This is a genomic window from Erythrobacter alti, assembly GCF_037996805.1.
In the GTDB taxonomy this organism is placed as follows: Bacteria; Pseudomonadota; Alphaproteobacteria; order Sphingomonadales; family Sphingomonadaceae; genus Alteraurantiacibacter; species Alteraurantiacibacter alti.
Genome location: NZ_JBBNAX010000001.1, coordinates 1 through 57,671 on the forward strand (window position 1 = coordinate 1; position 57,671 = coordinate 57,671).

Here is a 57,671-nt window from a genome sequence, read left to right on the forward strand (position 1 = left end):
CGGGCATGTAAGCCCAGCCTTCACGGCAAACCAACAAAACGGGGCCGGGAGAGCAATCTCCCGGCCCCTTTTGTTTGGGTGCGATGCTTGTCTGTCGACTACTGGATAAAATAGCCAACGACCTGCAGGCCATCGTCGCCCCGCATCATCATGATGGTTTCAATAGCCTCCTCACGGTTCGCGAATTCGGTGCTGAATTGCAGGATAGTATAATCCCCTTCCGGCGCCCCAGGCACTGTTTCGAGATGCTGGGTCTGCACGACTTCTCGCGACCGAACTTCCCCAAGCTCCGGACGCACCGCCTCGATAAGCGAAGTCCACTCCGCAACGCTGGCTTGCGACTGAAAATAGGGTCCGGCATTCTCCCAGCTGTCTTCCCATCGGCCATCATCGACCAGCGCAACGAAGGTTTCGGCTCTCTCGACAGCCGCGATTTCGTCGGCTTCCGACAGCGGCCCGGCAGATTGCGATTGCTCCGGTTGCTCGGAAGTTTCGGTCCTGGGTTCTTCGGCTGTGTAAACAGCGCCGACAACGATTGCGGCCAATACGATAGACATGATCAGCATTCCTCCTGCTAGCCACACCGTCCTGGAAGTAGCGGTGCGGTTCGATTGGTTGAGGATTGCAGGATCGGGTTCGGACTGGCCTCGCGCCATCCCGAATTCGCTGTGTGCATGGTTTTGGGGGGACCCGCCCTCGGCGTCCCCCAAGATTCTTGCAGCCTCGCGGCTGCTCGACACGCCCAATTTGCGGCGGGCGTTGCGCAATCTATCGTTGATTGTGTGAACCGACAGGCCCAGCTCGTTGGCAGATGTCTTTGCATCATGCCCCGCCAACAGGAGGCGCAAGGCCTCCTTCTCCTTATCGGTCAACTCGGCGATCGCGTCGCTCATGCGACCAACCGCAAGTGCCCAATTCCCTTGATGGGCGCGAGCTGGATATTTTCGAGGCCCGGCGTGTCGGCAAGACGCTCCGCCATTTCACTGCCCAACGCGAAGTCGCGCCCCAGCAGCATCTCGGGTTCGACTTCTTCACCGATACACAAACGCACGATCACCTCGCCATGCCCGGCACGGCCGATAGTCAGAGCATCGCGTAGCGCGGCCAATCCTTCGGCATTCAGCACGTCCGCGGTTATCTGCATTCGCGCCGTGCTTGTAACCTCTGCGAGAGGTTTGGCTCCGCGAACAGTGACACGGGGAGGATCGTCGGGATTGGGCGAATCCAGCTCGACGTTGAGCAACACGCATGTGCCTTCCGCCGCCCATTTCTGGAAGCTCTCGACCAATGACTCCTCGAAGCAGGCAGCACTGAACTGTCCCGATGCGTCGGAGAAGTCCGCGCGGATGAATTCCGCACCGCGCTTGGTGCGACCCTTGTTCACGCTCTCCACCATTGCCGCCATGACCGCAGGCTGGCGACCGCCGACAATGCCGCTTTCCATTAGGGCCGCATAGCTTCGCGCGCCATTGGCAGAGGCAATCATGCGGAATTCTTGAACCGGATGTGCGGCAAAGTAGAAGCCGAACGTGTCGCGCTCGACCGCCATTTGTTCTGGCCGTGTCCACGCGTCGACATCTTTCAGCTTGAGCGATGGCTCCGCGTGATCCTCGCCGCCGAACAAAGCCGCCTGACCGCTCGCCTTCTCGCGGTTGGCAGCTTCGGAAACCGCCAGCAGCATGTCGGCATTGGCCATGACCTTGGCCCGGTTAGGTTCCAGCCCGTCGAAAGCTCCGGCCCCGGCCAGCCCCTCCAACTGCTTGCGATTCATCGAACCTGCGGGGCAACGTCGGAAGGCATCTTCGAGCGATTCAAACGCCCCGTGTGCCTGCCGCTCCGCAACAACCTGCTCCATCGCCTTCTCACCGACATTGCGGATGCCCGCGAGCGCATAGCGCACCGCCCATCCCTCGTCGGTTTGCTCAACGCTGAACTCGGCGTGAGAGGCGTTGATATCGGGCGCCAGCAATTCAATGCCATTACGCCGTGCATCGTCGACAAAGACTGCGAGCTTTTCCGATTGGTGCATGTCGAAGCACATCGAAGCCGCGTAGAATTCTTCCGGATAGTGGGTTTTCAGCCAAGCGGTCTGGTAGCTGAGGAGAGCGTATGCGGCAGCGTGCGACTTGTTGAAGCCGTAACCGGCGAATTTGTCGATCAAATCGAACAATTCGTTCGCCTGTTTCGGCGCGATTCCGGACACTTCGCCGCAGCCATCGGTGAAGCGCTGGCGCTGCGCATCCATCTCTGCCTGTACCTTCTTGCCCATCGCGCGCCGCAGCAGATCGGCATCGCCGAGCGAATATCCCGCCAGGATTTGCGCAGCCTGCATTACCTGTTCCTGGTAGACGAAGATGCCGTAGGTTTCCCCGAGGATCCCTTCCAGCTTGGGATGAGGATATTCGATCGGCACTTCGCCCGCCTTGCGTTTGCCAAAAAGCGGAATGTTGTCCATCGGTCCGGGACGATAGAGCGAGACGAGCGCGATGATGTCTTCGAACTTGGTGGGCTTCACTGCAGTCAGCGTCCGCCGCATCCCTTCAGATTCAAGCTGGAAGACGCCCACCGTATCACCGCGCTTCATCAGGTCGTAGACACTGTCATCGTCCCACGGCAGTGTATCGAGATCGACCGTCACACCCCGCAGCGCCAGCAAATCTACGGCCTTGCGCAGCACGCTGAGTGTTTTCAGCCCAAGGAAGTCAAACTTCACCAGCCCCGAGTCCTCGACATGCTTCATGTCAAACTGCGTCACCGGCATGTCCGAACGCGGATCGCGGTAAAGCGGCACAAGCTGGCTGAGCGGACGGTCGCCGATCACCACACCAGCGGCATGGGTGGAGGAATTGCGCGGAAAACCCTCAAGCTGCATGGCAAGGTCGACGAGGCGCTTTACCTCGTTGTCATTGTCATATTCGCGTTTGAAATCGGCCGCGCCGTTGAGCGTGCGCGGCAGCGTCCACGGATCGGTGGGATGGTTGGGCACCATTTTCGTAAGCCGGTCCACCTGGCCGTAGGGCATCTGCAATATGCGGCCCGTATCGCGTAGCACTGCGCGTGCCTTCATCTTGCCGAAGGTGATGATCTGCGCGACCTTGTCGTGACCATAGCGATCCTGCACGTAGCGGATCACCTCGCCGCGCCGTGTTTCACAGAAGTCGATATCGAAGTCGGGCATGGAAACGCGTTCCGGATTGAGGAATCGCTCGAAAAGCAAGCCCAGACGTATCGGGTCGAGATCGGTAATGGTGAGCGCCCAGGCCACCAGCGAACCCGCACCCGAACCACGCCCCGGTCCCACCGGAATCCCTTGCGCCTTTGCCCATTTGATGAAGTCGGCAACGATCAGGAAGTAGCCGGGAAAGCCCATGTTGCGGATAATTCCGACTTCGTAATCGAGCCGCTCGACATAAGTCTTCAGCTCTTCATCGGTCAGTTCGCCATATTTTTCGAGGCGCGCGGCGAGACCCTTCTTCGCATCCTCCTCCAGCATACGGGATTCGCCTTCAAGATCTCCCGCAAGGCTGGGCAGGATCGGCTTGCGGCGCGGTGGAGCAAAAGCGCAACGCTGCGCAACAACGAGCGTATTGGCGGTCGCCTCCGGCAGGTCGGCGAACAGTTCTTCCATCATCGCGGCATTCTTCACGAAGGCCTGCGGGTTGGAAGTAGGCCGGTCATCGCTGTCGATCTGCGAGGAATTGGCAATGCACAACATGGCGTCATGCGCACTGTGCATATGCGGCTCAGCGAAATTGGCCGGGTTGGTTGCAACCAGCGGAAGCTCCTGCGCGTAGGCAAGATCGAGCAGGCCTTCTTCCGCCGCTTCCTCTACCGCATTCCCCCGCCGCGCCAACTCGACATAGAGCCGACCGGGAAACAGGGCGGCGAGATGCTGTGCCATTTCATGCGCGCGCTTTTCCTTGCCGTCCGCCAAAAGGCGCGTGACCGCACCTTCGCTCGCTCCGGTGAGCGCGATCAATCCATCGGTATGACCTTTGAAATCGGCAAAGGTAACATGCGGTTCGAGTTCCAGCGGGCGATCGAGGTGCGCGCGGCTGACGAGGTGGCACAAATTGTTCCACCCGTCCTCGTCCTGCGCGTAAAGCGGCAGGTAATCGACCGGCTCACCTTCCCCGCGCCGTACGCCGAGCAGGCACCCGATGATCGGCTGTACACCTTCACCAATTGCAGCGCCCGCAAACATGGTCGAGCCATAAAGGCCGTTGCGGTCGCACATGGCGATAGCGGGAAAGCCACGTTCCTTGGCGAGCTTGGCAATTGCCTTCGGATCGATTGCGCCCTCGAGCATCGAGTAGCTTGAGACAACGCGTAACGGGACGAAGGGAGCGTGCGGCATCCGATCAATATGCGCGCCAGATGATCATGTTTGAAGGGCTTATTTAGCCGCTATCCCCTGTTCCGAATTCCGCTCGGCCTCTACCTTGGCTTCGGCGATCTTCTTGCGTGTCTGCCGAATTTGCGAAACCGCTCCGTAAACGACAAGCACCGCCAAAAATATCCATACCCACACGGGGATGTTGCGCCCGGCAATCGCAAGATAGAGATAGGCTGAAACGAAGAAAAAGCCTGCCAACATGGTAGGCAGCACTGTTGATTTTCCTGCGCGTGCATTCTTCACCAGCCATCCGATAGACAGCAGGAAGAACGGTATCGCACCGACATAGATTCCGCCGAATATCCACGGATTGACGCCGTAGTTCGCTCCCAGCGAGAGGAACCAGTCTGCAAAGGCTTCGAACATTCTATTCTCCTTTGCCCGATAGGTTCGCGCGGGAATCGGTTGCGGTTACCCGGCTTGGCGCGTGTAGATGAAATCGAAACTGTCGGACCAGTTCGCACCGTGATCGGTGCTGACTTCGCCATGCTGGCGCACGGTTCCGTCATTCCGGGCCGTGTAGGTCATGCGGATCAATTGTGCGACGCCTTCGCTGTCCGTGCCCCAATAGCCAGTCAGCACCATTGCGCCATCGACAGGTCCGCCCTCAAAAAATACGCGACCCGGCGAGCTGCCAACCCATAGCTGATGCCAAGTCCCACTATTGGCCTCCAGCGTGGAAATGCTTGTCCCGCCGCCGCCGATGAGTGGCATCCAGTTTTCCTGGATTGCGCAGCCATTTCCAAGCTTCTCGATCCGGCTGGTGGCGACCTGCTGGTCTGAACCGTTCGCCGTCACATTCCATTCGCCAACCCAGAAATCGAATGCCTGGTATTCTTCGGCAGCACAGGGCGGTGGTGGAACGGGCGTTGCTGGAGCGGGTGCCGCAGCCTCCTGCAAAAGCAACAGCGCCCCGAGCGAGCTTGCAATCAGCTCCATGGTCTTCCCCTAATCGATGCGTCCCTCGTGCAGGCGTACCACACGGTCCATGCGCGCCGCCAGACGCTCATTATGCGTCGCGACCAGCGCAGCGCTACCCTGCCCGCGGACCAGCTCCAGGAATTCGCCGAGAACGCGTTCGGAGGTCTTCTCGTCCAGATTCCCGGTCGGCTCGTCTGCCAACACCAATTGCGGCTTGTTTGCCAGCGCACGCGCCACGGCGACACGCTGCTGCTCGCCGCCCGAGAGCTTGCTTGGCCGATGGTCCATCCGGTGACCGAGTCCCAGCGCACCCAGCAATTGTTCGGCACGCACGGTCGCCTCTGCCCTGCCCACATCGAGCAGGAGCTGCGGCAGCACCACGTTCTCACGCGCGGTGAAATCGGGCAGTAAATGATGGAACTGATAGACAAAGCCGAGGTGGTCGCGGCGCAATTTGGTCCGTTCCGCCGAGTCCAGTGCCGTCGCGTCTTGCCCGGCAATCTCGATTGTGCCGGAAAAGCCGCCTTCCAGCAGCCCGACTGCCTGCAACATTGTCGACTTGCCGGACCCCGACGGGCCAAGCAATGCGACAATCTCGCCGGGCGCGATCTCCAGATCGACCCCATTGAGTACATCGATTCGAACGCCGCCCTGTTCGAAGCTGCGCGCCAGATTGGTCAGTTTCACAACTGCACTACTCATAACGCAGCACCTCGACAGGATCGGTATTCGAAGCGCGATATGCTGGGTACAACGTCGCGAGGAAGCTGAGGCCGAGCGCCATTCCGGCGATCATCAGCACTTCCATCGGGTCGGTCTTGGCCGGAAGCTCAGTCAGGAAACGAACCGACGGGTCCCACAACTCGATACCGAAGGCGGTGCTCAGCCCCGTAACGATGCCGTTGCGGAAAAACAAAATGAGGAAACCGAGCGCCAAGCCTGCAAGTGTGCCGACAACACCGACGACCGAGCCGGTGGTCACGAATATCTTCATCAGGCTCCGCCGCGTAGCGCCCATGGTGCGAATGATTGCGATATCGCGCGTCTTGCTGCGTACCAGCATCACCAGCGAGGAAAGGATGTTGAAGGCGGCGACCAGCACGATGATCGAGAGCGCGAAGAACATCGCCACGCGCTCGACCTGCAAGGCTTCGAACAAGGAAGAGTTCATCGTCTGCCAATCGGTCACGATGGCGCGGCCGGAAAGCTGTTCCTTGATCGGCGCGAGGATCGTGTTGACCTCCTCAGGGTCTTCGGTCTGCACCTCGATCATGCCGATGGAATCGCCTGTCATGAGCAGGGTCTGCGCCACCGGGATTGGCATCACCACGAACCGCTCGTCGAAATCGTACAGACCCACTTCGAACACGGCGGTCACCGTGTAACCGACTTGTCGCGGGACAGTGCCAAAAGGAGTGGTTCGGCCCTGCGGATTGATGATCGTGATCGTCTCACCCAGCCTCAGGCCAAGGTTTTGCTGCAGCCGCGATCCGATAGCGACATTGCGTTCCCCCGCGACCAGCGTGCCAAGATCGCCGGCGATGAGGTTCTCTTCAAGGCGCGCGATGTCTTCCATCGTATTGCCGCGAACGAATACGGCTTCGGCACGCCCGTTGTAGCTTCCCAGCAAGGGCTGCTCGATCAGCGGGGATGCGCGGGTTACGCCCGGCGTATCACGCACTTCCTCAAGCACGGTTTCCCAATTGTCGAGGCGACCGCCGTAGGCCTGCACCACCGCATGACCATTCAGCCCCGTGATGCGGTCGAGCAATTCGGCACGAAAGCCGTTCATCACGCTCATCACGATGACCAGCATGGCCACCGAGAGCATGACAACCGTAATGGAAATGCCCGCGACCAGCGCAATCACCGCCTCGCTGCGGCCGGGCAGCATATAGCGCTTGGCGATAGACCATTCGAAAGGGGATAGGATCACGTGGGCATGTTTCCGTGCATTGGGTGGCGCGGCTTAGGAGAGATTTCCTTTCGCCGCAATGAAGCGCACCCGCAAGACCTGTGGCGCATTTCCCGCAAATTTACTGCGCCTGCTCTCTCGCAATCCACGCATCGACATGGCGCTCAAGTACATCGAGCGGGACAGAGCCGTTCTCCAGCACCGTGTCGTGAAACTCGCGCAGGTCGAAATTGGCACCCAACGCCGCTTCGGCGCGAGTTCGCAATTGGCGAATCTTCAACTCGCCGATCTTATATGCCAGCGCTTGCCCCGGCCAGGTGATGTAGCGATTGACTTCTGCATTGATATTGCCCTCGGACAGCGCGGTATTGGCGAGCATGAAGTCAACCGCCTCCTGCCTGCTCCATCCCAGTGCATGGATGCCGGTGTCCACCACCAACCGGCTTGCGCGCCACATTTCGTAGCTCAACCGACCCATTTCCTTGGCCGGGGTATCATAGAGGCCCATCTCGATGCCGAGCCGCTCCGAATACAGCCCCCATCCCTCGACAAATACGGTGAAGAATGTGCCGTTGGCGCGCAGCGGATGGATGTCGAGTTCCTGCTGGAGCGAGATCTGGTGATGGTGGCCTGGAACTGCCTCATGGACTCCAAGCGCTGGCAACTCCCACAATGGCCGTTGGTCGAGCTCAGTCAGATTGAGCCGGTAAATTCCGGCCTGCCCGGTCGCCATCGAACCGCTTTCGTAATAGGCGGTGGTGTTGCCGGGTGCGTTGGCCGCGGGGATCGGTTCGACAGTATACGGCAAACGCGGCAATGTGCCGAAAAGGCGAGGCATCCAGCCGTCGATTTCCTTCGCGAGCGCCTGCGTGTAGCGGAGGTAGCTCTCTTCATCCTCTGGATAATACTGCGGATCGGTGCGCAGGTGCTCGATATAGGCCTCGCGCGATGCGTAGCCGGCTTCTGCCGCCACCGCCTCCATTTCGGCACGTATACGAGCAACCTCGGACTGGCCGAGGTCGTGGATCTCTTGCGGCGTCATATCGGTGGTCGTGAAGCTGCGCACGCGGTAGGCGTAATATTCCTCCCCACCTTCTGTATTGCCGACACCTACCGCCACGCCGGTTCGGCATTCGGGCGCATATTCCTGCGTGTAGAAATCGGCAAAACTTTGCAGGCCGGCAAATGCGCCCTCAGTGATGGCAGAGCGTCCTCGTGTGACGATTTGTGCCCATTCGTCTTCAGTTATGGTTGCAGGGCGTGTCTCGAATGCGCTCCACCAGACCGAATTTTCCGGCGTATCGGCTATCAGGCCCGTTATCGAATTTTGATATCCCTGCATCGGCCCGCACGGCTGCGTCAGCCCAAGATCGATGGCTGTTTGACTTCGTGAGATCGTGTGAGATACATATTCAGGAAATGCTTCCAAGCGACCGATATAGCTGGAATAATCCTGAGCGGTGAACAACGGGGAGCCATAGGCCAGCCCGGCGATGGCTGATTGCGGTCCCCCGCGATTGGTGAAGACGATATAGCGGCTGTGATCGTGTGTCGCGCTCTCGAGCCTGTCGGAAAAATCGCGCGCCATCAGCGCATAATCGATCCGGAGGTCAGCCGGGAGCGCAGCCTCGTCAATTGCGTTCAGCCTGGCCCGGAAAGCGCGGATTTCCTCAAGTTCTCGCTCATAACCCTCGAGCGAGGAGTCGCCCAGTTGACCATCCCCGCGCCGATCACCGATGCTGGTGGCGAGATAGGGGTCATTGTCGAGAGTCCATTGCCACACTTCCTCGCGCAAGTCGGTAAAATCGCTTTCGGCACCCTGTGCGAAGGCGGGTTGCGCCGTAGCGAGGGCGAGCGCGAGGGTTGAAGCAGCGAAAAGCGTTCGGATCATGTGGAGTCTCTCCCGGTGGTTGCAGGCGAGACTAGGTTGGTGAGTGGCAGTGGCAAGCGACAATTGTCATTTAACCCTTGCCCATTTCGCCGCCGATCAGCTTTCGATGCGGCGGATCATCCAGACATCTTCCGGATCGGCTTCGTTGGTCGCTGTCCATGAACCGTCATCGGTACGGTCACTATAGGCATAGCAGGACGCTTCGGTCTCGCCTTCATTGGTGATGCAAAACCGCTCGTTTTCCATCGTATAGACGCCGAGCACTTCATTCCCGTCCGCATCGACGGTGGAGACGGTTCCGTCTTCCCATGTCGTCTGGGTCAGTACGGTGCCATCGGTGGAGATCGCCTCATATGTGCCCAACGCCGGGCCACCGTCGTAGGTCGTCGCTGCCGCCTCGGCATCGTCGGCAACGACTTCTGCCTCGTCCACGACCATTGTGTCATCGGCTTCAGTGCAAGCTGCCAGGGCGACGACTAGTGCAAGTGCAAGATATTTCATGGTCGGAACCCCCTCGGTTGATTTGCGCGAGAGGTAACACGACCGATCCGTATCAGCAAAAACTCTGGCGCGACCAACCGGCTGTCTCAATCCCGTCCGCGATCTGCAATTCCGGGAATGTCAGGCTCCAGCGTTATTGCCACCTCGATTTCCGGCGTTTCGATGATGCCGCGACCCAAGTGACTGTTCCGGCGGCTGTAACCGAAATAGATCAAGCAACCGATCAGGGTCCAGATGGGGAGGACCAGCATCGCCTCCGATGGCAGGTTCAGGAACAGAAACGCGCAGCCGATAATGGTTGCCGGGCCGATGACGATGAGCGCGGGTACACGAAACGAACGGACTCGCGCTGGGTCGTTTCGGCGCAAGACCATCACCGCGACCGCCACCATTGCGAAGGCATAGAGCGTGCCGGCATTGGCAATGTCCGCCAGTTGCCCAACGGGGAAAAATGCCGCGCCGACCGCCACGACCACCCCGGTAATGGCGGTGACGACATATGGTGTCTTCCATTTCGGATGCACCTTCGACAATCCTTCCGGCAACAGCCCGTCGCGGCTCATCACGAAAAAAATGCGCGTCTGGGCAAACAGCAACACCAGAATGACCGAGGGCAATGCGAGTATCGCGGCATAGCCGAGCACATTCCCGATTGCGCCAAATCCGATCTGACGGAGCACGTGAGCCAGCGCCTCGTTCGAACAGACCAATGCGTCGGCATGTTGCGGCATCGCGCATTGGCGGGCTAATTCCTCCGAGCCTGCTGGGAAAGGAATCCCTCCCGGCCCCATGATCGGCTGTCCGCCGATCGTCCCGATCGCTCCCGCTGCCACCAAAATGTAGAACAATGTGCAGAACAGGAGCGAGCCAACCAGTCCGATCGGCACATTACGCTGCGGATTCTTGGTCTCCTCTGCTGCGGTGGATACAGCATCGAAACCGACATAGGCGAAGAAGATCGTTGCCGCTGCGCCGACAGCGCCGACCCCGGATCCCCACCCTCCGAATACGCCCGCAGGCAGGAATGGGTTGAAGTGGGAGGCGTCGAACTGTGAACTATTAAGCGTGAGCGCAATAAAAGCGGTAAGCGCAGTCACCTTGATCAATACGAGAACGGCGTTGACCTTGGCGCTCTCCGACGTACCGATCATCAACAGCCAGGTCACCAGCAACGCGATCACCATGGCTGGCAGGTTTATCAATCCGCCAGGCGCTCCGCCAAATGCCAGCGGCCCGGCAGTAAGCCATGGCGGCAAGGCAATCCCGAAGGTGTCATTCAGGATCGTCCCGGTGAAGTACCCAGACCACCCAACCGAAACAGCAGATGCGGCGATGGCGTATTCAAGGACCAGCGCCCAACCGACCGTCCACGCGATGAACTCGCCGACGGTCGCATAGCTGTAGGTATATGCCGAACCTGCGACGGGAATCATCGACGCTATCTCGGCGTAGCAAAGCGCCGCGACGACACAGACGGCACCCGCAATCGCGAAAGCCAGCATGAGGCCCGGACCAGCCTTTTGCGCACCTGCGGCAGTCAGCACGAATATGCCGGTCCCGATGATGCAGCCGATACCGAAGAGCATGAGTTGGAAGGCACCAAGTGTCCGGTGCAAGGACTTGCGTTCCGCGGTGGCCAGGATGGCATCCAGCGGTTTGACCCGATCTTTCAGCATTTTGAGGACATTCCCCAGGCTTGAAGCAGGAATGCCCTGCCCGACCAGCCGGTGCCGCGTGATTTACTCCAAATCAGCGCGCATACAATCGCAATTTTCGCTAACCGCCCCGCAGCGTCTGCACGCCCCAGTCGCGCTCGAGCAGGTAAAGCACCATGCGCGCTGCCTCGCCGCGATGTGACTTGTCCAGCCCGCCTTCGTTCTCGAGCAACAGCTTCGCATCGGCATTGGCCGTGTCGATCAGCTTGGTTACCTGTTCGAGCGACGCGATGTTGAATCCCTCATCCCCGCTCTGGCGCGTGCCGAGCAATTCTCCGCCGCCACGCAGGCGCAGGTCTTCTTCGGCCAGTTCGAAACCATCCTGCGAGCTTTTCATCAGTTCGAGTCGTTTCTTGCCCGTCTCGCTCAATTCGTTGCCGCGCAGCAGCAGGCAGGTCGATTTCTCCGCACCTCGACCCACCCGGCCCCGCAATTGGTGAAGCTGGGCGAGACCGAATCGTTCGGCCTGCTCGATCACCATGAGCGTGGCATTGGGTACATCGACGCCGACCTCGATCACCGTTGTCGCGACCAGCAGCTTCGCGTCGCCTGCTGCAAAGCGCGCCATTCCGGCGTCTTTCAATTCGGGTGCGAGCTGGCCGTGGACCAGCACGACATCGTCTCCGAACCGCTCTTTTAGGGCGGCATAACGTGCTTCGGCGGCAGCGAGATCTTCGTTTTCGCTTTCGGAGCCACGAACCATCGGGCACACCCAATAGGCCTGCTGGCCGCTAGCGACATGGCGACCCACGGCGGCGGCGATATCGTCGAGCCGGTCGAGCGGCAGAACCCGCGTGTCGATCGCCTGTCTACCGGGCGGTAGCTCGTCCAGCCGGCTGACTTCCATTTCGCCATGATTGGCAAGAACCAGCGTACGCGGGATCGGCGTTGCAGTCATCGCCAGCGTGTGCGGGGTCACCTTGCCCTTTTGCGTGAGCAACAGGCGCTGCGAGACACCGAAGCGGTGCTGCTCGTCGATCACTACCAGGCCGAGATTCTTGTAGCTCACCGAGTCCTGAAAAATCGCATGTGTGCCAACGACGATGTCGATGCTGCCATCGAGCAGGCCCATGAGGATGCTTTCCCGTGCCCTACCCTTGTCGCGGCCCGTCAACAGCGCGATCTCGACGCCTGTGGAGGCAGCAAGGCTGCGCAGGCTCTCCAGATGCTGCCGGGCGAGCAGTTCGGTCGGAGCGAGCAATGCCGCCTGCGCGCCGGCTTCGACTGCCACCAGCATCGCTTCTAGCGCCACGACTGTCTTGCCCGCGCCGACATCGCCCTGAAGCAGACGCAGCATCGGGCTTGCTTGCGCCATGTCGCCTGCAATTTCCGCGATACTTCTCTGTTGGGCGCCGGTGAGCGGAAACGGAAGTTGCAGCTTGTCGCGCAGCGAGCCGTCGCCCTGCAAGCTCTGCCCCTTGCGCGCCCGATTGCTCTGCCGCACCAGCAGCAGCGCGAGTGCATTGGCGAAGAGTTCATCATAAGCGAGACGATCGCGCGCCTTCGCGTTCTCGCCCTTGTGCGCCAGTGCCACTGCATCGCTCCACGCGGGCCAGCTCTCCCGGTCGAGCGTGGTCGGCTCAATCCATTCGGGCAGCTGCGGCGCGCGGGCGAGCGATTGTTCGACCAGCGACCCGATCCGCGGCTGTGTCAGCCCCTCCGCCAACCTGTAGATCGGCTCCACCATCTTGCCCATCGCATCGGCACTCTGCTCCGCCACGTGGTCGGGATGCACGATCTGGAGCATCTGGTCATACTGGTCGAGCCGCCCGGCAACCCAGCGCGTTTCCCCTACCGGGAGCTGCTTTTTCGCGGTGTAACTTGCGCGTCCGAAATAAGTCAGCGTGCAGATATTGCCTTTCGCGTCCTGCGTTAGAACGCGGTAGGGTCCGCGCCCCGGATTGCGCGGGCTGCGATGTTCGACTGTGGTGAGCGCCACGACCACCTGCTCACCTACTTGCGCATCGTCCAGATTCTGTACTGCACGGCGTGTCACGAACCGCTCGGGCAAATGATAAAGCACGTCCCGAACCCGCGCGAGACCAAGCCGTTCAAGTGGCTTTTTCAGCTTCGGGCCGATGCCTTCAAGGCTGTCGATCTCGGCAAACAGGGGATTGAGGATATCGGGGCGCATGTTCTACCCCTTTAGCGGCTGGTTCATCCGTTGCGAACCCATGCACGAGGCGCTGGGCACAATAGGGATTTCCGCTTATTCCTGTTTGGTGCTAGAAAGCCCTCGGGGTCGCAACCAGGGTCGTTTTTTCGTTACCCAGGGGGACCTTATATGTTGAAATTCACCAAATTGCTGGCCGCATCGGCTGCGGTGGCTCTGTTTGCAATTCCTGCACAGGCACAAGAAGCCGAAGAACCGCGCACAACCTATCGCGTGACGGTTATTGATCTTGAAGACGGCGCAGATGACCGGTGGTTCGAGATTCACGAAACCTACGTCGCACCTGCGCGTGCTGCCACTGGTCAGAGTGCGGAGACGGTGCATTGGGTGATGACCAATCCCGATGTCGACCTCATCGTTGTATCGGAAATGCATGGTGGCATGGCTGCTTTTGATTCCCATGCAAACCCTCATCGCGATGCCTTCTTCGCTGCGGTACGTGAGCGCGCTGGCTCCGACGATGCCATGGAAGCACTGGGCGAGGAAATTGACGGCTTGGTCAAATCCGCAACGACCTACTTCACTCACACGCACCCTTGATCGGGATCGCCTGAAAGTTCAGAGGGGCGTCTCATTCGTTGAGGCGCCCCTTTGTTATGACCGACACAGCCGAAAATCCGCTCGCAGCCCGGCTGGCCCGCGCCAAGTTCCGCGCCTGGCATCGCGGCACGCGCGAGGCGGATTACATGTTCGGCTGCTACTTCGATACCTATCACGGCGAGTGGGACGAAGCTGGGCTAGCCTGGTTCGAGGCATTGCTGGAAGAAGACGATGTCGACGTCATGGCGTGGGGCATGGGCCGCGGCGAGCCACCGGAGCATCTACAGGGTGACCAAATGGAGGTCTTGCGCAAGCTCGACTATGTGCGCATCTAGACAGGCCTGACCCCCTGCTCATCCGAGTTGGGGGCTTTTTCGCTTGTGAATAGTTGCTCAACCAATGCCTGACCTGTCCCGCATTCTGAAAGCCGAACAGCCGCTCACCCTGACGCGTATCGCGCGCGGTGCGCAACCGCTTGTCATGGCCGACCTTGCCCGTGCAGCGCGGGGCCGCGCCGTTTTCATCGCTCCCGACGATGCCGCCATGCGCGCGGTGGTGGATGCCGCTCACTTTTTCGCGCCCGAACTTCAGGTGATCGAGTTCCCGGCGTGGGATTGCCTCCCGTTCGACCGGGCCAGCCCGGCCATGTCGGTCAGCGCGCAGCGGCTGGCAGCGCTTCACCAACTGCAGGCGGGCAAGGCTGGCGACCAGCTGGTTGTCACGACGGTCAACGCCCTGATGCAGCGCGTGCTTACGCCGTTCCGAATTCGCGAGGCGGTGCGCGAATTCAAGGTCGGGACAGAAATCGGGCATGAGAGCCTCGCCGCGCTGCTGCGTCGGCAGGGCTACACCCGCGTCGATACAGTGGTCGATACGGGCGAATTCGCGATGCGCGGCAGCATTGTCGATATCCATCCGAGCGGGTTGGATGGTGGGCTGCGGCTCGATTTCTTCGGTGACGAACTCGAAAGCCTCCGTCTATTCGATCCCAATACGCAGCGCACCACCGCAACCATCGAATCGCACCTGCTGCTCCCCGCCAGCGAGGCGCTTCTCGACGAGGATAGCATCAAGCGGTTCCGCGGCCGCTACCGCGAGGCATTCGGGGCCGGTGCCACGCAGGACCCGCTGTATGAGGCTGTGAGCGACGGGCGTCGGCTGGCGGGCATGGAGCACTGGCTCCCGCTGTTCGAGGAAAAGATGGCAACGCTGTTCGACCATCTTGGCAAGGACGCCACGCTGGTAATCGATGCCACCGCCATACAGGCCGCAGAAGAACGCCTGTCGGACATCGCCGATTACCACCGCCAGCGCAGCGAAATCGCTGGGCAGAAGAAGGGCAGCTACAGGCCTATCGATCCCGCACAGCTCTATCTGACGAAAGATGAGCTGGACGCGGCGATGACGGGCTGGCCAATCCACAAGGCGTCGATCTTCGACGAGCCCGAAAGCGACACGGTGATCGATTTCGGCTTCCGATCGGCCCGCGATTTTACGCCCGAACGCTCACAAGGCAGCAATGTCTACGAAGCGGCGGCGAAACACTTTGCTGCGCTCGGCAAGGCAGGCAAGCGGCCTCTTTTAGCGGCCTACACGCAAGGATCGCTCAGCCGCATCACCTCGATCATCGAGGAAGCCGGCACCAAGATTAGCGTCGCGGAAAGCTGGCAGGAAGCGCTGGGCACGTCGGCGAAGGGCAAGGCCACTGCGATGGTGCTCCCACTAGATACCGGCTTTGCTAATGACGAGCTCGAACTTGTTACCGAGCAGGATCTGCTGGGCGACCGGCTTGTCCGCCGCAAAAAGCGCAAGAAGGATGCCGACGCCTTCCTCGCCGAATTGCAGGCATTGGCGCGTGGCGATCTGGTGGTCCATGTCGATCACGGTATCGGCAAGTACATCGGGCTGGAACCGATCGCCGTCGGGAAGAGCCAGCACGATTGCGTGCGGCTGGAATATGCAGGCGGCGACAAGCTGTTCATCCCGGTCGAGAATATCGACGTCCTCAGCCGCTATGGCTCATCCGAAGAAAGCGTCCCGCTGGATCGTCTTGGTGGTGAAGCCTGGCAGAAACGCCGGGCCCGCCTGAAGGAACGCATCCGCGCAATCGCGGGCGAATTGATGGAAATCGCCGCCCAACGCGCGCTGCGCAAGGCACCCGTGCTGGCCCCCGAGGAGGCGAGCTACAACCAGTTCCTCGACCGCTTCCAGTATGAAGAGACGGACGACCAGGAAGCTGCCATCGCAGATGTCCTGCGCGATCTGGAAAGCGGACGTCCGATGGACAGGCTGGTATGCGGCGACGTCGGGTTCGGCAAGACAGAGGTCGCGCTTCGCGCCGCTTTTGTTGCCGCGATGAACGGCCAGCAGGTGGCGATGGTTGCCCCGACCACCCTGCTCGCACGCCAGCATTTCCAGAATTTCTGCGATCGCTTTTCCGGCTTCCCGCTCAAAATCGGTCGCCTCTCTCGTCTTGTCCCAAGTGCAGAAATGAAATTGACCCGTGAAGGACTGGCCGATGGCACGGTCGACATCGTGATCGGCACCCATGCGATCTTGTCCAAGAACACGCAGTTCAAGAACCTCGGCCTGGTGATCGTCGACGAGGAACAGCGATTCGGCGTCACGCACAAGGAGAAGCTCAAGGCGCTGCGCGCCGACGTTCATGTGCTTACTTTGACTGCAACCCCCATCCCGCGCACGCTGCAAATGGCAATGACCGGGCTGCGAGAGCTTTCCACCATCAAGACCCCTCCGGTCGACCGTCTTGCTGTGCGAACCTATGTGATGGAATGGGATGACATGGTGGTGCGTGAGGCGCTGCTGCGCGAACATCACCGCGGGGGGCAGAGCTTCATCGTCGTACCGCGTATTTCGGACATCGAACCGCTTGAGGAATGGCTGCGCGAGACGGTCCCTGAGGTGAAATATGTCAGCGCTCATGGCCAAATGAGCGCAGGAGAAATCGAAGAGCGGATGAGCGCCTTTTACGAAGGCAAGTACGAAGTCCTGCTCTCGACCACAATTATCGAGTCCGGTCTGGACCTCCCAAGCGCCAACACCATGATCATCCACCGCGCCGACCGCTTCGGCCTGGCCCAGCTATACCAGCTGCGCGGACGCGTGGGCCGCGCGAAAATCCGTGCCTATGCCTATCTCACCACGCCTGCCGATACGCAGCTCTCGGAAGTCGCGGAGAAGCGGCTCAAGGTGCTTGGCGATCTCGACAGCCTTGGCGCGGGCTTCCAGCTTGCCAGCCACGATCTCGACATTCGCGGCGCAGGCAATTTGCTGGGCGACGAGCAGAGCGGCCATATCCGCGAGGTCGGCTTCGAGCTGTACCAATCAATGCTGGAAGACGCGATTCTTGCTGCCAAGGCAGGTGATGCGGGGCTGAAGGCCGACAGCACCGGCCTGAGCCCACAGATCACGGTCGACGCGCCGATCATGATCCCCGAGGATTACGTGCCCGATCTCGCGGTGCGCATGGCGCTCTATCGCCGCCTGAACCAGACCGAGGGACAGGCTGAGATCGAGAGCCTGGCAGCGGAAATGATCGATCGTTTCGGCGAATTGCCGCAGCCGACGAAGAACCTCATCCGACTGATCGAGATCAAGGGCCAGGCTATCGAGGCAAATATCGCCAAGATCGATGTAGGCGCACGCGGGACTCTGGTAACCTTCCACGAGAACAATTTTCCCGATCCGGCAGGCCTGATCGCCTATGTCGACCGCTTGCAGGGCACCGCCAAACTGCGGCCCGACATGAAGCTGGTGATCAACCGCGCATGGGGCGATCCGCAGAGCCGCCTGAACGGTCTGTTCCAGCTCACCAAGGGGCTCAGCAATGTCGTGAAGCGGGCGAAGAAGAACGCCGCGTAAGAAGGTGCTCAGCCCGCAGCTGCAACCAGCTCATCGAACTGGTCGGGCTTCATCGGCTTGCCCGCAAGGTAACCCTGCCAGCTATGGCAACCCTCGCGCACGATGGCGGCACGCTGTTCCTCTGTCTCGATACCCTCGGCAATCACCGAAAGGTCGAGCGCGCGGGCCATCGCCACGATGCCGCGCAGGACTGCCAGATCCCTGTCATCCGTCGCTACTCCTTCGATCATGGCGCGATCCAGCTTGAGCGCGTCCAGCGGTAGCACCTTGAGATATCGGAAGTTGCAGAAACCCGCCCCGAAATCGTCAAGCGCAATACGGATTCCACTTTCGGAAAGTATTTCGAGCCGTGCGGCCGAGCGATCGAGGTCGGCAACAAGTGCCTGTTCGGTGATTTCCAGCGTCAAACGCTCTGGCGGAAAACCGACATCGGCGATCATTGCGAGCAATTCCTCACCAAATGTGCGGTCGAACAGGTCCATCGCCGTGACGTTGATCGAAAGGCGCAGGTGATCGGGCCAGTTGGCGGCCACGCGCAGCGACGCGCGGGCGATATGTCGCGACAGACGCCGCGCGATCCCGCCACTCTGCGAAATCGCCACCAACGCGTCGCCGGCTAGCACGCCATGATCGGGATGCTCCCACCGCACCAGCGCCTCGGCCCCCGATAGGGCTCCATCGGCGCTGCGAAATTGCGGCTGGAACAGTAGTTCAAGAGCATCTGCCGTCAGGGCGTCTGCCAAATCCTCGGTAACCGGATGCGGCTCGACCTGGCGCCGGTCAGTTCTTGCGCGGCGATCAATGGTTTGTGCGGGTATCGACATCACACCCTCCTGCCCAAAATAGCTGCGCCAGTCTCGCATCGATAAAGGCGCGTTGCAAATCGGGACGCTGCTCCATACTGTCGCGCGATATGGGAGAGGACATGTCCAGCGGGGAAGCCCCAACCACCAGCCAGCGGCTCGCGCTGCTCCATTCCGATACAGAGAAAGCGTCTGAGGCGGCGCGCGAACTGGCTGAACGCGGCGAATTCGTGCCGCTGGAAGAGGCTGATGTAGTGATCGCGCTGGGTGGTGATGGGTTCATGCTCGACACTATGCACGAGATGCTCGATTCGCACCGGGTCCGTCCGGTGTTCGGCCTAAATCTGGGAACTGTCGGCTTCCTCATGAACCGGTACCGGAGTTCCGGCGATATCGCAGCACGGATCGCCAAGGCGAAACCGCACAGGGTCTCACCGTTGCGGATGGAGGCGATCACCCAGTCGGGCGAAACGATAACCTCATGTGCGATCAACGAAGTCAGCCTGCTGCGTGAAACGCGCCAGACTGCCAAGATAGAGATTTCGGTCAACGACCGGGTGCGGATCAAGCAATTGGCAGGCGATGGCGTGTTGTTGGCAACTCCGGTCGGCTCGACCGCTTATAACTTGTCCGCCAACGGCCCGATCCTGCCGCTCGATTCGCAAATGCTCGCACTCACTCCGATCAGCCCGTTTCGTCCGCGCCGCTGGCCCGGTGCCATACTGCCCGATCGCAGCCGCGTGACATTCCGCGTGCATGAACCAGCCAAGCGTCCGGTTGCCGTGGTGGCGGACCAGAAGGAGGTTCGCGATGTAGCAGAAGTGCATGTGGAAATTGCGCGCGACAAGGAACTTACCCTGCTGTTCGACGCCGGACATGCGCTGGACGAACGCATCGTGGCAGAGCAGTTTATCACTTGATCGGGCCTATCGCGCAAAAGCGTTAAATCTGGGCCTTGCCAAACCCAATCGCCCCCCATATAGGCGCTCACCTGCCTTTCGGGCTGCTCCCCGATAGCTCAGCGGTAGAGTAGGTGACTGTTAATCACTTGGTCGTTGGTTCGAATCCAACTCGGGGAGCCACTTATTTTGAGCTACTCATTGAAATAGCTCAATAACTGACGCCGGCATGGATTGCGTTCCCACATTGGCGCACCATTTGTGAGAGGGCGACAGTGGCAAGACCAAGCTTACCTCCCGAGAACGAAATCGACCGCCTAATCCGGCAGGTTAATGACGATCCGTTTGCGGAGTTGCGACGTTCTCTAGGCGTAAAAAGCACGCAAGGTGCCATCGCCGAGGTCATGGAGCGGCACAACGAGATTAGCCGCGTATTCCAAGAATATAAGCTTCAGAATCAAATTGCCGAGGTGATAGGCCTTCCGGCTACGGCAGAGCAGTTCGCTCAGTTTCGATCGCGGCTAGATTTTATCGCTAGCTCTTCGGTCCTGAGCGGACTGAAGTTCGATCCTGGAGTTGCGGACGCAATCGCAGAACTAAATGGCGGGCTCAGCGCGAGCCGGGCCGCAATGATCGCTTTGCAAGAAATTGACTTGCCGGCACTGCGTTCGGTCAACGAGACCATGAGGCAGATGCTCGAAGAGACATCGCTCAAAATGACGGTCTTAGAAGCGGTTGGCGTGACGCGCGGATATTTCGAGGAGACATTCTCTGCCGCACGCGCATCCTTGCTCGGCGAATGGCACACGACGCCCGACCTCCCAGACCGATTCTTCACAGAGATCGATTATCGCCACGGACTCTACCGTGACGCCCAAGTCGATCGAGGCCTGATCGAAGCTCCGCCTGAGTTGGCGGTCGAGGTGATGATTGAGAGCGGCTATCTGCCGCGTAGCGACGCTAATAACCCTGAACCGACCGTGTCGATCAGCGTCGGCCCCCTTACTATGAACATTACGAGTAGCAATCCAACTGCGGGCGCCCGCGAAGCACTCGACGATATCGAGCTGCGCCTTCGCGAGTTCATCGCGCTAAAGCTTGAAGCGCGTTTTGGGAGAAACTGGTTCAAATTGCGTGCGCCTCCCGATGTTCTGACCAATGCAAAACGAAAGCGGAAAGAGAGCCTGCGAGCAGCCGAGGACACCGGCCCGCTGATCAACTGGACCGATATCGGCGACTTGGCCAAGATCGTCCTGCGAAACGACAACTGGTCTGAGGTATTCGAAGAGTTCTTTGCGGATCGGGAGCGATTTGAGGCCGACATGCGGGCATTGACCGCCATGAGACGCCCTGTCGCCCATGCGCGTCCGATTGATTCCACGCGGCTGGTCGAATTAATCATCGTAGCGCAGCGCGTCGGCGATTGGATTTATCAGGACGGTTTGTGGATGCGCGAAGCCGATTCAGACGAATAAAGCATCCATGCCAAATCCGTTTCTAGCTGCCAGTTTGAGGGGGAACTGCCAATGTCGCTTGCCGTAGTCGAAGAAGAGGTCCGCCGGTTTCTCTCTGATCCAGCTCCCGAGGTGCTTTGCATCAAAGGCAAATGGGGCGTTGGGAAGACATTCGGCTGGCGCACCTTCCTTCGCAAAGCACGAGACGACGAGAAGCTGGCGATGAGCCGATATGCCTATGTCTCGCTTTTCGGTTTAAACTCGCTCGACGACCTACGTTACGCTCTATTCGAGCGAACTGTAACAGGCGATGCCATCGGCGAGGATCCCAATCCAGAGACGTTTCGCAAGATGGTCGCCGACCGGGATACTGGTCGCAAGTTAAAGCCACTCATCGACGGTGCGTTGGCATTCTTCAATCGGCAGGGGATATCCGATCTGCTCGCAAAGGCAGCGGTCCTGACTGTCAGGAATCAGCTCATCTGCTTCGATGATCTTGAACGCGCTGGCAATGGATTGGGAACGAGAGAAATTCTTGGCCTCGCTTCACTGCTCAAAGAGGAGAGGCACTGCAAGGTTGTTCTGCTGCTCAATGACCAAGAGCATGACGAAGAAGACGAATTCACTCGTCAATTGGAAAAGGTGGCTGATGTCACGTTGACATTTGAACCGACAGCCGCGGAGGCAGCTACAATTGCCCTAGATTCCGCCTCGCCTGTTTTCGAGTTACTCCATCCACGCTTCGTGGAACTTGGGATCACCAACATCCGTGTGATCAGAAAAATCGAGAGGCTTGCCGGGCGCCTATTGAAATTACTCGAACCATATGATCCGAAAATCGCCAAAGGCGCGATTGCTACGCTGGTTCTCGCGAGTTGGTCCGTCCAGCAACCAAAGCTCGGGCCTCCTATCGAATATCTAAGGAATTACAGCTCTCTCTCAGTCCATTTCCATTTCGCTAAAGACGAAAAGGATCCAGATTTTGAAGCATTCGAGGCGCTAATCCGTGACTATCCGTTCAAGTTTGCAGATGACCTCGACCTAGTTGTCATAGATGGCGCAGAAGCAGGATATTTCATCGAAGAAAGCGTCTCTCAGGCTGCGCAAAGAGCTCAAGAAGAGTTGAAGAGAAACTCGCGAGAGAATGCATTGAGTCGCGCTTGGGAGGATCTATACCATGGCTCACTCTCGGCCGATGATGATGAGTTTCTCGATGCCGTGCATTCGGGCGCACTAAAAGATGCTCAGTTCACGAGCGCTTCAAATATCAACAGTGCGATTTACATACTCTGCGAAACTGGGCGTCAGGAACAGGCCCGCGAAGTGCTGGCTGCCTACATGGCTGCAAAGAAAGATGAGCAGCCAGAATTCTTCGACCTCTCGTCTCATTTTCTAGGAGGTGACAAAGTCGAGGACATGCTTTTCGAGGCATTCGAAAAAGCGAGGGGGAACTATGTAGATTCCCGTGATCCCTTTGACGTTTTGAAGCAAATCGGAGCCGAGCGATCTTGGTCTGAGCGTGATTTAATGCTCATGGCGAACCAATCAGCTGATGATTTTGAAAGAATGTTTGAGGCGCTCAAGGGCAAGGAAATCCGCCATTCAATCGAAACGCTTCAACGAATGGGCAGATCTCAGCGCGAGGGCAGCAAGCAAATCGCTGAGACCATCACGAAAGCACTGAAACGCATCGGTGCAAAGTCTCCGCTGCGCGCTCGAAAGGTGGCAAGATTCGGAGTGAAGATTGAAGAGGATGGCTCCGGAGACAAGGCAACTTGATCGATCGGATTTTACACCCCGGCTCACATAGTTCTAATCCAAAACAGATTTTTCGACAGCCTCATTGGGAACGAGAAATCAGTGCTTCTGAGGCTAACGAGCGGTCCATCGCGCGCGCGCGCGCTAAGCAAGCCAAGAGAAAGATGGGTCACACTTCCGGCCTCGAATGGTGCACCTATGTGGGAACCTGACCCGCTCATGAGCGCAACTCTTGGGCATCCGCGGCCCAAATGGCTGCACCAGCCGAATTCGAACTATCTAACATGACACAACTTGCCCTCGACGCGATTGTCCATTCCCTCTCCGGGACACCACCTCACGATATTGGGCTGAGAGATCAATGATCCGTGCGATTGAAGCGGTTGCGATTTTAAACGCCAATTATGTCACGGCATAGAGGAGGTATTGGCTAGCCAAACTGACCTAGGAAGACCGTAAGCAACGATGGACTGCTTCGTTAAATTCAGGGAGGCGGGATCTTCAACCCATAGAATAGAAGCTGGTTTTTGGGGATTGTAGTTCTCCACAATCGCTAGAACAAAATCTTTACCCATGCTTTTGGCTCTAGCATGTTCAGAACGGGTAAGCGTGGGGTTGCAATTACCTACGGAGCTTTTCACTTCGACTACCTTGGTGGTCATACCCTTGGTGATCTTGAAATCGCAGCCTCCTTTTTGGGCGCTGGTATCCAGAACATGCCAACCTGCGTTCTCAAGAGTCTTTCGCACTGCTTGCTGAGCATTCCACCATCCGCTCGTAGCAGGTGGTGGTGGAGAGGTCGTTTGGCCAAGCGATGAGAGCGGTGCAAGCCCTGGAGGTGGCGTCCCGGTCCCCTGCGTCGGCGGTCCGCCGCCCCCCTGTCCAGGTAGTTGCGCCGGCGCTTGTGCGGTGGAATTGAGCACTCGCTGCCACGTCAATGTTGGTCGCAATTTCACCAGCGTTTGATGGTATTGAGACGCCGGATCATCTTCGAAGTATGACGCTGCTTCTGATGCCGTGAAGCCAAAGTCGGCGAGGAAATCGGATATTGAAACTTGTGTCCGGCCTGCGGCCAGAAAACTGTCGTAGTAAATAGACACGATCAACGCGGCGACGGGGATAAGATTCCCATTCGCCGGTCGGACCATGCTAGCATAGAATGAAGTGTCGCTCGGATCATATACTGTGTATTCGTCCGTTGACGGGTCCTTCCGAAACATTTTCGGCTGGTCCTCACCGCGATAACGCGGGGACGTGTTCCCGCTCGACTTTAGTGCGCAATTCGCGCCCGCCAGAGTTGGTGCCCCACCAGATGACGGATTAGTTGGCCGGAGGTGGGGACACATGGTTCGCGACTGGTTGCGAAATGTCTGATTCCTAAATTCTTGCGGCGTAGCGTAACACACAAAGCCCTTCTGGAGATTCAGGTTGTTACGCCAGATATTGGAGGGGACACTCAGTCCCATCGCGGTTACTCCGGTTGGGACTTTGTGCGTATCCTCGAAGATTATTGCTACCTTATCGGGAGTGGCTCGAGTGTGCTTCCAATACAAATCGTCAAGTAGCCTCTGCAGTTCGCTCGAATCTAAGCCGACTGTTGCTCCAACGCGGGGAATGAGGTTGCTGTAGTGCTTGCAGGCAAGAAAGATCTGCGCGGCCCGCCCTCGGTAAGTTCCCCCGACCGCAGCACGCAAGGAACGAAGCGACTCTGAATAGAGTGCTGAGTCATTGATCGGAATCATGCCGCGAGGTTTGCCTTGTCGCCACGAGTAGAGGAGAGAAAAGCTTTGGGATCTATGCTCCCCCTCATTAGGCGCTGGTAATCGCCGAAAGGCCGATTTCGGTAGTTTGGCGTACGAAGATTTTCTCCAGCCGTGACCGCTGGAAGGTCACCAATCGCTTCCCAGACAGTTGTGGCAGGTCTTTCAATCAAAAGATCACCAGCATTCACACTGGTCCATTCTAACGGTTTGATTGGCAGCCTCTTAATCCCTTTTTTCGTGCCGACAATAATGACGCGAACTCGCCGCTGCGGGACACCATATTCGGCGGCATTCATCTTCCAAACACATGTGTCATACCCGACACGATCAAACCCTGCGAGGATGCGTTCAAGGAAAGCCCCTCCAGACATGCTAAGCAGCCCAGTTACATTCTCGAAGACAAAGAAATCTGGTTCCATTCGGTCAAGGAGCAATGAGTAACGCTCGTGGAGATGGTTACGTTCGTCGCTCTCGGTTCGCCTCCGGCCGCCAGTGGAAAACCCTTGGCACGGCGGTCCTCCGACGACGGCGAGCGGCTTATCAGACGCCCGCCCTCTTGTGCTCTCTACCAGCCTATCGATCACAGCATCGTCATTCATGTCACCGACAAACGCTCGCCCTCCCACGTTGCGATTGAAAACATCGACCGCATCTCGGTTGAAATCTGTCGCAGCAAGGGTCGCCCATCCCTGCCATTTAAAACCGAGCGAAAGACCACCGCATCCAGCGAATACATCCACCATTTGCCCGGCTGGCCCCAGAGCCTCTGCAATTTGCATTGCTAGCAAAGGTGGAACAGCATTGCCGATCTGCATGCAAATTTGTCGCTGACTCCCCGAAAATTCGAATGAGTCGGGGAAAGATTGAAGCCGTGCAGCCTCTCGATGAGAGATAGTTCGATGTTGCTCAGCATCAGGATGTAGAAAACACCCGTTTCCTGGTCGAGTGTAATACGTCCCAATCGTGTAACTCGGGGCATTAGGCAGAAGTCGACCATAATAGGTCGAGCGAGAGCCTTTGCCCTCTGCTGCGCTTTTGCGAATCTGCTCGAGACGCTTGGAGGGGAGATTTTCAGGAATATCGCGCCAGTTACCTCCCGGCGGCACGGCCCGCGAAAATGCCAGATCCAATTCACTTAATTTTGCGCTGTAGTGGTTGAAAATCATTGAGCGGCCCTAACCCCAGCGCTTTGTGATCAACAGTTCGTCCTTTTCAGAATCCGAGATTTTAGGAAACATTCCAAGCAATCGAGACATCCCATTTCTGTCGATCCCATAGACCTTCGCAACTTCAATCTCAGACTGAAATTTAGATTCAGGCAGATCACTTAGTGATGCCTGAGCAGCCGCGTCGAGGATGCGGAGATTATCGGCATTGAGCTTAGGTATTCGTGCCTGCCGCACTATTCCCAGGGACATATGTCCTGTCGTCAACCTAGTTCGAACCTGAGCCTCCACCACCAAAGATGATAAAAGCGCGTGCAGAGCGCGTGTTCGAGTTAGATTGCCGTCACGGAAACATCCAACGTGCAACGAATTTCCTGCGACCCACCCTGACGGGATGATGGTGCCAATCATGCGTCGCTCGGAAGATGATCGAGCTACGTCTCTCCAGACAACTCTTGGCAGCTTGATGGAGTGGAAGTGCGCGCACAGCTCAGGGCGCACCGACCTCACAGGGGCTTCCACAACCTTGTGCCTTTTGACCATACGCCCCTTGATGAAGGGGAAAGCAGCCCCGTTTGTAAGCTTGGTGGCGATTTGGGACTCGTCGAGTTCTCTTCCTAACCACAAGCCTTCTTTATCCTCACTCTCTAGTGCCGATAAGGTAGGGAAAGTCGCAAGGTCATCTAGCATGTTCGCTATTGCAGCCGCCGGCCCCAACGGAATCGTCCATCCCCGTGCCTCCATCGCTGCGGCACCTATGGATATTGGGTTTTTGGACTCCAGCGCCTGATCTGAGTCAAAGGAACGCACAGCCATGGTTCGCTGCGGGACCGCACCCTTGACTACTGTCAAAGTAACCACGGGCTGGTCCACACGATCAAATAGGCGGGCCTCAGGTGGATACGATGCCATATCGATTACGCGGTTCTCCGCGAAGGTCTTACGACGCATAGGCGCAGATGACTGATCGCCAAGTATCGTAGATGGCAGGATGATACCGATCACCCCTCCCTGCCTTGCGATCCTGAGGCATAGATCCCAGCCGCACCTGGCCAGATTGGTTCCCCATCCCGCCCAAGCTTTTTCGGCCTTCGCATCAGGGAATGCAGCATCTAGTCTTTTTGAATGCTCCCGCAGTTTTTCCCTATAAACTATCTTTTCCGCGGAACTTAGGTGGGCAGTTTCCCGGCGATCAGGTTTGAGCAATTCCCAAGGTGGATTCGAGATGACTAGATCATAGTGAGGTATGCATTGAGACTTGAAGGAATCGCCCAGAGAAGTGCGGACTTCTGCGTTGATAGAAAGTGCGGAAGCAGTTGCGCCTACATTCGCTGCAGCCTCCTCAAGCGCTCCCTTCTCCCGATCTCGAAGCTCAATGATCCACTTGAGACATTTGAGGTGCGAATTGGTCGCGGCGGCTTTGAGCAGTGCGGCAATGAGGCGCCCATCTCCGCAAAACGGATCGACTGCAGTGATCTTTTTGGAGGACCACGTCTCTAGAGGCTTCAACATCTGAAGTGCGAGGTCATCAGCGAGATTGGAAGGCGTGTAAAACCGCCCGGCTAGACGTTCAGCAAGACTTTTCCCCGCATACGTAGCTGAGCCACGCTCTGCAGTTTCGACTTCGAACACTGTTTAGTCCTTCCAAAGCAAAGCTTTTGAAACTAGTGGCATTTCAAATAGGCCACCTTCATCTGACCTCGCGCTTCCTACGAGGCTTAACCGGATCTAGTTTTTGGATGATAAAACCTGTTGCATCAATGCCTCGAGAATTTTTGTCCGGATCACTTATGCGACAACAGCTTCTAGTTCGACCGTTGATGCACGCGTCGTCATGACTTCCCGGTAAGAAGCATCGACGATTGAGGTCGCCCAATGCGTGTTCCCCTTCGTCCAACCACACACTCTGAAAAAGGGCCTGCTTCAAAGTTATCGATAAGCAACCATTGCGCGGCACATCAAGCGAGCAGACTTGAACTTGCTTCGTGCGGAGCGAGCAAAACCATCAAGATCACTAATGGCGGTTGGTGAGATCGGAGCGAATGGGCATAGGACAACCACCCCTAGCGCTGAGCTTTGTTTCGCTCATTTGCCAGAGGCAGTCCGGCCCAATCAAAGCTTGGCAGTCGGAGCCGACCGTCGCTTCAGGGCGCTTCTGGTCGTTAGGTCGCCAGAGGCTCGGTAGTTGCTTGTAGGGCCTTCCTAAACCCACTCGGTCGCCCCTCTACCTTTCGGACTGGGCTTTCCAATTTGACCGAACCCCTTCTGGTCTTGGAATACTGCTAGGTCGCCAGAGTATTTAACCAACCCGACCAAGCAGGAAACGACGAACCGATGCACGACGCTTCGAGGTTTTTTGCGTATTGAGCTGTTTATTCGCCGACGAGGGAGCGAAGATCGCTTGCGGGAACAATCGACCGCCGGCCAACCTTGATCAGCCTCAGCTTCCCCGAATCCACGAGATTGTAGATCGTGCGTTCCGAGCAATCGACCGCCCGAGCTGCATTCTTGATGCTGTAGCCGAGCTGACGCTGATCTGGTGAAATCGAAAACGACAAAATTCATCTCCTTGCTTTGTGATGCAAGGAAGAACATCAATACGTCGTATTCCAAGTTGGCAATCAATCCCGCCCTTTATCACCTTTGATCGCTGATGAAGGTTGCATGTGCTTCGTCATGGAACCGGGAACAACGTTGTGCCTGTCGGCTATCGGACCGGGTATCAAGTCAGCGCTGATGATCCCCCAGCGAATGTCATTGAGGATATGCGATCGCTTATTCCTCCAATGCCGTTCAACGGTCGATTCTCCAATTCCGAGGTTCTTAGCGGTCGCATTAACTGCTGCATCAAAACCGCCCTCACTAAGGACGCCGTTACGGACCATTTCTATCGCAGTGCCCAACTCCTTCATGGCTTCCGAAGCTTGTTCTCGACTGGACTGCCCTCGTTTAAGGTCTGGATGGCGTTTTGCCACCAATCTCCAATCCGTTTCGGAGGCTGTCCCTTCGAGCATGAAATACAACTTTTGCAAAAGAAGTGGGTGGAGGTCGCTTTGCTCCTCAGTGAGCAATTCAGCGATCACCTTCGAAAGCGGCTGAACGTTGCCATGCATTAATGCTTCCAGCGCATCCACTTCGGCACGAGTAAGCTCGCGTTTCAATGTCCTGCGCCCACAGCAGAATTGAGTTCAAAGATGTTGCTCCCATGCCCAGAAAGCTCTGGCGCTGCGAAACGACCCCATGCGGCCAAGAGATCGCGCCTGAGATCGACAAATCGCGTTCTCTTGTATGCAGCAACCACCTTCTCAGGGACCGCGTGAGCCAGAGCTGCCTCGGCAACGGGATCGGGAATGGAGTGCATTTGCTCGGCAGCCCAATCTCGGAATGTCGAGCGAAAGCCGTGGACCGTTTCTGATCGCCCTGCAGTGCGCAGAATTTTGCTGAGAGTCATGTCGCTCAGCGCCGATCCTTGGCGGCTGCCAGGAAAGACATGCCCAGAGCAGTCGGATAAGGACTTCGCTCGCTCCAAGATTGCAATCGCTGGCTCATTCAAAGTGACGCTATGAGCCACCCCTGCTTTCATCAGTTCGGCTGGGCGATTCCACATTCGAGCTTCAAGATCGATATGCTCCCACTGCGCCGATCTCACTTCACCGGATCGAGCCGCTGAAAAAATCGTGAAGAGCAAAGCGAGCCTGCCAGCCGCCTGTTCTTTCGACAGCTCACCAGCCACAAAGCTGGGCAGCTCCGCATATGGCATCGCTCGGAAATTGCCTGATTTGGGCTGCCTCGCCAGCCCAGCTCTGAGTTCCCGCGCATCGGGGACCGGATCAGTTCGCCAACGCCGAGACTTCGCGAAACTCAGAACCTGCAGGATGCGGACCCTGAGCTTTTGCGCCTGAGCGGGCTTCTCCGTCCAGAGAGGGGCGAGTGCAGCGATTACATCGGCAGTCGAAATCTCATCGACAGGCTTGTTCCCGATCACCTGATGCGCGTGCATCGCAAGCGATGACTTGAAGGCGGCGGCGTTCTTCTCGCTCCAACCCTTCGACAGCTCATCGTGAGCCGCATCTGCCGCTTCCTTGAAAGTCGGAATGATCACCTTGTCGCGATCACGCTCTGCCCGAGCGTTCTTACCCTGCCGCGCCAACTTCCTAAGATGAGCAGCCTGCTCGCGCGCATCGCTCAGCGATAGATCGGTCGGATAGCCGCCCAGACCGATATCCTGCCTTCTCCCTTGGAATTGCACCCGCAACACCCAGGACCGCGCGCCGCTCGGCTTCACCCTCAGATAGAGGCCCGCGCCGTCGCCATGAATGCCAGGCCCAGCCTTGCGAACCTTCAAATCAGTGAGCTTTCCCATGCGGAGCCATCCTTACAGTGCACCAGTTAGTTCCCACACTGATGCGCTGCAAAGGGCTGCATGTCAATGCAGAGCGATGCAGGAAGAACACCCTCTAATATCACGAATTATCGATACTTTTTATTCTCATAGATGCAAAGCGATGCGTAATGATGCAGGCGAAGTTCTAACCCAACTCGGGGAGCCATTCAATCAAAATTTGTTTTGCCTCAAGCGTCGGCGGCCCCATCCGGGGCCATAGGCTTCTGGTCTAATCGGCCGACGCGCAGTCGCGCTTATGGTCCCTTTGGGACCGTATGGCACTCCGATGCTGGAATCGTGCGCGACCAGTGCATGACAAAGGGCGACCGCGCGCCCGCAGCGGGGGCAGCTTGCCTGCCCGCCTGGCGAGAACCGGGTGCCCGGATGGGCACCCGCCAACAAATCAGGCAGCAGCCCCGTGGCAGTGCTTGTACTTGCTGCCTGAGCCGCACGGACACGGCGCGTTGCGGCTTATGTCCTGTCCTGCATAGGGGTCTGCGGTTTGCGCACCACCCGATCCGGTCGAGGCAACCGGCGATGAAGCCAGTGTGCCGAACAGCGGCGCACGTTCTGCCGATCCATCGCCGTCATTCGTATTGTCCTCTCCCGTGAACGGATCGATATGTCCGGTCAGGAATTCTGGCAGGTCGGGCAATTCACGCGGCGGTGGGGGAGCAGTAGCGCGGAATTCCGCGGTGAGCAGCACCTTGCTCACATCTTCGCGCAGTGTCTCGAGCATAGTTTCAAACAGGCCGAATGCCTCCTGCTTGTACTCGTTGATCGGCTGCTTTTGCGCATAGGCGCGCAGGAATACGACCTGACGCAGTGCGTCGAGTGTGGCGAGGTGTTCCTTCCAGTGATAATCGAGCCGTTCGAGCAGAATGCCCTTCTCCACGCGGCGCCAGGTATCCTCCGGAATTTCGGCGATACGCGCGGTCATCTTCTGTTCGGAGAGGTCCTGCAGACGCTCTTCAATCAGTTCGGGTTCGACCTGCTCTTCCTCGAGCCACTCTTCCAGTGGCACGTCGAGGCCGAGCACGTCGCTGACCTTTTCGCGCAATCCATCCAGATCCCACTGTTCGGGATAGGAGCCGGGAGGGCAAGCCGTCATGACGATTGAATTGATTGCATCGCGGCGCATGTCCTCGACCACGTCGTCGACGCGTTCGGAATCCATGATCTCGCTGCGCTGTTCGTAAATTACCTTACGCTGGTCGTTCATCACGTCATCGTACTGGACGACCTGCTTGCGCATTTCGTAGTTGCGCGCCTCGACCTTCTTCTGCGCGGTTTCAATGGCCTTGGAGAGCCATTTGGAGCCGATTGCCTCACCATCTTCGAGATTGGCGTTCATCATCTTGGCAAACAGCGTATCGGGCCCGAAAATGCGCAGCAGGTCGTCTTCAAGGCACAAGTAGAAGCGCGACAGGCCGGGGTCACCCTGACGGCCCGAACGGCCGCGCAACTGGTTGTCGATACGACGGCTTTCGTGGCGCTCGGTGCCGAGCACGAACAGGCCGCCGGCATCGAGAACGCGCTGCTTTTCCTCCGCGACCTCAGCCTTGATCTTGTCGATAGCGGCATCCTTTGCGGGGCCGTCTTCCATCTCGGACAATTCGTCCTCGATGCGGAACTCTACGTTACCGCCAAGCTGGATGTCGGTACCGCGACCGGCCATGTTCGTGGCAATCGTAACCGCGCCAATGCGACCCGCCTGCGCCACGATGTGCGCCTCCCGCTCGTGCATACGAGCATTGAGAACGGCGTGTTCTACGCCTTCCTCGTCAAGGAATTTGCTGAGCAATTCGGACTTTTCGATCGAAACCGTGCCAACCAGCACTGGCTGTCCGATTTCGTTCTTCTCCTTGATCGCCTTGGCAATAGCGCCGAATTTGTCGATCGTGCTCTTGTAGAACTCGTCTTCCTCGTCGACGCGCTGGATCGGCACATTGGTTGGAATCTCGACCACGTTGAGCTTGTAGATATCCCAGAATTCGCTGGCCTCGGTGGCAGCCGTACCGGTCATGCCGGAAAGCTTGGGATACATGCGGAAATAGTTCTGGAAGGTGATCGAGGCCATGGTCTGGTTCTCGGGCTGGATTTCCACGCCTTCCTTGGCCTCTGCCGCCTGGTGCAAGCCGTTAGACCAGCGGCGGCCATCCATCATGCGCCCGGTAAACTCATCGATGATGACAACCTTGTCGTCTTTCACGATGTAATCGGTGTCTTTCCGGAACATGATCACGGCCTTTAGCGCCTGATCCATGTGGTGGACGACTTGCGTGTTCTCGACGTCGTAGAGATTGTCGGTTTCGAGAAGCCCGGACGCCATCAGGCGCTGCTCGATCTCTTCGGATCCCTTCTCGGTCAGCGAGACATTCCGGGACTTCTCGTCCTTGATGTAATAGTTTTCTTCCTCGTCCAGCGGCCCACCGTTCTCCTTCACGAGCGCTTCCTGGTCCTTCACGAACTGTTTGATGATCGCATCGAGCGCGACATACAGATCGCTCTTGTCCTCGGTCGGGCCGGAGATGATCAGCGGCGTGCGGGCTTCGTCGATCAGGATCGAGTCCACTTCGTCGACGATGGCGTAGTTGAAGGGGCGCTGCACCATCTGGCGGCGCTCCTGTTTCATGTTGTCACGCAGATAATCGAAACCGAATTCGTTGTTGGTGCCGTAGGTGATGTCGGCGGCATAGGCCTCGCGCCGCGCGGCTTCGGGCAAATTAGGCACGACCACGCCGGTGGTCAGGCCGAGGAAATTGTACAACTGCCCCATCCATTCGGCGTCGCGACTGGCGAGGTAATCGTTGACTGTCACGACGTGTACGCCCTTGCCTTCGATGGCGTTGAGATAGGTGGCGAGCGTTGCGACCAGCGTCTTGCCCTCACCTGTCTTCATCTCGGCAATCTCACCGCGATGCAGCACGATCCCGCCAACCATCTGCACGTCGAAATGCCGCATGCCGAGCACGCGCTTCGAAGCCTCGCGCACGGTGGCGAAGGCTTCTGGCATGATATCGTCGAGCGTCGCGCCCTCTTCCAGCTTTATGCGGAACTTGGCGGTCTGTGCCTTCAGTTCATCATCGGAGAAATCGAGCAACTGGTCTTCGAGCGCATTGATCCGGTTGACGATCTTGTCGAGCGATTTGACGTAACGGTCGTTGGACGAGCCGAAGATGGACTTTGCGATTGATTGCCACATGGCGGGCGTTTCCTGTTCGGATAATATGGAGAATGGCCGCGCATGGTGGCGCGGCCCTGAATAATCGAGCGTTGTAAGGAGTTTACGGCGCTATTCGCGCGCGCGGTCTACCTGTAATTGCACCGATGGTGCTGCAACGACAACCGGCTTTTGCTTGCAAGGGCGCGGCTCGTTAGATGGGCGCGCTTGCTGCAAGTTTCCGAACTGCAGCGGTGCGGACACAGCCGGCGTACAATCCGCCTGCTCTGCCGCCGCAACACTCACCGCCCGCATTTCTGCGGCGGACACAGGCTCTGCCGCGAGCGTAAAGCCCGAAATAACGGCAAGCAGGGTGAGCAATTGGCGCAGCATGTGGTGTGTCAGATAGCGATTGATGCGGCGAAGTCTATGCCGGAATGCGTGAATAGGCGGTGAAAATGCTGCGTTGCCGCAAGCATAAGGCCTGCTTATTAGACCAGGTATGGACCTTAACCGCTCGCCCCTCGCCCTGCCCTTCCCCGATATGCTGCCGGTTGATGGCGTGACGCTGCGCGTCGCCCGCGCGAGGTACAAGGAGTGGGACCGCGCCGACCTAACCTATGCCGAATTGGCTGAAGGCACCGCGCTCGCGGGCGTTTTCACGCGCAATGTCTGCTGTTCGACCGAGGTCGAGATGGGGCGGGAGCAGGTCAAGCTCGGCTCGGCTCGTGCGCTGATAGTCAATGCGGGCAATTCCAACGCATTTACCGGATATCGCGGGCGCGAGGCGGTGGAGCAGATTATGGCGCAAGTCGCGCATCACCTCGATTGCAAGCCGTCAGAGGTGTTGGTGTCGTCTACCGGCGTAATCGGTGTGCCATTGCCCAAGGACAAGGCAAAGGAAGGCGTCGCGGCCGTGCTGGAGGCAAAGCCGTGCAGCTGGCAGGATGCCACCAACGCCATCGGCACGACCGACACCTTTGCGAAGGGCGCTACCGCGTCAGCAATGATCGGCGACACGCGCGTCGTGCTGAATGGCATCATCAAGGGCAGCGGCATGATCGCGCCCGATATGGCGACGATGTTGGGCTATATTTTTACCGATGCGGCGGTCGAACCAGCCTTCCTGCAGGATTGCCTTTCCGCTGCCAATGCGCGCACCTACAGCTGCATCACCGTCGATAGCGACACCTCGACCAGCGACACGGTGCTGGCCTTTGCAACCGGCAAGGCAGGCAACGTTCCCATCTCCTCGTTCGAAGATCCGGGCGCGGATGCTTTCATGGCCGCGCTGGAGGATGTTTGCCGCCAGCTCGCACAACTGGTGGTGCGGGATGGCGAAGGCGCTAGCAAGTTCATCTCGATCACAGTCACAAGCGCGAGGGATGATGACAGCGCGCGCCGCATCGGCCTTGCCATCGCCAATTCGCCGCTGGTGAAGACAGCGATCGCCGGGGGAGACGCCAATTGGGGCCGCGTAGTGATGGCTGTGGGCAAGGCGGGAGAGCCTGCTGACCGGGACAAACTTTCCATCGCATTCGGAGGGCACTGGACTGCGCGAGACGGGCTACCCTTGGCCGATTATGACGAAGCTCCCGTAGCACGGCACCTTGCGGGCGACGAAGTGGACATCATGGTCGACCTCGGCATCGGAGACGGGAAAGCGACCGTCTGGACCTGCGACCTGACCCATGGTTACATCAGCATCAATGCGGACTATCGTTCATGAGCGATGACATCATGACGCTCCATCGCGAGATGGAGAGCCTGCTGCGCGACGTCACCGAAAACGCCATTCTCCCGCGCTTCCGCAATCTTTCAGTTGGCGAAATCGAGGACAAGGGCAGCAATGATCCCGTCACCATAGCCGACCGCGAATCCGAGGCCATGCTGCGCGAAGGGCTTGAGAAACTGATCCCCGGCCTCGCTTTCGTGGGAGAAGAGGCCGCACACGCCGACCCGTCGGTGCTCGACAGGCTCGAGGACGATTGCTGGATAGTCGACCCTGTCGATGGAACGCGCAATTTCGCAGCCGGCAAACCGCCTTTCGGCATCCTCATAGCGATGGCATCGGGCGGCGAAGCGCATACGGGCTGGATATACGATTGCCTGTCAGGCCGCTTTTGCGTCGCCCACCGCGGCAAGGGCGCCTTTATCGGCGAGGAAAAAGTGACCGCGCAGCCCACCGGCGAAACCCCGCCGGTCGCAGCAATTTCGCTTATTTTCATGGAAGAGGCACGGCGTGAAGCGATGAAAGCGCATATCATGCCGCACTACACCCTCACTGACATTCCCTATTGCGCGGCAGAGCAATACCCCCGCCTTGCGCTGGGCACAAACGACGTCTCGATATTCGAGCGGACATTGGCGTGGGACCACGCCGCAGGTGTGCTGTGGCTCAACGAAGCAGGCGGAAAGGCCGCGCGGCTCGACGGGTCGCCATATCGCGTCGACGAATGGGACCGCAAAGGCCTGGTGGGCGCGGCCTCACCTGCGATGTGGGATGCGATGGTCGAGCGTCTAAACGCGCTCGACGCCTAAAGCTCGCCTTCGAGCCAGCCCTTGAGCGCGTTCTTGGGCGCAGCGCCCATCTGCTGGGCGACCGGCTGACCATCCTTGAACAGGACGAGGAACGGGATCGACTGGACGCCCATCTTGCCTGGCACATCCGGGTTTTCCATGATGTCCATCTTCGCGATAGTGACCTTGTCCGCCAGTTCGTCCGAAATTTCCTCGAGCGCGGGCGCGATCATCTTGCACGGGCCGCACCAGTCGGCCCAGAAATCGACCAGAACGGGCTTGTCGGAATCGAGCACGTCAGCCTGAAAGCTGGCGTCGGTTACATTCTTGGTTGCCATGACGGCGTCTCCTGATTTGCTTGATGCCCTATCTGGGCATGATCCGTAGTTCCACAACGCATGGCGCGCGATAGCTTTCCTTAGCTTGCCCCCAGTTGCGCTTTTGCTGCCGGTTTATGGGCCGCGAGAATCTCTGCCGGAATGGCTATCAGTCGGGGCGTTTGGGTATAGAGAACGGCCGCTTCGATAACGCGATCCGGAAATATCACCGCCAACGCCGCAGCATAGGCACCCATTTGCGCGAGCGTCGATACCGGCACCTCGCTTAGCGTTGCAGGCGGCCGCCGTGCCGTCTTGAAATCTGCCACCAACACGCGATCGGGAGTGACTAGCAGCCGATCGGCCGTTCCCGCGATCACCTGCTCGCCCACCGTCGCAGCCAGAGGAACCTCCGCCAGTGCGTCCGGACCGAACAATTCGCGCCATTGCGGGTCATCGAGCACGCCGAGCGCACGGCCAAGAATCTCCTCGCGTTCCTCCGACGTAAGATCACCGCCATGACGCTCCAGCCAGGCCTTGCCACCGCTGGCACGCATGTCGGGCGGAACATCGGGCAAGCGTTCAAGCAGCGCATGGATCAGCACCCCTCGCCGGGCCGCGATTGCCGCCTGTTCTGCCGGTAGCGGCGGATCACTGCCCTGCTCGTCTGCGCTGGCAGAGGGGGCAAGCGGGCGCGGTGGACGCGGCTCTTCGCCGACAGGGCGCGTCGACCACTCTGGCAGTACCATGGGCAGCGCTAAGTCGCTCTGCGTCCGCGTTTCGACCGCCATGGCGCGCTCGCCCTGCTCCATTCGCGCATCCCAGATCGGGTCCGCCAGCCAATCACCGCCAAACAGCGGTTCGAGCCGCGCATACCAGCTATCGGGCTTCGGCTCCTTCTCGGTTTTCTTGAGCGCGCCGCCGATAAACAGCGCTTCTTCCGCGCGGGTCATCGCGACATAGAGCAAGCGCCAGTGCTCCTGCCGCTCGGCCTTTTTCGCCGCGTCCTCCGCTTCTGAAATCGGCCCGACGCGCTCCGCACCCGACAGCGGCGGCAGCGGCAGTTTGAGCGGTTTGTCATTACCCGGTACGGTCTCGGCGAGATCGAAACTGGAATTGCGCGAGGCATCAGGGTCACCGCACGCATCGGCTAAAATGACGATGGGGGCCTGCAATCCCTTCGAGCCGTGCACCGTCATGACGCGCACCTGGTTGCCCGCGCCTTCGGCTTCGCGCTTCAGTTCGCCATCACCAGCGTCGAACCAGCGGATAAATCCTTGCAGACTTGGCGTATTGGCAGCGGAGAATTGCAAAGCGGCGTTGAGCAATTCGTCAATCGGATCGTTCGCCTCGCGCCCCAGCCTCGCAACGAGTTTCGCGCGTGCTCGCCACGGTCCGACGAGGATCCAGTGCAACAGCGCCTGCGGTGGCTCGTAATCGGCAAGCGCGAGCAGGTCGCGCAGGCAATCTGTTGCCGCCCTGACGTCAGCATGATCGCTGCGTCGCAGGTGGTCCCAGAGCCGCGTCTTGTCGGGGCGATAACCGTGTTCGAGCAATTGCTCCTGCGACCACCCGAAAATGGGCGAAACAAGAAGGCAGGCGAGTGATAGGTCATCTCGCGGCTGGGCGGCAAAGCGAAGCGCAGCCATCAGGTCCTTGACCGCCAATGGCGCTCCCAGGCGCAGCCGGTCGACACCTGCAACAGGAACGCCCGCTGCGTGCAGCCGTGCGACAATGAGCCCGGCCAGTTCGCGGCGCTTGCGCACAAGCACCATGATATCGCCCGGCCCGGCGTTGCGCGGTTCACCCTTAACCAGAGCGAACCCGTTATCGAGCCATTGTTTGACCTGCTTTGCCAGAGCATCGGCCATGCGCCGCTCCGGCTCCGACACGCGGATCTCGGGGCCATCTTCCTCGTCCGCATCATCGGGCTTGCCGGGGACGGGTTTCCACAAGGTGACGAGACCGGGTCGATCATCGCCTCTGTGCGGTTCGGGGGACTCCTTAAGCCCCAGTGCGGCCGGTGTGATCGCATCTATCGCCATATCAACGAAATCCAGCACGCTTTGCGCCGTGCGATAAGAGCGGCCCAGCCCCAACTCCTGCAAATCGCGGACGGTAACATTCTGCCGTGATTGCGCCGCGTTATCGCGCCGTGTGCGCATCAGCTGCGCATAGCGACTACGTGCCGTGTCGAAATTTTCCGGACTGGTGCCCTGGAAGCCGAAAATCGCCTGCTTGTAGTCACCCACGACAAAAAGAGTGCGTTGTCGGTTGCCCTTCTGGCCCTCGCCGGAGAAAAAATCATCGGTCAAAGCCCCAATTATGGCCCACTGTTCCTCATTGGTATCCTGCGCCTCGTCCACCAGTACGTGATCGAAGCGGCGGTCCAGCTTGTAGCGTATCCACGCTGCCATATCGGCATTGCGGAGCAATTTGGCGGCGCGCCGGATCAGGTCGTCGAAATCGACCAGGCCTTCGCGCTGCTTCGCCTCGTCCCATGCGAGCGCAAACTTGCGGCCGATTTCGAGTGCGGGAGTAATGATTTCGACCAGTTCCAGCAGGATTGCCTGCGCAGAAACCTGAGTCAGCCAGAGGCGCGCCTGCTCCGCAATCGCGGCTATCGTGTCGTCCTGTTTGACAAGATTCTTGTGATATTTGAGCAGGTTTTCGTCATTATACAGCCCGCCCAGAATCGCGCCACTCGTCGCGAAGCGTTCTTCGGACGATCCAAGCAACCACTCGCCCAGAAGGTTGGCAAATTTCTCGCCGCTCTTGGTGCCCCACTGGTCGTAAGCCCACATGACTTGCCGAACCCATGCGATACCCTCATTCGCGTCATCACACTGACCGGCCAGCGTGCCGGCGCAGGCATCGGCGGGAAGCCCTAGCAACGCTTTCACACGTTCCGTCATCGGCGGCTTCCAGGCGGCATTCCCGAGCCATGCTTCGCGCGCCTGGGCACAGCGCATCAACCAGCTTCGCGCACCGTCATGGCCCATCCGCAGCGACAGCATTTCAAGTGCCGCCACCGCCGCATGATCGTTCTGCTGCCATTCGACCAACAGATCGCGCAGAACCCGGTCGGTGAGCAGGGTGCGGTCGCGATCTTCCATCGGGCGGGTGCCGGGCGTGAGGCCCGCTTCCTCCGGGAATGCCGAGAGCAACCATTGGGCGAAAGCGTGGATTGTATCGATGCGCAGCCCGCCACCGGGACAATCGAGTACAGATGCGAACAACGTGCGGGCGCGGGTGATCGTTGCATCATCGCCCGTCGCGCCGATCGCGTCGAGATCGGCGGCAAGCTCCTCTGGCTTCATCCGTACCCAGTTGGCGAGCACTTCGTGGACGCGCGTCGCCATTTCCGCAGCGCCCGCCTTTGTAAAGGTGAGGCACAAAATCTGTTCGGGGCTAACCCCCTCGGTCAGCAGCAGCCGCAGAACGCGGGCGGAGAGGACCTGCGTCTTGCCCGTTCCTGCCGAGGCCGAAAGCCACACGCTGTCATCGGGCACGACCGCATCGCGCTGGCTGTCCTGCAACGGATAGACTTTGCCGGGACCGCTCATGCCTCGTCCCCCGCAGCGGTTTGCCATTCATCAAGCCGCATCAGCTGGTCGTAGGTCGAATATCCGGGCGCATCGGGATTGAGCCGAGCGGTGAACGGCTTATCGCCCAGTATCCATCTGCCCAGCGCCTCGTGCAGGAACTGCTCGGTTTGAGGGAGGAAATCTTCAGGGGGGATGCCGCTCCGCTTACTTCCCTCAAGCAGCGGAGTTTTGACATATCCGAATCCGGTCTCGCTACCCTTGTCGCGCCCAAGCGACCAGTATTCGAAACGCGTCGCATTTCCTGAAAGCGTGTCGAAATCGCCATCGCGCAAGATCAGCCCGATCGTGCCGAGTTGGAGCGCATAACCTTTCTCGACTTGCTTGCCGCTCGGCGGTCCGCCGGTCTTGTAGTCGACCACGGCGAACGAGCCATCGGGCAGTTTGTCGATCCGGTCGGCCTTGCCGAAAATGCGGATGCCATCGACATGCATGGAGCCCCAGGCTTCCCATTTGACGGGTTCACGTCCGGGCTCACTATCGAGTTGCAGTTCCACCCATTCCAGCGCCCGCAAAAGACGAGGACGCCAGAGAGCACGTAGCAACGGATGCGCGGACAGTTCACTCAGGTGTTTGTCGGCAAGCTCCTCCAACGAACCGCCATTTGCATGCCAGTCTTCCAGAATCGCATGGGCCAACGTGCCCTGCCATGCCGGACCGGGATCAGCATCGAGCAGGTCGAGTTCGGGCAAGCGCATGATCTTGCTGGCGAAAAATTCGTACGGATCGGATCGCAGGCGGTCGAGCGCGGTCACGCTAATGTCCTCACGCCTCTGCGCCGAATTGGGCATCGGTTCGGGACGTGGATGGCGATCCCGATTTTGACTGCGCCCGTCATCGATGGCGCGAACCAGATCGACAAGTTCTGTGTCGCTGGCTTCGGCGGTCATCTTCTGGCCGAGCAATGCACGCACGCGCAGCAGGAAACGAGACGCAATCGCCGGGCCGGATACCTCGCGCCTCGCCCTGCTGAGCACCACTTCGGGAGCGCCGAGTGCACCGGCAAGGTCGTGCGCAGCAAGACCGATGCGGAAGTCCGCTCCCGGAACGCCAAGCGCCCGCAGAACCGCAGGGGCGAGCAGCGGATCGGCAGATGGCGTTGGCGGCCATGTCCCCTCGTTCAATCCGCCACAGAGCACCAGGTCAGCCCGCGTCATCCGGGCTTCAAGCAAACCGTAGATCGCCACGCGGGGATGGCCGCCATAGGGCGGGCGCACCGCCACCTGGTCCATCGCATCGCGCAGAGCCGCAGGCAGGTCTACAGGTTCGAGCGCCACAGGTACGTCGCGAGCCTGCAGGCGCAGTTCCTCGATAAAGGCGGAGAGCGCGCGGCCATCTTCGCGCGACCAGAGCGCCTCGCCGCACAACGCCTCACCCGCTTCGGCAAGCAGGTCCAGCCAATCTGCAAGCCCGCGTTCTTCCACCGGCTCTAACAGAGGGCTCATGATGGCTTCGACCCCGGTGAACCATTCTTCCACTTTCGCTTCAGCAGCAAGCAGACGCAGCGGCGCGAGACCCGGTTCCTTGCGCGGTCCGCGCAACTTGCGCTCGAAGGCACGCGCAGCGCCAAGCCAGTCGGCGCGCCCTTCCCCGAAGGCGGCAAGCGGGTGTTCGAGCAGGGCCATGAGCGGCACCGGAGCCGCTGCCTCCGCTGCAACTTCGGCAAGGAGCAGCACTACGCGCCCGGCAGCCGTTTGCGGCAAGGGTCGGCCCGCAGAATCGTCTGCACTTATATTCCAGCGGCGCAAATGCTGCGCCACGCGCGCGGCTAGCCCGCGGTCGGGTGTCACTACTGCCACGCGCTTTTCCGGTTCTTCGAGCGCCTCACGCACCAGCAGGGCGATTGCCTGCGCTTCTTCTTCCGGATTGGCAGCCTCAACCAATGTCACGCCTGCCATGCGACGCTTGTTGGCAGGCAGGTCGACCCAGGCCTTGCTCGCCTCGGGCGGCAGGAAGAGGCTGGAGATCGCGTGAGTGCGTTCGGGCGGGCCCTTCGCCAATCCAGCACGGTGCCATTGCTGAACTTCGTCGCGCGCCACACCCATGCGATTGAGCAACAACTTCAGGTGATACTGCGGATGTGTGACAGCATCGCCCTTGTCGAATGGTGCCTCGGCTTCGGGATCGCCTGCACCGCCCAGCTCGTCCCACACATCAACTGACATGGAGAGATCAAGATCAGGCAGCACGACCGCACCTTGCGGCAATTCGGAGACCGTTTGCAGAAGCCGGGCGAGTGCTGGTGCGGCGCTGGTAACACCCGCCGCGACGAAGGGAGTTTGCGGCGGATCGTCGCGCATCCGCCTGTCAGCTTCTCGAAACAAGGTGTTGCGACGCTGCGCGGCATCGAGTTCGCCGCGCCCAGCCAGTTCGGCCTGCCACATCTTGCTGACGGTATAGAGTAGCTTGGTGTTTTCCTTCCAATGTCCGGCATTGGCTTCGAGCGCCTGAAGCACCCTCTCTTCCCAAAGCTCCTCCACATCGACTTCTTCCACCGCGAGCCGATCCATGGCCGCGCCGATATCGCGCGCCAGCCTCAGGCGTGCGTTGGCGGGCAAGTCGTCCCTGCCCAGTGCGTTTCCCGCCTCTCCCACAAATTGAGCGAGACGAAGCCAACGACGGACCGGATCGGCAGCAGGTGGGATCGCCGCACCTGCACCGAGCGAGTCGAACAATGGCCCGAGCGCTTCATCCAGATCGAGATCGCCGACCATGACCATGCGCGGCATCAGCAGGCCGGGACTTTCCGTTGCGCCGGCATGGCGAATAAATGCTTCGGACAAAGTGCGTGCGGCACGGGCAGAAGGCAGCAGCAGTGTCAGCCGGGCGAGGCCGAAATTCTCTTCGGCATATCGGGGGACCAATCCCGCAACCAGCGCATCGGCAAATCCGCGATGGGCGGCGATCGAATAGACTTGCGGCGCAGGAGATTCAGACATGCCGCAGCGCGGCTTCGGTGGGCTTGATTGCCTCCGGCGTACCGACTTCGAACCACTGGCCGGTGAATGGTAAGCCGAACAAACGGCCCTCCTCTATCGCGCGGCTCCACAGCACGTTTGTCGAGAACGGGCCGTCCGGTGCATCGCGCAGCAGGCGTTTTGCGACCAGTTGAATGCCGGTAAAAATGAAAGGTGCAAGGCGCGCTTCGGTACGCCTGCTGACGCGCCCGTCCTCATCGATGTTGAAATCGCCAAGCCCACGGAAATTGTGCGCGCCCTTGTGCGGCACGACCAGCAACAGCGCATCCATCTGCTCCGCGTCCCAGAATGCCGAAAGATCGGCAAAGCAATCACGCGGCCCGTCGAGCCAGATATTGTCCGAGTTCAAGCAGAAGAATGGGTCTGGCAGCTGCGCCTGTGCCTTTACCAGCCCGCCACCTGTTTCGAGCAATTGCTCACGCTCATCCGACAGCACGATTTCTGGCGATTTGCGATCGCGCAGGTGTGCCTCAAGATTGTCCGCGAGGTAATGCATATTGACCACCGCACGTGCAATTCCGGCTTCGGCGAGCCGGTCAAGCGTGTGATCTATCAAGGGTTTACCCGCCACGCGCACCATCGGCTTTGGCTGTGTGGCGGTGAGCGGACGCATCCGCTTGCCCATACCTGCGGCGAGCACCATTGCCGTATCCGACGCAAGATTGCTCATCCCAACTGACCGCCTTTGGCTGCGCGCACTGCGTCAGGGATATTGGCATCGAACCAACGCGCAACCGGCTCGAGCGCCGGATGGGTTAGATCGCGCTCCATCGCGTCCCACACGCGCGGTATCATGGAGAGGTAACGCGGCTTGTCGTCGCGTTTCCAGAGCCGTGCGAAAATGCCCACAATCTTGCCATTACGCTGCGCACCCAGTCGGGCGTAATCGGCATCGAAATCGGCATCGCAGTCGATTTTGGAGCGATACAGGCCGAGCATCTCGCCTTCGAGATCCTGCGACACATCGCGCCGGGCATCCTGCAACAGCGAGACAAGGTCATATCCGCGGTGCCCGACAAGCGCGTCCTGAAAGTCTATCAACCCCTGTTCACCGCGATATTCCCCTGCGGGGCCGAGCAGCATGATGTTCTCCGCATGGTAATCGCGCAGCACGGTCACGCCGGGTTGCTGGCGCAGCAGCAGCGGGCCGAGCGCCTCGCGCCAGGCAGCCAGGAAACCCATACCGTCCACTTCAAGCCCTGCGGCAGGACAAAACCAGTCCGGGAACAGCGAGACTTCGCGAAGATAGGTTTCTAGCGAATAGGGATCGAACGGCCCGGGTGGGCGCTGGTGCAACTCCACCAAGGCACCAACCGCATCGGCATAGGCGCGGCGCTCTTCAGCGGGATGATCGTCCAGCCAGTCGCGCATTCGATCATTGCCGAAATCCTCGATCAGGACGAGGCCGCGCTCGGCATCTTCGGCAAATATCTTGGGTGCGCGCAGCCCGTGCTCGTCGAGCCATTTGCCAACCTGGATGAACGGGCGCGGGTCTTCATGCGGAGGTGGCGCATCCATCAGCATGGCTTTGCGGCCGTCGTCACGGATGCGGAAGTAGCGGCGGAAGCTGGCATCTCCGGGCAGCGGCTCGATTTCGGCACCAGCCCAGCCCGCTTTTCCAAGGAAGTCATTCAGCCCGGCGGGCAATTCACGAGTCATGGCAATCGCTCTAGCCAGTCCTTGCCCCCTTCGACAATCGCCTTGCGACCATTACCCGCGATTTCCAGCGTGATTTGAAGGCATCCCGGCTCAACTGCAAAGCCGCCTGCGTGATCAGGCCACTCGGCAATCAGCACTGCACCATCGCGGTAGTCGTCCAGCCCCAGCTGTTCGACCTCTGAAGGATCTTCAAGACGGTAAAAATCCGCGTGCACGACAGGCGGGTCCAAATGGTCGTAGCTCTCGATTATGGTGAAGGTTGGCGATGGCACTTCGCCTTCGTGCCCGAGGGCACGCAGGATCGCCCGCGCGAGCGTGGTCTTGCCGGTCCCGAGGCCGCCTGACAGTGCGATGACATCACCGGCTTTTAAGTGCCCCGCGATACGCGCGCCGAACTGCTCCATTGCAGAAAGATCGGGCAGGTTCACGGAAGCATTACCGTGGCGGTAGTCCCGGAACCCTTCTCGGACTGAATTTCCAGACGGCCGCCATGCGCTTCGATCAGCTGGCGAGCGAGCGGCAGGCCGAGGCCACGTTTGCCATCCTTGCCATCGCTGCCTTCAAGGCGATAGCCGTCCAATGCGCGGGCCAGTTCGCTCGGCTTCATGCCTTCACCATTATCCGAAATGACGATCCGCGCCCCGGACTTACGCCGTCCAAGCGCCACGAGGATGCGCCCGCCATCGGGAGTTGCGTCTATGGCATTGTCGAGCAAATTGCCGATCGCGCGGCCCAATTGGCGACGATCCGCGCTGACGTTGCCCGCGCTTTTATCACCGCGCAGGTCGAGCGTCAGGTTTTTGGCCTCGATTGCCTCTTCCCGCGTGCGCACCAGATGGGTGGTGAATGACAACAGCTCGACATCCTCGCGCGCCATGGGAAGCAGGCCCGCTTCGCTTTGTGTCAGGTCAAGTACGCTTTCGATCTGGGTAGATAGTCGTTCAACCGAAGCGAGAATTGCAGAGATATAATCCTTGCCCTGATCGCTCAGCTCACCCGCCACGCCCGACTGCATCAGCTCGGCAAAGCCGCCGATCGAGGTCAGCGGTGTGCGGAATTCGTAGGACATATTGGCCAAGAAGCGCGTTTTTACCGCGTCGGCCTCTTCCAGCGCGGTGGCGCGTTCGCGCAAGGCTTCCTCTGCCTTGGTCGAATCGGTCACATCCATGACTGTCAGCAAACCGTTCCCATCGGGTAGTGGAACACCTGCGAATTCCAGCGTGCGCCCGTCAGACAGGACAACCCTCCCGCTCCGCTCCTTTCGGTCGAGTGTAGCGGCGCGCACGACTTCGCCGATAGCCTTGCGCTGGCCGGGCCGAGCGAGCCGGTTCGAGATGCGATCGAGGAGCTTGTCGACATGCGGGTGCTCGTCAAAAAACTCCTCTGGCAGACCCCAGATCGCCGGAAAACTGCGATTCCACAACTGCATATGCCCATCGGGCGCAAATACTCCGAGCGATTCGAAGAGCGAATCGAAGGTCGCCGTGCGGGTGCGCAGCAGAGTGTCGCGCGTGGCAGACAGGGCAAGCTGTTCGGACCGATCCTCGGCTACCATCACAAGCCCGCCATCGGGCATGGGTTGAGCAACGATGCGCAAATGCGTGCTGTCGGGCAAAGTCCACGATTCCTCGACCGGCGCATTGGCTTGGAACCAGCCCGCCAGTTCGGCGCGCCATTCGGGAAAATCGCGCACTTCGGGCAGGCGTGAGGCATCGCGTGCCATATCGAGGAACCGCTCGAAGCGCGGAGGATCGACACGGGTCGAGTTGGGCAGGTTGAAAATCCGCTGGAACGGCTGGTTCGCGAAGTTGAGCCGCCTATCCTCATCGAACTGCGCCACGCCGACCGAAAGCTGGTCGAGCATGGAACGTTGCGCCGCGCGAAATGCCCGGAAGGCTCGCGTTTGCTCTTCCAGTTCCTCGATATCGATGGCGTATCCGCCCACGCCTTCTGATCCCAGCGGCAGGTCGCTGACTCGCAATGTCCGGCGCTGGCTGCCGACGGTCGCCTGCACGATCCGCTCGATCGGCATATCCTTCTTGAGCGCCTGGCTCGCGACTTGGGCGGCGTTGAGGCCGTCCACGACTTCCACCAGTTCGACCTGCTTTTCGACAACTTGCGCCGCAGTTTCGGCCCCTACGGCATCGACATAGGCTGAGTTAACGAGGCGAAGCTCCATGTCCGGACCACGGAACCACATCGGCATCGGCGCTGCCTCGATCAGGCCGACGAGCGCAGCAAAGTCATTGCGTGCGCGCGCGGTTTCGGCTCGCAATCGCGACAACTCGCCCTGACTCTCGGAGAAATCGAACCACCACACCAGAACTGCACCGCCGCTGGCAATGGTGGCATTCGCAAGCTGGCCGCGCAGCGCGAGGCTTTTCTCGGAACCGCGCGGAGTGACCACCATCCGAAATGGCGCAGCGGTTTTCTGCGTGCGACGCACTGCATCGCGCAATTGCTCCAGGTCGCCTTCGTCGAGGCCAGCCTTGTTGCGGTCGAGTTCGGAAAGATAGCCCGGCAAGTGATCGAGGCCGAGCCATGCTGCAAGACGGTCCGGCCCTTCAATCTTGCCATCGGCTTTAACCAGGAGCGGGATCGCAGGAGAATCCTCGATCATGCGCGACAGGCGGCGCACTGTATTGCGCGCATTGCGCGCTGCGCGAGTTCGCCTGAGAGAGCCGACGACAAACCACACTGCGCCCGCTGTCCAAGCGGCGAGCAGCAAACCCAGCAGGGCCAGCGCGGTGGGCGTCATTTCCATAGCTTTCAGCTATGCGCGGGCGGCGGGCGATGCAATGCCCAGCAAAGGGATAACCCCTCCCCTTTCAGGGAGGGGTATCACGATTTCACCTGATAACGCTGTTTTAGTAGCGATAATGTTCCGGCTTGAACGGGCCTTCCACCGGCACACCGATGTAATCGGCCTGTTGCTGGCTCAGCTTGGTCAGCTTCACACCCAGCTTGTCGAGGTGCAGCGCAGCAACCTTCTCGTCGAGGTGCTTGGGCAGGACGTAGACGTCGTTGTCGTAATTGTCGGCATTGTCCCACAATTCCATCTGCGCCATCACCTGGTTGGTGAAGGAACAGCTCATCACGAAGCTCGGGTGACCGGTAGCGCAGGCGAGGTTCACCAACCGACCCTTGGCAAGCACGATGATTTCCTTGCCATCGGGAAACTTCACGAGGTCCGTGCCGGGTTTCAGCTCGGTCCAGTCGTAGTTGCTGAGCGCACCGATCTGAATTTCGGAATCGAAGTGACCGATGTTGCACACGATGCTCATCGGCTTCATCGCCTTCATGTGATCCGCGGTGATGACATCTTCATTACCCGTGGTGGTCACGAAGATATCGGCGCGGCCAACGGCTTCTTCCATTGTCACGACTTCGAAACCGTCCATCGCGGCCTGCAAGGCGCAGATCGGGTCGATTTCCGTGACCAGCACGCGCGCGCCGCCATTGCGGAGCGACTGTGCCGAGCCCTTGCCGACGTCGCCGAAGCCGGCAACGCAAGCGACCTTGCCGCTCAACATCACGTCGGTGGCGCGGCGGATGGCGTCGACCAGCGATTCACGACAGCCGTAAAGATTGTCGAACTTCGACTTCGTCACGCTGTCGTTCACGTTGATCGCCGGGAACGGCAGTTTGCCCTGCTTGGCGAGAGCGTAAAGACGGTGAACGCCGGTGGTTGTTTCCTCCGATACACCCTTCAGGTTCTTCACGGTCTGAGTGAGATAGCCGGGCTTCTTCTGCAGGAACGCCTTGAGCGCACGCTGCATTTCGATTTCTTCTTCGTTGGCGGGCTCGGGCATTTCTTCGCCCGCTTCCACGCGCGCACCCCACAGGGCGAACATGGTAGCATCACCGCCATCGTCGAGAATCAAATTGGCAGTCGTGCCGTCGCCATCGCTTTCCCAGTCGAAGATATTGCCGACATAATCCCAATATTCAGCCAGGCTCTCACCCTTCACTGCGAAAATCGGAACATTTCTTGCCGCCATGGCAGCAGCAGCATGGTCCTGCGTCGAGAAGATGTTGCAGGTTGCCCAGCGAACTTCAGCGCCTAGTGCGGTCAGCGTTTCGATCAGCACGGCCGTCTGGATCGTCATGTGCAGCGAGCCGGTGATCCGCGCGCCCTTCAGCGGCTTGGAATCGCCAAACTCCTCGCGCGTGGCCATCAGGCCCGGCATTTCGGTTTCGGCAATATTGATTTCGGCACGGCCATAATCGGCGAGTGCGATATCCTTGATGATATAGTCGGTGAAAGCGGCATCAGCCACGGGCACTTCTCCTGAGAAATTAGGGTGAAGCGTCGCCGGGGCTCCATGCAACGCCAATGTGCCGTGCGACATAGGCGGGCAAGACGGAAGCGTAAACCCCGCACTTGTCTGGTAGGCGGGCACGATAGCGGTCTTGTATCGTTTCCCATCTGACACATATTGACCCCAGCAACTGAAGGACGGACGATTATGACGATTTCAAAAGGTGACAAACTGCCCGAAATGGAGCTGGTGAAGGCAACCGCCGAAGGCCCGGAAAAGGTCAGTTCCAGCGACTTTTTCGCAGGGCGCAAAGTGGCGCTGTTCGCCGTACCCGGCGCATTCACGCCGACATGTTCGGCCAAGCACCTTCCCGGCTATGTCGAGAATGCCGATGCGCTGAAGGCGAAGGGCGTTGACGAAATCGCCTGCACCGCGGTCAACGATGCATTCGTGATGAACGCGTGGAAGGAATCCAACAACGCTAATGAAGTCACCATGCTGGCCGATGGCAGCGGCGATTTTGCCAAGGCTCTCGGCCTCGATGCCGATTTCTCGGCCTATGGCATGGGCACACGTTCCAACCGCTACTCGATGATCGTCGACGATGGCGTGGTGAGCGAAATCAACGTCGAAGGTCCCGGCGAATTCAGCGTGTCGAACGCGGAAACGATGCTTGGCCAGCTCTAGGCTGTTACGGCAACACTGTCAGAAAGGGCGCCCGCTGCGGCGCCCTTTTTTTGGTCTGCAGATAGTGTCCTGGCCTAATCGTCCCACCGCACGTTCACGCCCAAGCTGTCGATATTATCGACAAAGTTTGGATGCGCGCGGCGGATCGGGTCGGCATCGAGGATGGTGGACTCCCCATCGATCGAAGCCGCGACCATCAACATCGCGATGGCCACGCGGATGATGTAGGGGCTAGTCACTGTAGCCGGTACGAGTTTGTCTCCGCCAAAAGTGATGAGGCGGTGCGGATCGCACAGCAGGGTGTGCGCGCCGAAGAGGCTGAGTTCGGTGTGCCATGTCAGCCCGCCCTCATAGACCTTGTTCCAGAACATCACCTGCCCTCTGGCCTTCACGCCAAGCGCGATGAAGATCGGCAGCAAATCGGCTGGGATGTAGGGCCACGGCGCGGCCTCCACCTTGGTGGTGATGTGGCTTGTGAAATTCTGCTGCACCACGAGCTGCTCGGGCGCTTCGAGGCGTGACCAGCCGTCCTTATGCGTGACATGAGCGCCGAACTTCTCGAACGTGCGGTCGATCAGCATGAAATCTTCAGGCTGAGTGTTGCGCACCGAGATATCGCCGCCGGTAACGGCTGCCAACGCGAGGAACGTCGCGATCTCGTGAAAATCTTCCACGAAGGTGTAGTCGACCGACTGGAACTTCTCGCACCCTTCGATCGACACCATCGAAGTGCCCTTGCCGCGAATCCTGGCGCCCATCTTTTCGAGGAAGGTGCACATTTCCTGCACATGCGGCTCGCAAGCAGCGTTAACGATCTGGCTGGAGCCATTTGCGGTCAGCGCGCTGATGATGAAGTTTTCCGTCGTGGTGACCGATGCGTATTCAAGCCACATGCGCGTGCCATCGCCGCGTCGTTGTTTTCGAAAAACGATGTCCTTCTTCTCGTAATCGACTTCGGCACCAAAGGCCTTGAACACGGCCACATGCGGGTCGATCTCGCGAGCGCCGAGCGTGCAACCTTTCACCTCATGCTCCAGCCGCGCTTCACCGAGGCGGGCGAGCAGGCCGGGGATCATCATGATCGATGCCCGCATGGCTTGCGGCAGCTTGGCCTTGGCAGACGAGGAAATTGTCGAGTGATCGATCCGCAGCGTCTTGGCTTCCTTGTTCCACTCTATCGTGGTGCCAAGATCGCTGAAGAACGCGTGGATGCGTGTCACATCGGTAATTTCGGGTACATTGCGAAGCATGATCGGCGCATCGCTGAGCAGCGTGGCGCACAGGACGGGAAGCACCGCATTCTTGTTGGCCGAGGGTTCGATCTTGCCCTTCAGCTTTTGCCCGCCCTTTACATACAAAGCCGTCATTCGTTTTCCTTCAATATCAATAGTCCGCGCCAGCGTGGGCGCGATCAGTAGCCCATCAGCTTAAGCACTTCTTCGCGGCTCTTGGAATCTTCGCGGAAGCAGCCGTGCATGGCGCTGGTGACCATGCTGACACCGGGTGTGCGCACACCGCGAGCCGTCATGCAGGCATGGCTCGCTTCGATCACGACTGCGACGCCGCGAGGATTGAGGTGCTCGCCAATACAATTGGCGACTTCCGCCGTCAGCCGTTCCTGCACCTGCAACCGCCGGGCATAACCGTGCAGCACGCGGGCCAGTTTCGAAATGCCGACCACGCGGTCAGTCGGCAGGTAGGCAATCGCCGCCTTGCCGATGATCGGTGCCATGTGATGCTCACAATGGCTCTGGAAAGGGATATCCTTGAGCAGGACGATCTCGTCATAGCCGCCCACTTCCTCGAACACGCGCGAGAGGTGGTATGCCGGATCCTCTTCATATCCGAGGCAATATTCCTTCCACGCGCGCGCGACGCGCTGCGGCGTGTCCAGCAGGCCTTCGCGCTCCGGATCATCACCCGCCCAACGGATAAGCGTGCGGACCGCGTCCTGCACATCTTCGGGAACGGGCGGCTTGCCGCGCGGATCGTCCTCATCTGGACCTACAAGGCTACTCATTTGTCGGCTTTTTCCTGCTCAAGCGTTTTCGTGCTCTGGCCAATAGGCTGCCAGCGCGAAAAAGGCCATGGCGCGGGGCGCGGATTTCGAACAGGTCCTCGGGTTCCTCCGGATCGAATGCCTGCCGCTCTGCGAGATCGGCCAGCAAGCCTTCGTCCACCTCAGGATGAAATGGCACCAAGTGGCGATGCGATGAGTCCCCGCCTGCGGCGATGAGATCGGCCATGCAGCCATGGCGCTCCATCAGGCCCGGCATGTTTTTCTCATCGATGCCCAGATGTTCGGCCAGCAAGGAAAAGCGCAATTTTTCGATCATCGGCCGCGCCTTGGCGTTTCTCGGCCTGTCGCAATCGATGAAGACATCGCACTCGCTGTCGAGTCCCATCGAACGGTTGTTCATGTTGGCCGAACCGATCCGCAGCACGCGATCATCGACGATCGTCAGCTTGGCATGGACATAGATCGGCGTGTCCTTGGAATAGGGAATGTAGAGATTGAAGCGGTCCTGCTTATCCAATTCGTTCAGGGCCTGTACCAATTGTGCCCGCGCGGGGGACATCGCCTGCTCTTCAAGCCAGCCTTCGGCAGCTTTCGGCATGACGATCACGAATTCCGGCGGGTCATCCTCTTGCAGACGCTTGGCAATAGCTTCACAAATCGTGCGCGAGGTGAGGTACTGGTTCTCGGCATAGACAAACCTCTTTGCCGAAGCGATCTGCTGCAGGAAGAGTTGCTCGACCTCATCGACCTTCGGCAAGCCATCGTGCTCTGCCCTGGTGCGCGCAATACCGATTTCGACATCCTCGAAATGCGGCTCCAGACCGTCCGGCCACGCGCTTCCCGGATCGGCGTGCGGAGGTGTCAGAGGCTTGCCTCCCGCCATGACCCAGCGCGCCCTTCCCAATTGATCGAGTGCGCCGGCGACTTCACCTTCCATCATCATCGTGATGTCGTGCCAAGGCTCGTAGGACTTGTCGCCCGGCTGTTTGCGCCGTTCGTCATCGCATCTGTGTTCGCGCGTGTCCCAGCGCCGGCTGGTCAGGTCGATCCCGCCGCAAACCGCAAAATCATCGTCGATCACGACAATTTTCTGGTGATGCGAGCAGCCCACGGGATGGTTGGTGTCGAATTTGAAGTCGATGCGCCTGTGTCGCCACCAGCGGAGCAGGTCGAGCATCATCGACCCGCGGCCGAGGAACAGCAGGACGCCGTAGCTCCATTTCAGGATGCGGATTTCAAGCTGCGGCCTGTTACGGTTGAGCCAGAGGATGAAGCTGCCGAGCCGTGACGGGTACTCGCGACGCCATCCCCTCTGCCACCAGCGACGACCGCGGCTCAGATGGATACGCGTATCGAAATCCCAACCGATCAGGAGGATTCGCTGCCGCGCCTTGAGCATCGCTTGCTGGATCAGGTCGAAATAATCTTCCCCGTCCACCACCACACGCACTCGGCGGGCGTGAGCATAACGCCACACGCCCGCCTCTACGGATTCGTCGTCGAAACCTTCGACCCGGTCTGCGATGTCTTTCAAACGCCCCTCCGGACCGGCAGTTCAAAATGTGAGAAGGCTATTCCTTGCCTTCTCCCATTTTCTCAGGTTTCACTTCGGCATCAGCCTTCTCGGCCTTCTTGCGCTTTTCGAATACGCAGCGCATGTGCTCGCGATCCTCGTCGGTCAAGAGCTTCTCGAACTCGGGAAAATGGTCTTCCTCTTCCTCGTTGATGTGATGCCTGTAATCGTGGTCGAGCTTCTTGAACTTGGTCAGCCAGGCAGATGACGACATGTCGGTTGCGGCGAGATCGTTCATCAGTTCTTCCAACTCATGATGCTCTGCAACCGAATGGCGCGTGGGATCGGTGGTTGGCGGCTTCCTGAGCATGGTCGAATAAAGCGCCTGCTCCTCAGCGGCCGCGTGGCCCTTTGCCTCGAGGGTGAACTCTTCGAACAATTCGCGCCGCTCTTCACTCTCTCCGCTCGTCTCGGCCAGCTTGTCGAGCAAATTGCGATGCTTTTCGTGATCCTGTTTCAGTCGGTCAAAAATACCTTCGGCCATGGTCGTGTCTCCTTTGGCCAATCAACGGATGCACACCAACGCGGTTCCACCAGTTGCGGGCAAATCGACCAAAGCACGTAGTCCACTTTGATGGCACGTGAGCCAGATGCATTAAAGGCCACCCCTCGTTGCCGAAGGATGGCCTTTAAATGGCGCGCCCGGAAGGATTCGAACCTCCGACCACCTGATTCGTAGTCAGGTACTCTATCCAGCTGAGCTACGGGCGCGCTGGAGAGCCGGGCACATAAGCGGGGCTTTCAAGCTTGGCAACCCTTATGAGCACTGTTCCAGCAATTGCTTGAGCAATGTTCGATCCATAGGAGCAAGATCAAGTCGCTGCGCCTCTTGAGGTGCGAACCAGCCCCAGTTCTGCCCATCGAGCGCCTGCACGTCGGAGCATTTCTGATTCGAGGTGTAAAGAAACAGAACGACCTGTTTGTCTCCCATCTCCTCCGCAAACGCTTGCGGTACGAGCTGGTCCGCATCCAGCGCGATCGAAAGCTCCTCGGCAATCTCACGAACCAGCGCAAACCGCGGAATTTCCCCGTTTTCTACCTTCCCGCCGGGAAATTCCCAGAGGCCTCCATGATGCCGATCGACCGCGCGTTGCTGCATCAGGACGCGCTGGTTTTCATCGAAAAGAGCAAGCGCCACGACGGGCAGCCATGTCGGAATATTTTCCATTGTGAAGCCGCCCTTCAATCAATTCTTAAGACCTTACGGGCCATTTCGATGTCACCGCGCTCTACCAATAGGGGACTATCCTGTGTCGGCGAAGATTTTCTTGAAGCACATTGCTGAAGATGAGCAGGGCGCGACGGCCATCGAGTATGGCCTCATCGTCGCACTCATTGCGATTGCGATCATTACGGCAATTCAGGGCCTCGCCGCTGAAACCGCGAATCTGTGGAACGGCGTCGAATCGAAGGCCGTCGAAGCAACTTCCAACGCACGATCTTAGGATTTTCTCAAGGAATTCCCCGTAGTCCGGGGACAGCTCAAATCGAAATACCTGTTTGAGCCGGGTACCGAAGACTTAAACCAGGAGACTAAAAATGACTTTCTTCAAGAACATGATCCGTGACGAACAGGGCGCCACCGCCATTGAATATGGCCTGATCGCTGCCCTTATCGCTGTTGCTGCCATCACTGCGATGCAGAGCCTCGGTAACGAACTCAGCACGACCTTCAACAACGTGAAGACCGAGCTGACCGAAGCGAACAAGGCTAACGCCTAATTCCTTCGCCTCACGGCAAAACAAAGAAGGGCGGCAGGGAAACCTGTCGCCCTTTCTTTTTGCGCTGACGCGATGTGCCTGAGCGCATACGAATAGGGCCGCCCCGCGAGGGACGGCCCTATTGCAATTCCATTTGGGATGATCAGTTGGCGCGGATCACGATCTTGTACTGACGACCCGGAATGACCTGCGCATCGCCAAACAACCCGTTCAACACGCGGAAGCGCGCTTCCTGTGCGTCGGTATAAGCCATCCGGCGTGCCAGTGTGGCGACAGTATCGCTGCGACCGGCTGTTACGATATCGAGCCTGCGGGGAATGACATTGCCCGCTTCGCTCGCACTGATGCGACGCATTGAGTTGTATAGCGAATTGAATGTGCCAGACTGTCCTGCAGGGGTGATCGCCTGGAAGTGGAAGGCCTGGTCAGGCGCGAATTCGTAAGCGAAGACCGTCACGTCTACCTGCTGCTGCCCATTGCTCACCGTGGCAGTGCCATAGGCGGCAGGTAATCCGTTGACTGTCGTGCGCTGGATGCTGGAAGGCGCGAGCTGTTGCTGGTCTCCGCCAATCGCCTGGAACACGGAGCTGACATAGCTGCTGAGATTGTTGTTATACGGTCCGGTCGTAAGCTGTGCACGGCCCGCGTCACCGTTGATGGTCACCGCACGCGTGCTGTTGACCATGTAGAACCCTTGCGGCGCGGTGAAAGTCAGGCGAAGTTCGGGATGGATGAACTGGCGACCTTCGATCACGCCCTGTTCGGGGTCATCACCGTAAATCATACCGTCAATACGGCTCAGGAATGTATCGCGATTGGTGACGCCGGTTGAATTGCCGGCCAGCTGCACGGCATTCTGGACACGGCCTGCAGGATCAGGGTGCGTCGATGCCCATTCGGGGATCGTCGCATTGTCGCGGCCCTGCAACTGCGCATCAAGCTGGTTTTGCGCGGCGAGACTCTGCAACAATGTGGCCATCGCACGCGCATCGTAACCTGCGCTATTCAGGTATTGGACGCCAAGTTGGTCGGCTTCGAGTTCCTGGTTACGCGAATAGCTGAGCGTTGCCAGCTGCGAACCCTGAAGGGAAAGCTGCGAGAGTTGCTGTCCGATCGGGTTGTTACCACCAAGAAGGACGGACGAAAGGATTGCACCACCGACGCCAAGCAGCTGGTTACGCTGTGCCGCAGCCTGGCGACGTGCGGAGTGGCGGGCTGCAACGTGGCCGACTTCGTGGCCGAGGACGGCAGCAAGCTCTGCCTCGTTGTTCATCAGATTGACCAATTGGCGCGTCGCATAGACATAGCCACCGGGTACGGCGAACGCATTGTTCACGCTCGAATTGAGCAGGGTGACTTCGAAAGCGTCGCGGCTGTTGGCGAGGCCCGATTGCACGGCGATATTCGCGCCGACCTGTTCGACATACTGAGCTTGCGGCCCCGTCATTTCACCGCCGAACTCGGCAACGAACTGGGGATGATACTGGGCTCCGACTTGCGCCTCTTCGGCGGTAATCGGAGATCCGGGGGCGACGTTGGCACCCGGAATGCTGGCACAAGCGGACAGCGCGAGTGAGGCGACTCCGGCAATGGCAGCGGCCCGAATTTTGCGAGAAGACAGATGCGGCATGTAAAATTTCCTCCAACCCTTAGATCCGGGCAGAGCTGTGCCCGGGCGTTGAAGACTGAACCGCTATCGCAAGCTGATGTTCCCGCGCAAAAATCCGCAGGTGCAATCGCTAGCGCTCCAGATCGCTCCCGATCGCAAGGAACCGCTCTTCGCGTTGACGGCGCAATTCTGCGGGTGGCAGGACGCTCAACGTCTCCAGCTCATCATCGATTGCGTCGGTCAGATTGGCAACAGCCGAACCCGGATCGCGATGCGCGCCCCCTGCGGGTTCAGGAACGATCCGGTCGATGACCTTGAGACCGAGCAGGTTTTGCGCGGTCAGTTTCATGGCCTCGGCAGCTTGCGGCGCCTTGGCAGCAGTGCGCCACAGGATCGACGCGCAGCCTTCGGGAGAAATTACCGAATAGACAGCGTGTTCGAACATCAGCACGCGCTCTGCACTGGCCAAGGCCACGGCGCCGCCGGAGCCTCCCTCACCCACGATTGCGGCGACCATGGGTACACCAAGTGCCAGACATGCTTCGGTCGAACGGGCGATTGCTTCTGCCTGTCCGCGTTCTTCGGCCTCGATCCCTGGGAAGGCGCCCGATGTATCCACCAGCGTCACCACCGGCAGGCCGAAACGGTCTGCGAGTTCCATCAGCCGGATAGCCTTGCGATAACCTTCGGGTTTGCCCATCCCGAAATTGTGCCGGATGCGGCTTTCGGTATCATTGCCCTTCTCGTGGCCGATCAACACCACCTTGCGGCCCTTCAGCGTGGCAAGCCCCCCCATGATGGCCTGGTCATCACCATAAAGCCGGTCTCCGCCGAGCGGCATGAAGTGGTCGAAACCCAACGTCACATAGTCATGGAAATGCGGGCGGTCCGCATGACGGGCAACCTGCGTCTTTTGCCACGGCGAGAGATTGGCATAGGTCGTTTCAAGCAACCGCGCGCTTTTCTTCTCAAGCCGCTGCAATTCATTGGAGATATCAACGTCGCCGTCTTCGCCAGCCGCGTTGCGCAGATCAGCGATCTTGGCTTCCAGTTCGGCAACGGGTTTTTCGAATTCAAGGTATTTGGCCATGCAATGCCGCTACCGCCCCGCGTCCTTCGCTGCAAGAGGATGTCGCTCGTTTACCAGCGCCACCAATCGCGCGGAGTCGACATGTGTGTAGATTTGCGTGGTGGCGATGTCCGCGTGGCCGAGTAGCGTTTGCAAGACGCGCAAGTCCGCGCCGCCTTCCAGCAAATGGGTTGCAAAGGCATGGCGAAGGACATGCGGGCTGACCTTTGCAGGATCACAATCGGCTCGCGCTGCAAGTTCTTTCACCAGTTGAAACAGGCGGATACGGCTGATGTGCCCGGTCCGCGAAGGGAACAGCCAAGGTG

Annotated in this window: 45 protein-coding genes and 2 tRNA genes (1 of these 47 running past the window's edge); 12 read left to right on the forward strand and 35 right to left on the reverse strand. The window is 59.2% G+C overall.

Going from position 1 to position 57,671, the window contains the following annotated elements; all coding sequences use genetic code 11:
• Positions 1-98 precede the first annotated feature (98 nt).
• The 10 genes from AAC850_RS00005 to recG all read right to left on the reverse strand — a co-directional run bounded on the left by AAC850_RS00005 (position 99) and on the right by recG (position 13,473).
• Positions 99-893 (reverse strand): helix-turn-helix domain-containing protein, encoded by a 795-nt coding sequence (locus AAC850_RS00005; RefSeq protein WP_340586118.1) that lies wholly within the window; start codon positions 891-893, stop codon positions 99-101.
• Entirely contained in the window at positions 890-4,357 is a 3,468-nt protein-coding gene (gene dnaE / locus AAC850_RS00010) for a DNA polymerase III subunit alpha (protein ID WP_340586120.1), read from the reverse strand. Before dnaE ends, AAC850_RS00005 begins: the two co-directional genes overlap by 4 nt.
• Before the next feature lie 39 nt (positions 4,358-4,396).
• The gene (locus AAC850_RS00015; protein WP_340586122.1) at positions 4,397-4,762 is read right to left on the reverse strand and encodes a hypothetical protein; all 366 of its coding nucleotides are present in this window, start codon (positions 4,760-4,762) and stop codon (positions 4,397-4,399) included.
• A 45-nt stretch (positions 4,763-4,807) separates the two neighbouring features.
• Complete coding sequence (locus tag AAC850_RS00020; RefSeq protein ID WP_340586123.1) at positions 4,808-5,335, reverse strand: hypothetical protein; 528 nt, start codon at positions 5,333-5,335, stop codon at positions 4,808-4,810.
• A gap of 9 nt (positions 5,336-5,344) precedes the next feature.
• Positions 5,345-6,019 (reverse strand): ABC transporter ATP-binding protein, encoded by a 675-nt coding sequence (locus AAC850_RS00025; protein WP_340586124.1) that lies wholly within the window; start codon positions 6,017-6,019, stop codon positions 5,345-5,347.
• Positions 6,012-7,253: a lipoprotein-releasing ABC transporter permease subunit gene (locus AAC850_RS00030; protein ID WP_340586126.1), complete on the reverse strand. Its 1,242-nt coding sequence runs from the start codon at positions 7,251-7,253 to the stop codon at positions 6,012-6,014. The genes AAC850_RS00025 and AAC850_RS00030 overlap by 8 nt, the downstream gene beginning before the upstream one ends.
• Before the next feature lie 100 nt (positions 7,254-7,353).
• Positions 7,354-9,123 (reverse strand): DUF885 domain-containing protein, encoded by a 1,770-nt coding sequence (locus AAC850_RS00035; RefSeq protein WP_340586128.1) that lies wholly within the window; start codon positions 9,121-9,123, stop codon positions 7,354-7,356.
• A gap of 96 nt (positions 9,124-9,219) precedes the next feature.
• Positions 9,220-9,624 carry a hypothetical protein gene (locus tag AAC850_RS00040; protein WP_340586129.1) on the reverse strand — a complete coding sequence of 135 codons (405 nt, stop codon included), beginning with the start codon at positions 9,622-9,624 and terminating at the stop codon, positions 9,220-9,222.
• A gap of 86 nt (positions 9,625-9,710) precedes the next feature.
• The gene (locus AAC850_RS00045; protein WP_340586130.1) at positions 9,711-11,300 is read right to left on the reverse strand and encodes an amino acid permease; all 1,590 of its coding nucleotides are present in this window, start codon (positions 11,298-11,300) and stop codon (positions 9,711-9,713) included.
• Between the two features lie 100 nt (positions 11,301-11,400).
• A complete protein-coding gene (gene recG, locus AAC850_RS00050; RefSeq protein WP_340586132.1) occupies positions 11,401-13,473 on the reverse strand; it encodes an ATP-dependent DNA helicase RecG in 2,073 nt (690 codons plus the stop codon).
• Between the two features lie 150 nt (positions 13,474-13,623).
• On the opposite strand from recG, the gene AAC850_RS00055 reads away from it, so the two are divergent.
• From AAC850_RS00055 to mfd, 3 genes are all read left to right on the forward strand, one after another.
• Complete coding sequence (locus AAC850_RS00055) at positions 13,624-14,052, forward strand: hypothetical protein (RefSeq protein WP_340586133.1); 429 nt, start codon at positions 13,624-13,626, stop codon at positions 14,050-14,052.
• Between the two features lie 56 nt (positions 14,053-14,108).
• Positions 14,109-14,387 carry an FAD assembly factor SdhE gene (locus AAC850_RS00060; protein ID WP_340586134.1) on the forward strand — a complete coding sequence of 93 codons (279 nt, stop codon included), beginning with the start codon at positions 14,109-14,111 and terminating at the stop codon, positions 14,385-14,387.
• 64 nt (positions 14,388-14,451) lie between these two features.
• Complete coding sequence (gene mfd, locus AAC850_RS00065; RefSeq protein ID WP_340586136.1) at positions 14,452-17,934, forward strand: transcription-repair coupling factor; 3,483 nt, start codon at positions 14,452-14,454, stop codon at positions 17,932-17,934.
• Positions 17,935-17,942: 8 nt separating this feature from the next.
• Here the strand turns inward: mfd and AAC850_RS00070 are convergent, their stop codons facing one another.
• Positions 17,943-18,758, reverse strand: coding sequence for an EAL domain-containing protein (locus tag AAC850_RS00070; RefSeq protein WP_340586139.1), 816 nt, complete (start codon positions 18,756-18,758; stop codon positions 17,943-17,945).
• A gap of 89 nt (positions 18,759-18,847) precedes the next feature.
• Here AAC850_RS00070 and AAC850_RS00075 point away from each other — a divergent pair, with 89 nt between their 5' ends.
• The 4 genes from AAC850_RS00075 to AAC850_RS00090 all read left to right on the forward strand — a co-directional run bounded on the left by AAC850_RS00075 (position 18,848) and on the right by AAC850_RS00090 (position 22,869).
• Positions 18,848-19,657, forward strand: a complete 810-nt coding sequence (locus tag AAC850_RS00075) for an NAD kinase (RefSeq protein WP_340586140.1) — start codon at positions 18,848-18,850, stop codon at positions 19,655-19,657.
• 87 nt (positions 19,658-19,744) lie between these two features.
• Positions 19,745-19,819: transfer RNA gene (locus tag AAC850_RS00080), tRNA-Asn, on the forward strand.
• Positions 19,820-19,911: 92 nt separating this feature from the next.
• Complete coding sequence (locus AAC850_RS00085; RefSeq protein WP_340586142.1) at positions 19,912-21,111, forward strand: hypothetical protein; 1,200 nt, start codon at positions 19,912-19,914, stop codon at positions 21,109-21,111.
• Between the two features lie 51 nt (positions 21,112-21,162).
• Positions 21,163-22,869: a hypothetical protein gene (locus tag AAC850_RS00090; RefSeq protein WP_340586144.1), complete on the forward strand. Its 1,707-nt coding sequence runs from the start codon at positions 21,163-21,165 to the stop codon at positions 22,867-22,869.
• Positions 22,870-23,255: 386 nt separating this feature from the next.
• On the opposite strand, the gene AAC850_RS00095 is transcribed toward AAC850_RS00090, so the two are convergent.
• The 7 genes from AAC850_RS00095 to secA form a co-directional block, all read right to left on the reverse strand.
• Entirely contained in the window at positions 23,256-23,948 is a 693-nt protein-coding gene (locus tag AAC850_RS00095) for a protein NO VEIN domain-containing protein (RefSeq protein WP_340586146.1), read from the reverse strand.
• 638 nt (positions 23,949-24,586) lie between these two features.
• Entirely contained in the window at positions 24,587-25,777 is a 1,191-nt protein-coding gene (locus AAC850_RS00100) for a DNA cytosine methyltransferase (RefSeq protein ID WP_340586149.1), read from the reverse strand.
• A 9-nt stretch (positions 25,778-25,786) separates the two neighbouring features.
• Positions 25,787-27,409, reverse strand: coding sequence for an Alw26I/Eco31I/Esp3I family type II restriction adenine-specific DNA-methyltransferase (locus AAC850_RS00105; protein ID WP_340586150.1), 1,623 nt, complete (start codon positions 27,407-27,409; stop codon positions 25,787-25,789).
• A 740-nt stretch (positions 27,410-28,149) separates the two neighbouring features.
• Positions 28,150-28,335, reverse strand: a complete 186-nt coding sequence (locus tag AAC850_RS13945) for a helix-turn-helix domain-containing protein (protein ID WP_422723161.1) — start codon at positions 28,333-28,335, stop codon at positions 28,150-28,152.
• 63 nt (positions 28,336-28,398) lie between these two features.
• A complete protein-coding gene (locus tag AAC850_RS00110) occupies positions 28,399-28,938 on the reverse strand; it encodes a hypothetical protein (protein WP_340586152.1) in 540 nt (179 codons plus the stop codon).
• On the reverse strand, positions 28,935-30,122 hold the full coding sequence (locus tag AAC850_RS00115) for a tyrosine-type recombinase/integrase (protein ID WP_340586153.1): 1,188 nt from the start codon (positions 30,120-30,122) through the stop codon (positions 28,935-28,937). Before AAC850_RS00115 ends, AAC850_RS00110 begins: the two co-directional genes overlap by 4 nt.
• A 442-nt stretch (positions 30,123-30,564) precedes the next feature.
• The gene (gene secA, locus AAC850_RS00120; RefSeq protein WP_340586156.1) at positions 30,565-33,366 is read right to left on the reverse strand and encodes a preprotein translocase subunit SecA; all 2,802 of its coding nucleotides are present in this window, start codon (positions 33,364-33,366) and stop codon (positions 30,565-30,567) included.
• 460 nt (positions 33,367-33,826) lie between these two features.
• Here secA and argJ point away from each other — a divergent pair, with 460 nt between their 5' ends.
• Together argJ and AAC850_RS00130 are read left to right on the forward strand one after the other, a co-directional pair.
• Positions 33,827-35,053 (forward strand): bifunctional glutamate N-acetyltransferase/amino-acid acetyltransferase ArgJ, encoded by a 1,227-nt coding sequence (gene argJ / locus AAC850_RS00125; RefSeq protein WP_340586159.1) that lies wholly within the window; start codon positions 33,827-33,829, stop codon positions 35,051-35,053.
• A complete protein-coding gene (locus AAC850_RS00130) occupies positions 35,050-35,865 on the forward strand; it encodes an inositol monophosphatase family protein (RefSeq protein WP_340586160.1) in 816 nt (271 codons plus the stop codon). Before argJ ends, AAC850_RS00130 begins: the two co-directional genes overlap by 4 nt.
• On the opposite strand, the gene trxA is transcribed toward AAC850_RS00130, so the two are convergent.
• From trxA to ahcY, 8 genes are all read right to left on the reverse strand, one after another.
• Positions 35,862-36,182 (reverse strand): thioredoxin, encoded by a 321-nt coding sequence (gene trxA / locus AAC850_RS00135; protein ID WP_340586162.1) that lies wholly within the window; start codon positions 36,180-36,182, stop codon positions 35,862-35,864. The genes AAC850_RS00130 and trxA overlap by 4 nt on opposite strands.
• An 80-nt stretch (positions 36,183-36,262) precedes the next feature.
• Complete coding sequence (addA, locus tag AAC850_RS00140; RefSeq protein ID WP_340586164.1) at positions 36,263-39,727, reverse strand: double-strand break repair helicase AddA; 3,465 nt, start codon at positions 39,725-39,727, stop codon at positions 36,263-36,265.
• Positions 39,724-42,705: a PD-(D/E)XK nuclease family protein gene (locus AAC850_RS00145; RefSeq protein ID WP_340586166.1), complete on the reverse strand. Its 2,982-nt coding sequence runs from the start codon at positions 42,703-42,705 to the stop codon at positions 39,724-39,726. Before AAC850_RS00145 ends, addA begins: the two co-directional genes overlap by 4 nt.
• The gene (locus AAC850_RS00150; RefSeq protein WP_340586169.1) at positions 42,698-43,414 is read right to left on the reverse strand and encodes a nucleotidyltransferase family protein; all 717 of its coding nucleotides are present in this window, start codon (positions 43,412-43,414) and stop codon (positions 42,698-42,700) included. Before AAC850_RS00150 ends, AAC850_RS00145 begins: the two co-directional genes overlap by 8 nt.
• On the reverse strand, positions 43,411-44,403 hold the full coding sequence (locus AAC850_RS00155; protein ID WP_340586171.1) for an aminoglycoside phosphotransferase family protein: 993 nt from the start codon (positions 44,401-44,403) through the stop codon (positions 43,411-43,413). The genes AAC850_RS00150 and AAC850_RS00155 overlap by 4 nt, the downstream gene beginning before the upstream one ends.
• On the reverse strand, positions 44,400-44,831 hold the full coding sequence (gene tsaE, locus AAC850_RS00160; RefSeq protein WP_340586172.1) for a tRNA (adenosine(37)-N6)-threonylcarbamoyltransferase complex ATPase subunit type 1 TsaE: 432 nt from the start codon (positions 44,829-44,831) through the stop codon (positions 44,400-44,402). Before tsaE ends, AAC850_RS00155 begins: the two co-directional genes overlap by 4 nt.
• Positions 44,828-47,167 carry a sensor histidine kinase gene (locus tag AAC850_RS00165; RefSeq protein WP_340586174.1) on the reverse strand — a complete coding sequence of 780 codons (2,340 nt, stop codon included), beginning with the start codon at positions 47,165-47,167 and terminating at the stop codon, positions 44,828-44,830. The genes tsaE and AAC850_RS00165 overlap by 4 nt, the downstream gene beginning before the upstream one ends.
• Positions 47,168-47,270: 103 nt before the next feature.
• Entirely contained in the window at positions 47,271-48,689 is a 1,419-nt protein-coding gene (gene ahcY / locus AAC850_RS00170; protein WP_340586176.1) for an adenosylhomocysteinase, read from the reverse strand.
• Between the two features lie 183 nt (positions 48,690-48,872).
• Here ahcY and AAC850_RS00175 point away from each other — a divergent pair, with 183 nt between their 5' ends.
• Complete coding sequence (locus AAC850_RS00175) at positions 48,873-49,352, forward strand: peroxiredoxin (protein WP_340586178.1); 480 nt, start codon at positions 48,873-48,875, stop codon at positions 49,350-49,352.
• Between the two features lie 74 nt (positions 49,353-49,426).
• Here the strand turns inward: AAC850_RS00175 and AAC850_RS00180 are convergent, their stop codons facing one another.
• The 6 genes from AAC850_RS00180 to AAC850_RS00205 form a co-directional block, all read right to left on the reverse strand.
• Positions 49,427-50,719 carry a UDP-N-acetylglucosamine 1-carboxyvinyltransferase gene (locus AAC850_RS00180; RefSeq protein ID WP_340586180.1) on the reverse strand — a complete coding sequence of 431 codons (1,293 nt, stop codon included), beginning with the start codon at positions 50,717-50,719 and terminating at the stop codon, positions 49,427-49,429.
• 44 nt (positions 50,720-50,763) lie between these two features.
• Positions 50,764-51,372 (reverse strand): GTP cyclohydrolase I FolE, encoded by a 609-nt coding sequence (folE, locus tag AAC850_RS00185; protein WP_340586182.1) that lies wholly within the window; start codon positions 51,370-51,372, stop codon positions 50,764-50,766.
• On the reverse strand, positions 51,365-52,906 hold the full coding sequence (locus AAC850_RS00190) for a phospholipase D-like domain-containing protein (RefSeq protein WP_340586183.1): 1,542 nt from the start codon (positions 52,904-52,906) through the stop codon (positions 51,365-51,367). Before AAC850_RS00190 ends, folE begins: the two co-directional genes overlap by 8 nt.
• A gap of 37 nt (positions 52,907-52,943) precedes the next feature.
• Entirely contained in the window at positions 52,944-53,429 is a 486-nt protein-coding gene (locus tag AAC850_RS00195) for a hemerythrin domain-containing protein (RefSeq protein ID WP_340586185.1), read from the reverse strand.
• A 150-nt stretch (positions 53,430-53,579) separates the two neighbouring features.
• A tRNA-Arg gene (locus tag AAC850_RS00200) sits at positions 53,580-53,656 on the reverse strand.
• A gap of 46 nt (positions 53,657-53,702) precedes the next feature.
• Positions 53,703-54,131 carry a (deoxy)nucleoside triphosphate pyrophosphohydrolase gene (locus tag AAC850_RS00205; protein ID WP_340586186.1) on the reverse strand — a complete coding sequence of 143 codons (429 nt, stop codon included), beginning with the start codon at positions 54,129-54,131 and terminating at the stop codon, positions 53,703-53,705.
• Between the two features lie 64 nt (positions 54,132-54,195).
• Between AAC850_RS00205 and AAC850_RS00210 the strand changes: the two genes are divergently transcribed.
• Entirely contained in the window at positions 54,196-54,390 is a 195-nt protein-coding gene (locus AAC850_RS00210) for a Flp family type IVb pilin (protein WP_340586188.1), read from the forward strand.
• Between the two features lie 94 nt (positions 54,391-54,484).
• Positions 54,485-54,667, forward strand: coding sequence for a Flp family type IVb pilin (locus AAC850_RS00215; protein WP_340586191.1), 183 nt, complete (start codon positions 54,485-54,487; stop codon positions 54,665-54,667).
• A 142-nt stretch (positions 54,668-54,809) separates the two neighbouring features.
• Here the strand turns inward: AAC850_RS00215 and AAC850_RS00220 are convergent, their stop codons facing one another.
• From AAC850_RS00220 to AAC850_RS00230, 3 genes are all read right to left on the reverse strand, one after another.
• Complete coding sequence (locus AAC850_RS00220) at positions 54,810-56,297, reverse strand: M48 family metalloprotease (RefSeq protein WP_340586193.1); 1,488 nt, start codon at positions 56,295-56,297, stop codon at positions 54,810-54,812.
• A 109-nt stretch (positions 56,298-56,406) separates the two neighbouring features.
• On the reverse strand, positions 56,407-57,366 hold the full coding sequence (locus AAC850_RS00225) for an acetyl-CoA carboxylase carboxyltransferase subunit alpha (RefSeq protein WP_340586195.1): 960 nt from the start codon (positions 57,364-57,366) through the stop codon (positions 56,407-56,409).
• A gap of 9 nt (positions 57,367-57,375) precedes the next feature.
• Positions 57,376-57,671 carry the 3' portion of a tyrosine recombinase gene (locus AAC850_RS00230; RefSeq protein WP_340586197.1) on the reverse strand. It continues 586 nt past the right edge of the window, so the window shows 296 of its 882 coding nt (coding positions 587-882); its start codon lies off the right edge, out of view; it ends in the stop codon at positions 57,376-57,378.

What these genes read in the sequence shown, in the direction of transcription:
- mfd (WP_340586136.1), top strand. Translation starts at nt 14,452, where the DNA reads ATGCCTGACCTGTCCCGCATTCTGAAAGCCGAACAGCCGCTCACCCTG.
- AAC850_RS00045 (WP_340586130.1), bottom strand. Translation starts at nt 11,300, where the DNA reads ATGCTGAAAGATCGGGTCAAACCGCTGGATGCCATCCTGGCCACCGCG.
- addA (WP_340586164.1), bottom strand. Translation starts at nt 39,727, where the DNA reads ATGAGCGGTCCCGGCAAAGTCTATCCGTTGCAGGACAGCCAGCGCGAT.
- AAC850_RS00100 (WP_340586149.1), bottom strand. Translation starts at nt 25,777, where the DNA reads ATGATTTTCAACCACTACAGCGCAAAATTAAGTGAATTGGATCTGGCA.
- AAC850_RS00145 (WP_340586166.1), bottom strand. Translation starts at nt 42,705, where the DNA reads ATGTCTGAATCTCCTGCGCCGCAAGTCTATTCGATCGCCGCCCATCGC.
- AAC850_RS00090 (WP_340586144.1), top strand. Translation starts at nt 21,163, where the DNA reads ATGTCGCTTGCCGTAGTCGAAGAAGAGGTCCGCCGGTTTCTCTCTGAT.
- AAC850_RS00150 (WP_340586169.1), bottom strand. Translation starts at nt 43,414, where the DNA reads ATGAGCAATCTTGCGTCGGATACGGCAATGGTGCTCGCCGCAGGTATG.
- AAC850_RS00040 (WP_340586129.1), bottom strand. Translation starts at nt 9,624, where the DNA reads ATGAAATATCTTGCACTTGCACTAGTCGTCGCCCTGGCAGCTTGCACT.
- AAC850_RS00175 (WP_340586178.1), top strand. Translation starts at nt 48,873, where the DNA reads ATGACGATTTCAAAAGGTGACAAACTGCCCGAAATGGAGCTGGTGAAG.
- AAC850_RS00060 (WP_340586134.1), top strand. Translation starts at nt 14,109, where the DNA reads ATGACCGACACAGCCGAAAATCCGCTCGCAGCCCGGCTGGCCCGCGCC.
- AAC850_RS00215 (WP_340586191.1), top strand. Translation starts at nt 54,485, where the DNA reads ATGACTTTCTTCAAGAACATGATCCGTGACGAACAGGGCGCCACCGCC.
- folE (WP_340586182.1), bottom strand. Translation starts at nt 51,372, where the DNA reads ATGAGTAGCCTTGTAGGTCCAGATGAGGACGATCCGCGCGGCAAGCCG.
- AAC850_RS00020 (WP_340586123.1), bottom strand. Translation starts at nt 5,335, where the DNA reads ATGGAGCTGATTGCAAGCTCGCTCGGGGCGCTGTTGCTTTTGCAGGAG.
- dnaE (WP_340586120.1), bottom strand. Translation starts at nt 4,357, where the DNA reads ATGCCGCACGCTCCCTTCGTCCCGTTACGCGTTGTCTCAAGCTACTCG.
- argJ (WP_340586159.1), top strand. Translation starts at nt 33,827, where the DNA reads ATGGACCTTAACCGCTCGCCCCTCGCCCTGCCCTTCCCCGATATGCTG.
- AAC850_RS00130 (WP_340586160.1), top strand. Translation starts at nt 35,050, where the DNA reads ATGAGCGATGACATCATGACGCTCCATCGCGAGATGGAGAGCCTGCTG.
- AAC850_RS00025 (WP_340586124.1), bottom strand. Translation starts at nt 6,019, where the DNA reads ATGAGTAGTGCAGTTGTGAAACTGACCAATCTGGCGCGCAGCTTCGAA.
- AAC850_RS00075 (WP_340586140.1), top strand. Translation starts at nt 18,848, where the DNA reads ATGGGAGAGGACATGTCCAGCGGGGAAGCCCCAACCACCAGCCAGCGG.
- AAC850_RS00070 (WP_340586139.1), bottom strand. Translation starts at nt 18,758, where the DNA reads ATGTCGATACCCGCACAAACCATTGATCGCCGCGCAAGAACTGACCGG.
- secA (WP_340586156.1), bottom strand. Translation starts at nt 33,366, where the DNA reads ATGTGGCAATCAATCGCAAAGTCCATCTTCGGCTCGTCCAACGACCGT.
- AAC850_RS00155 (WP_340586171.1), bottom strand. Translation starts at nt 44,403, where the DNA reads ATGACTCGTGAATTGCCCGCCGGGCTGAATGACTTCCTTGGAAAAGCG.
- AAC850_RS00055 (WP_340586133.1), top strand. Translation starts at nt 13,624, where the DNA reads ATGTTGAAATTCACCAAATTGCTGGCCGCATCGGCTGCGGTGGCTCTG.
- AAC850_RS00180 (WP_340586180.1), bottom strand. Translation starts at nt 50,719, where the DNA reads ATGACGGCTTTGTATGTAAAGGGCGGGCAAAAGCTGAAGGGCAAGATC.
- AAC850_RS00015 (WP_340586122.1), bottom strand. Translation starts at nt 4,762, where the DNA reads ATGTTCGAAGCCTTTGCAGACTGGTTCCTCTCGCTGGGAGCGAACTAC.
- AAC850_RS00220 (WP_340586193.1), bottom strand. Translation starts at nt 56,297, where the DNA reads ATGCCGCATCTGTCTTCTCGCAAAATTCGGGCCGCTGCCATTGCCGGA.
- AAC850_RS00225 (WP_340586195.1), bottom strand. Translation starts at nt 57,366, where the DNA reads ATGGCCAAATACCTTGAATTCGAAAAACCCGTTGCCGAACTGGAAGCC.
- AAC850_RS00005 (WP_340586118.1), bottom strand. Translation starts at nt 893, where the DNA reads ATGAGCGACGCGATCGCCGAGTTGACCGATAAGGAGAAGGAGGCCTTG.
- recG (WP_340586132.1), bottom strand. Translation starts at nt 13,473, where the DNA reads ATGCGCCCCGATATCCTCAATCCCCTGTTTGCCGAGATCGACAGCCTT.
- AAC850_RS00165 (WP_340586174.1), bottom strand. Translation starts at nt 47,167, where the DNA reads ATGGAAATGACGCCCACCGCGCTGGCCCTGCTGGGTTTGCTGCTCGCC.
- AAC850_RS00035 (WP_340586128.1), bottom strand. Translation starts at nt 9,123, where the DNA reads ATGATCCGAACGCTTTTCGCTGCTTCAACCCTCGCGCTCGCCCTCGCT.
- trxA (WP_340586162.1), bottom strand. Translation starts at nt 36,182, where the DNA reads ATGGCAACCAAGAATGTAACCGACGCCAGCTTTCAGGCTGACGTGCTC.
- AAC850_RS00195 (WP_340586185.1), bottom strand. Translation starts at nt 53,429, where the DNA reads ATGGCCGAAGGTATTTTTGACCGACTGAAACAGGATCACGAAAAGCAT.